49 protein-coding genes, 1 tRNA gene, 1 pseudogene and 1 riboswitch (2 of these 52 running past the window's edge) are annotated in these 57,671 nt (G+C 41.6%); of the genes and pseudogenes, 15 read left to right on the forward strand and 36 right to left on the reverse strand.

Annotation, left to right across the window (positions count from 1 at the left end; genetic code table 11):
* Positions 1–1,059 carry the start of an ATP-binding cassette domain-containing protein gene (locus NYP65_RS02530; RefSeq protein ID WP_473410564.1) on the reverse strand. It extends 1,587 nt beyond the left edge of the window, so the window shows 1,059 of its 2,646 coding nt (coding positions 1–1,059); it begins with the start codon at positions 1,057–1,059; the stop codon falls past the left edge of the window.
* Positions 1,060–1,468: 409 nt separating this feature from the next.
* The gene (locus NYP65_RS02535) at positions 1,469–2,836 is read right to left on the reverse strand and encodes a M20/M25/M40 family metallo-hydrolase (RefSeq protein WP_473410565.1); all 1,368 of its coding nucleotides are present in this window, start codon (positions 2,834–2,836) and stop codon (positions 1,469–1,471) included.
* Between the two features lie 137 nt (positions 2,837–2,973).
* Here NYP65_RS02535 and NYP65_RS02540 point away from each other — a divergent pair, with 137 nt between their 5' ends.
* Together NYP65_RS02540 and NYP65_RS02545 are read left to right on the forward strand one after the other, a co-directional pair.
* Positions 2,974–3,630, forward strand: coding sequence for a DUF3043 domain-containing protein (locus tag NYP65_RS02540; protein ID WP_473410566.1), 657 nt, complete (start codon positions 2,974–2,976; stop codon positions 3,628–3,630).
* 172 nt (positions 3,631–3,802) lie between these two features.
* Positions 3,803–4,588, forward strand: coding sequence for a DUF4191 domain-containing protein (locus NYP65_RS02545; protein WP_473410567.1), 786 nt, complete (start codon positions 3,803–3,805; stop codon positions 4,586–4,588).
* Between the two features lie 101 nt (positions 4,589–4,689).
* Here NYP65_RS02545 and NYP65_RS02550 read toward each other — a convergent pair whose 3' ends face one another.
* The 3 genes from NYP65_RS02550 to NYP65_RS02560 form a co-directional block, all read right to left on the reverse strand.
* Positions 4,690–5,235: a low molecular weight protein-tyrosine-phosphatase gene (locus NYP65_RS02550; RefSeq protein WP_473410568.1), complete on the reverse strand. Its 546-nt coding sequence runs from the start codon at positions 5,233–5,235 to the stop codon at positions 4,690–4,692.
* 18 nt (positions 5,236–5,253) lie between these two features.
* Complete coding sequence (locus NYP65_RS02555; RefSeq protein WP_473410775.1) at positions 5,254–5,877, reverse strand: dihydrofolate reductase; 624 nt, start codon at positions 5,875–5,877, stop codon at positions 5,254–5,256.
* A 79-nt stretch (positions 5,878–5,956) separates the two neighbouring features.
* Complete coding sequence (locus NYP65_RS02560; RefSeq protein ID WP_016805278.1) at positions 5,957–6,829, reverse strand: thymidylate synthase; 873 nt, start codon at positions 6,827–6,829, stop codon at positions 5,957–5,959.
* Positions 6,830–6,945: 116 nt separating this feature from the next.
* On the opposite strand from NYP65_RS02560, the gene NYP65_RS02565 reads away from it, so the two are divergent.
* Positions 6,946–7,365, forward strand: a complete 420-nt coding sequence (locus tag NYP65_RS02565; RefSeq protein WP_472781456.1) for an OsmC family protein — start codon at positions 6,946–6,948, stop codon at positions 7,363–7,365.
* Positions 7,366–7,516: 151 nt separating this feature from the next.
* On the forward strand, positions 7,517–8,755 hold the full coding sequence (locus tag NYP65_RS02570; RefSeq protein WP_004130279.1) for a glycosyltransferase: 1,239 nt from the start codon (positions 7,517–7,519) through the stop codon (positions 8,753–8,755).
* Between the two features lie 107 nt (positions 8,756–8,862).
* Here NYP65_RS02570 and NYP65_RS02575 read toward each other — a convergent pair whose 3' ends face one another.
* From NYP65_RS02575 to NYP65_RS02585, 3 genes are all read right to left on the reverse strand, one after another.
* Positions 8,863–9,906: a universal stress protein gene (locus NYP65_RS02575; protein ID WP_473410569.1), complete on the reverse strand. Its 1,044-nt coding sequence runs from the start codon at positions 9,904–9,906 to the stop codon at positions 8,863–8,865.
* Positions 9,907–10,104: 198 nt separating this feature from the next.
* Complete coding sequence (locus NYP65_RS02580) at positions 10,105–10,872, reverse strand: C40 family peptidase (RefSeq protein WP_020759073.1); 768 nt, start codon at positions 10,870–10,872, stop codon at positions 10,105–10,107.
* A gap of 101 nt (positions 10,873–10,973) precedes the next feature.
* Positions 10,974–11,999, reverse strand: coding sequence for a CHAP domain-containing protein (locus NYP65_RS02585; protein ID WP_473410570.1), 1,026 nt, complete (start codon positions 11,997–11,999; stop codon positions 10,974–10,976).
* A 145-nt stretch (positions 12,000–12,144) separates the two neighbouring features.
* Here NYP65_RS02585 and NYP65_RS02590 point away from each other — a divergent pair, with 145 nt between their 5' ends.
* Entirely contained in the window at positions 12,145–12,411 is a 267-nt protein-coding gene (locus NYP65_RS02590) for a hypothetical protein (protein WP_004130283.1), read from the forward strand.
* Between the two features lie 71 nt (positions 12,412–12,482).
* Here the strand turns inward: NYP65_RS02590 and NYP65_RS02595 are convergent, their stop codons facing one another.
* Positions 12,483–13,874 (reverse strand): sensor histidine kinase, encoded by a 1,392-nt coding sequence (locus tag NYP65_RS02595; RefSeq protein WP_018641199.1) that lies wholly within the window; start codon positions 13,872–13,874, stop codon positions 12,483–12,485.
* Between the two features lie 196 nt (positions 13,875–14,070).
* Between NYP65_RS02595 and phoU the strand changes: the two genes are divergently transcribed.
* Positions 14,071–14,751 (forward strand): phosphate signaling complex protein PhoU, encoded by a 681-nt coding sequence (gene phoU, locus NYP65_RS02600; RefSeq protein ID WP_032843002.1) that lies wholly within the window; start codon positions 14,071–14,073, stop codon positions 14,749–14,751.
* A 144-nt stretch (positions 14,752–14,895) separates the two neighbouring features.
* On the opposite strand, the gene NYP65_RS02605 is transcribed toward phoU, so the two are convergent.
* Positions 14,896–15,636, reverse strand: a complete 741-nt coding sequence (locus NYP65_RS02605; protein ID WP_004132563.1) for a phosphoglyceromutase — start codon at positions 15,634–15,636, stop codon at positions 14,896–14,898.
* Between the two features lie 204 nt (positions 15,637–15,840).
* The gene (gene lysS / locus NYP65_RS02610; protein ID WP_101896631.1) at positions 15,841–17,517 is read right to left on the reverse strand and encodes a lysine--tRNA ligase; all 1,677 of its coding nucleotides are present in this window, start codon (positions 17,515–17,517) and stop codon (positions 15,841–15,843) included.
* A 457-nt stretch (positions 17,518–17,974) separates the two neighbouring features.
* On the opposite strand from lysS, the gene NYP65_RS02615 reads away from it, so the two are divergent.
* The 3 genes from NYP65_RS02615 (at position 17,975) to NYP65_RS02625 (ending at position 20,913) form a co-directional block, all read left to right on the forward strand.
* A tRNA-Pro gene (locus NYP65_RS02615) sits at positions 17,975–18,048 on the forward strand.
* A gap of 130 nt (positions 18,049–18,178) precedes the next feature.
* Positions 18,179–20,269 carry a DUF4037 domain-containing protein gene (locus NYP65_RS02620; protein WP_473410571.1) on the forward strand — a complete coding sequence of 697 codons (2,091 nt, stop codon included), beginning with the start codon at positions 18,179–18,181 and terminating at the stop codon, positions 20,267–20,269.
* Positions 20,269–20,913 (forward strand): DUF4125 family protein, encoded by a 645-nt coding sequence (locus tag NYP65_RS02625; protein ID WP_004130293.1) that lies wholly within the window; start codon positions 20,269–20,271, stop codon positions 20,911–20,913. Before NYP65_RS02620 ends, NYP65_RS02625 begins: the two co-directional genes overlap by 1 nt.
* A 25-nt stretch (positions 20,914–20,938) precedes the next feature.
* Here NYP65_RS02625 and NYP65_RS02630 read toward each other — a convergent pair whose 3' ends face one another.
* The 6 genes from NYP65_RS02630 to hflX all read right to left on the reverse strand — a co-directional run bounded on the left by NYP65_RS02630 (position 20,939) and on the right by hflX (position 26,957).
* Positions 20,939–21,619, reverse strand: a complete 681-nt coding sequence (locus tag NYP65_RS02630; RefSeq protein WP_473410572.1) for an HAD family hydrolase — start codon at positions 21,617–21,619, stop codon at positions 20,939–20,941.
* A gap of 13 nt (positions 21,620–21,632) precedes the next feature.
* Positions 21,633–22,109 carry a metal-sulfur cluster assembly factor gene (locus NYP65_RS02635; RefSeq protein ID WP_004130295.1) on the reverse strand — a complete coding sequence of 159 codons (477 nt, stop codon included), beginning with the start codon at positions 22,107–22,109 and terminating at the stop codon, positions 21,633–21,635.
* A 77-nt stretch (positions 22,110–22,186) separates the two neighbouring features.
* Complete coding sequence (gene sufU, locus NYP65_RS02640; RefSeq protein WP_060785561.1) at positions 22,187–22,846, reverse strand: Fe-S cluster assembly sulfur transfer protein SufU; 660 nt, start codon at positions 22,844–22,846, stop codon at positions 22,187–22,189.
* A 28-nt stretch (positions 22,847–22,874) separates the two neighbouring features.
* On the reverse strand, positions 22,875–24,221 hold the full coding sequence (locus NYP65_RS02645) for a SufS family cysteine desulfurase (RefSeq protein ID WP_081090773.1): 1,347 nt from the start codon (positions 24,219–24,221) through the stop codon (positions 22,875–22,877).
* A gap of 173 nt (positions 24,222–24,394) precedes the next feature.
* The gene (locus NYP65_RS02650) at positions 24,395–25,357 is read right to left on the reverse strand and encodes an L-lactate dehydrogenase (RefSeq protein WP_004130300.1); all 963 of its coding nucleotides are present in this window, start codon (positions 25,355–25,357) and stop codon (positions 24,395–24,397) included.
* 130 nt (positions 25,358–25,487) lie between these two features.
* Positions 25,488–26,957 (reverse strand): GTPase HflX, encoded by a 1,470-nt coding sequence (gene hflX / locus NYP65_RS02655; RefSeq protein ID WP_473410776.1) that lies wholly within the window; start codon positions 26,955–26,957, stop codon positions 25,488–25,490.
* Positions 26,958–27,126: 169 nt separating this feature from the next.
* Between hflX and NYP65_RS02660 the strand changes: the two genes are divergently transcribed.
* Together NYP65_RS02660 and hrpA are read left to right on the forward strand one after the other, a co-directional pair.
* Positions 27,127–27,828, forward strand: coding sequence for a class I SAM-dependent methyltransferase (locus tag NYP65_RS02660; protein ID WP_128813976.1), 702 nt, complete (start codon positions 27,127–27,129; stop codon positions 27,826–27,828).
* A gap of 8 nt (positions 27,829–27,836) precedes the next feature.
* Positions 27,837–31,916, forward strand: a complete 4,080-nt coding sequence (gene hrpA / locus NYP65_RS02665; RefSeq protein ID WP_128813975.1) for an ATP-dependent RNA helicase HrpA — start codon at positions 27,837–27,839, stop codon at positions 31,914–31,916.
* Positions 31,917–31,943: 27 nt separating this feature from the next.
* Here the strand turns inward: hrpA and NYP65_RS02670 are convergent.
* Positions 31,944–32,099 (reverse strand): annotated as a pseudogene (locus NYP65_RS02670) (nucleoside hydrolase); the annotation flags it as partial.
* A gap of 103 nt (positions 32,100–32,202) precedes the next feature.
* On the opposite strand from NYP65_RS02670, the gene NYP65_RS02675 reads away from it, so the two are divergent.
* Complete coding sequence (locus NYP65_RS02675; protein ID WP_128813973.1) at positions 32,203–32,685, forward strand: hypothetical protein; 483 nt, start codon at positions 32,203–32,205, stop codon at positions 32,683–32,685.
* A gap of 45 nt (positions 32,686–32,730) precedes the next feature.
* A complete protein-coding gene (locus tag NYP65_RS02680) occupies positions 32,731–33,564 on the forward strand; it encodes a GIY-YIG nuclease family protein (RefSeq protein ID WP_128813972.1) in 834 nt (277 codons plus the stop codon).
* Positions 33,565–33,761: 197 nt separating this feature from the next.
* On the opposite strand, the gene NYP65_RS02685 is transcribed toward NYP65_RS02680, so the two are convergent.
* The 13 genes from NYP65_RS02685 to NYP65_RS02745 all read right to left on the reverse strand — a co-directional run bounded on the left by NYP65_RS02685 (position 33,762) and on the right by NYP65_RS02745 (position 50,970).
* On the reverse strand, positions 33,762–35,165 hold the full coding sequence (locus NYP65_RS02685; RefSeq protein WP_102703007.1) for an MFS transporter: 1,404 nt from the start codon (positions 35,163–35,165) through the stop codon (positions 33,762–33,764).
* A 141-nt stretch (positions 35,166–35,306) separates the two neighbouring features.
* Positions 35,307–36,263, reverse strand: a complete 957-nt coding sequence (locus tag NYP65_RS02690; RefSeq protein ID WP_004132582.1) for a nucleoside hydrolase — start codon at positions 36,261–36,263, stop codon at positions 35,307–35,309.
* A gap of 419 nt (positions 36,264–36,682) precedes the next feature.
* On the reverse strand, positions 36,683–38,020 hold the full coding sequence (glnA, locus tag NYP65_RS02695; RefSeq protein WP_004130324.1) for a type I glutamate--ammonia ligase: 1,338 nt from the start codon (positions 38,018–38,020) through the stop codon (positions 36,683–36,685).
* A gap of 188 nt (positions 38,021–38,208) precedes the next feature.
* Complete coding sequence (locus NYP65_RS02700; RefSeq protein WP_004130326.1) at positions 38,209–38,901, reverse strand: hypothetical protein; 693 nt, start codon at positions 38,899–38,901, stop codon at positions 38,209–38,211.
* Positions 38,902–39,055: 154 nt separating this feature from the next.
* The gene (dnaE, locus tag NYP65_RS02705; RefSeq protein ID WP_020758928.1) at positions 39,056–42,607 is read right to left on the reverse strand and encodes a DNA polymerase III subunit alpha; all 3,552 of its coding nucleotides are present in this window, start codon (positions 42,605–42,607) and stop codon (positions 39,056–39,058) included.
* Between the two features lie 52 nt (positions 42,608–42,659).
* Entirely contained in the window at positions 42,660–43,628 is a 969-nt protein-coding gene (locus tag NYP65_RS02710) for an RluA family pseudouridine synthase (protein WP_473410573.1), read from the reverse strand.
* Positions 43,621–44,115, reverse strand: a complete 495-nt coding sequence (locus tag NYP65_RS02715; RefSeq protein ID WP_473410574.1) for a signal peptidase II — start codon at positions 44,113–44,115, stop codon at positions 43,621–43,623. The genes NYP65_RS02710 and NYP65_RS02715 overlap by 8 nt, the downstream gene beginning before the upstream one ends.
* A 71-nt stretch (positions 44,116–44,186) precedes the next feature.
* Positions 44,187–45,500, reverse strand: coding sequence for a DivIVA domain-containing protein (locus NYP65_RS02720; RefSeq protein ID WP_004132601.1), 1,314 nt, complete (start codon positions 45,498–45,500; stop codon positions 44,187–44,189).
* A 264-nt stretch (positions 45,501–45,764) separates the two neighbouring features.
* The gene (locus NYP65_RS02725; RefSeq protein WP_004130342.1) at positions 45,765–46,058 is read right to left on the reverse strand and encodes a YggT family protein; all 294 of its coding nucleotides are present in this window, start codon (positions 46,056–46,058) and stop codon (positions 45,765–45,767) included.
* Positions 46,059–46,270: 212 nt separating this feature from the next.
* The gene (locus NYP65_RS02730; RefSeq protein ID WP_004130343.1) at positions 46,271–46,735 is read right to left on the reverse strand and encodes a cell division protein SepF; all 465 of its coding nucleotides are present in this window, start codon (positions 46,733–46,735) and stop codon (positions 46,271–46,273) included.
* Positions 46,736–46,759: 24 nt separating this feature from the next.
* On the reverse strand, positions 46,760–47,968 hold the full coding sequence (gene ftsZ, locus NYP65_RS02735) for a cell division protein FtsZ (RefSeq protein WP_016787376.1): 1,209 nt from the start codon (positions 47,966–47,968) through the stop codon (positions 46,760–46,762).
* Between the two features lie 229 nt (positions 47,969–48,197).
* Positions 48,198–49,352 (reverse strand): tRNA dihydrouridine synthase DusB, encoded by a 1,155-nt coding sequence (gene dusB / locus NYP65_RS02740; protein WP_004130345.1) that lies wholly within the window; start codon positions 49,350–49,352, stop codon positions 48,198–48,200.
* Between the two features lie 97 nt (positions 49,353–49,449).
* Entirely contained in the window at positions 49,450–50,970 is a 1,521-nt protein-coding gene (locus NYP65_RS02745) for a glycine--tRNA ligase (RefSeq protein ID WP_004130346.1), read from the reverse strand.
* Between the two features lie 184 nt (positions 50,971–51,154).
* Here NYP65_RS02745 and NYP65_RS02750 point away from each other — a divergent pair, with 184 nt between their 5' ends.
* Together NYP65_RS02750 and NYP65_RS02755 are read left to right on the forward strand one after the other, a co-directional pair.
* Positions 51,155–51,550, forward strand: a complete 396-nt coding sequence (locus NYP65_RS02750; RefSeq protein WP_346284099.1) for an MTH1187 family thiamine-binding protein — start codon at positions 51,155–51,157, stop codon at positions 51,548–51,550.
* A gap of 77 nt (positions 51,551–51,627) precedes the next feature.
* Positions 51,628–52,857, forward strand: coding sequence for a M20 family metallopeptidase (locus NYP65_RS02755; protein WP_346284098.1), 1,230 nt, complete (start codon positions 51,628–51,630; stop codon positions 52,855–52,857).
* A 26-nt stretch (positions 52,858–52,883) separates the two neighbouring features.
* Here NYP65_RS02755 and NYP65_RS02760 read toward each other — a convergent pair whose 3' ends face one another.
* The 5 genes from NYP65_RS02760 to recO form a co-directional block, all read right to left on the reverse strand.
* Positions 52,884–53,678, reverse strand: a complete 795-nt coding sequence (locus NYP65_RS02760) for an isoprenyl transferase (RefSeq protein ID WP_016635710.1) — start codon at positions 53,676–53,678, stop codon at positions 52,884–52,886.
* Between the two features lie 97 nt (positions 53,679–53,775).
* A complete protein-coding gene (locus tag NYP65_RS02765; protein ID WP_473410575.1) occupies positions 53,776–55,017 on the reverse strand; it encodes a phosphotransferase enzyme family protein in 1,242 nt (413 codons plus the stop codon).
* Between the two features lie 103 nt (positions 55,018–55,120).
* The gene (locus NYP65_RS02770) at positions 55,121–56,044 is read right to left on the reverse strand and encodes an ABC transporter substrate-binding protein (RefSeq protein ID WP_473410576.1); all 924 of its coding nucleotides are present in this window, start codon (positions 56,042–56,044) and stop codon (positions 55,121–55,123) included.
* Between the two features lie 169 nt (positions 56,045–56,213).
* Positions 56,214–56,834: an ECF transporter S component gene (locus tag NYP65_RS02775; protein ID WP_004130359.1), complete on the reverse strand. Its 621-nt coding sequence runs from the start codon at positions 56,832–56,834 to the stop codon at positions 56,214–56,216.
* Between the two features lie 36 nt (positions 56,835–56,870).
* Positions 56,871–56,972, reverse strand: a riboswitch (TPP riboswitch).
* Between the two features lie 86 nt (positions 56,973–57,058).
* Positions 57,059–57,671, reverse strand: partial view of a DNA repair protein RecO gene (recO, locus tag NYP65_RS02780; protein WP_115793815.1) — the 3' portion only. It continues 140 nt past the right edge of the window; only the last 613 of its 753 coding nucleotides appear in the window; its start codon lies beyond the right edge, outside the window — the gene reads right to left on this strand; its stop codon occupies positions 57,059–57,061.

Consider the following 57,671-nt stretch of genomic DNA (forward strand, 5'->3'; position numbering starts at 1 on the left):
TACTTTCCCATCTCCTACAGAAGGATCACAATCAGGCTCTCCTTCAACATGAATCCTACCTATATTGCGATTTTTTGAATCCTTATACTTATCCGGGAGCCATATTCCAAGATTTTCAAAGTCAAGATCCTTGCGATTAAACACCTCGTCTGGAGTTCCGTCAGCTACGATTACTGTTTTAGCGCTCTCGTCTCTTGCAATATCATCATCGTGAACAAAGTTTTTGCTATCTTCGCTATTACCGCTATTACCGCTATTTTCAAGCCCCAAAACAATTACTCGGTCAATTAAATCAATCCAAGGTTGAGCATGATGTTCAACAAGAACCATTGTTGCATGAGTATCGTCGAGCACTTTTCCAACTGCTGAAACAATTTGCTCAACGCCGTCTGGATCCAGATTTGCTGTAGGCTCGTCTAAAAGAAGAACACTAGGCTTCATTGCCAGCGCGCCAGCAAGAGCCAGTCGCTGCATTTGACCACCGCTTAAATGTGCAGTGGAGCGATGAAGTTGCAAGCCATCTAAGCCAACCTCTTTAAGACTTTCGTCAACAATATTCCAAATCTCTTTACGCGGAACATTCATGTTTTCTGGACCAAACGCAACGTTATCTCCTAAACGTTGAAAAATCGCTTGAGATTCTGGGTCTTGTAAAACTAAACCAACGCGTCCGCGAGCCTTATGAACTGGTACATCGTCTACAAATACTGCGCCTTCGCTCACTCCGCCATCTTCGTCTTCAACTAAAACATTATGCGAAGAAGAGTTACTATTTTTATCGTTTGAATCACTTTTAAGAATAATATCGCTGCCGATTAATCCAGCAGCACCTTCAAGAATAGTGGACTTACCTATGCCCGATGCTCCTAATAGCAATACTCTCTGCCCTGCTTCAATAGTCAGGTTCAAACCACGAACAGCAAACGCTTTGCGAGAGGCATGACGATAACCCCAATTCTCAAAACGCAACTTAGCAGCACTAAAAGCCGATGGAAGGAAAGTTTCAGCTTTGTACTGGTTAGCATTGTTCAAAACCTGCGTTTTAGATGCATCGGGCATAGCAAATCCTTTATGGCAATGATTTTTATTTAATTATTTATTAAATTATTTTTAGGATTATTAGACTTTACTATAGATTTTTAGAATCTTAACAAATCTTAGAATCTTAGCAAATCCTACAATCCCAAAACGCCTACTTGCTTAGAAAAATCTAAACAGCATACAGCATTTAATTGCTATATGCATAGAAGACGCTTGTTGACATGATTGTGCCTTTTTACTTTTAGGCACGGGAAAAACAGATCTCCGTGCGCCAGTATTACCTGGATTCACGTTCAAGCGGTTTCTCTCAGCTTTACGAATTAACGCAAAGCACCCGTGTCGAGTGAAAATTTTACGGCATTGTGTAGACTCGCGCACAAAATCAACGTGTTCGCGCGCTTTTATGCGCGAGTTATAACTTACAACACTACTTCCCTAAACGACTAAGAAGCAAAGCTTCCGTTACAATATTTGACTTCAAGCCAGAAAGAGAAATCGACTCATTTGGGCTGTGAGCATTAGACTTTGGATCTTCTGGACCCGTAACCAAAACTTGAGCCTTAGGGAAGATTCTTTGCAATTCTGGAATAAATGGAATCGAACCACCTTCGCCCTTGTTAATAGGATCCACACCAAAAGCGTCTTTCATAGATGCGAGCGCATCTTTAGTTGCGATTGCATTTGGATCCATAGCCCAACCCATGCCATTATCTAAAGGCTCTACAGTTACTTGCGCGCCAAACGGTGCATTTTTAACCAAAAAGTCACTCAATGCTTTTTGTGCTTCCTCTGGACGCTGGCAAGGCGCAGTTCTAAGCGAAAGTCGCAAGCGTGTCTCGTGAGCAATAACGTTAAAGCTTTCCTCTACTGGATGAGCGTCCATTCCAATAACAGTCAAACTTGGCTTAGTCCACATTCGTGCAGCCAAAGATCCAGTTCCCGCAAGCTTGTATGAATCAACTACAGAAGAATCGGCTCTAACTTGCGACTCGTCTAAATCGCGTTGCAAACCGCCAACAGGCTCTTGCGATTCAACTCCAGGAACATCTAAATCGCCGTCTTTGTTGTAAAGAGAAGCAACAAGCATTGAAGCAAGCGTGTATGCATCTAAAATAGGGCCACCAAATTGACCAGAGTGAACTTGATGATCAAGAACCTTAACCTTAACGTCTACAGTAGTGTTTCCGCGCAAGCTAGTCGTAAGACTTGGAACTTCGGCAGACCAATTTCCAGAATCTGCAACAATAATCACATCGGATTCAAACTCATCTTTGTGAGACTCAATAAATGGAATAAAGCTTGGAGAGCCCATCTCCTCTTCGCCTTCAATAAACACTTTAATGTTTACGCCTAAATCTTCACTTAAAGCGCGCAAAGCACCATAGTGAATGGCAATTCCGCCACCATCATCCGCGCTGCCGCGACCATACAAGCGCCCATCTATCTCGGTTCCTTTAAAAGGATTCGTGTTCCACTCGCTTGCATCTGGAACAGGCTGAACATCGTGATGAGCGTAGAGCAAAACAGTTGGAGCATTTGGGTTTACAATTCTAGATCCAACAACCTCGAATGCGCCTGGAGTGCCATCTGGATTTTGAGACTGCTCAACGCGAGCATCAACGCCCACTTCGCGCAATACTCCAGCAACGTATTCAGCAGAAGCACGCATATGATCCCCAGTAATGCCTTTAGCAGAAACAGCTCCAAGCTCTATCTTTTTATTAAGAACGGATATAACATCATTCCACGCGGCGCTAACACGATTCTTAACATCTTCCACATTAAGATTAGCCATACAAATCTCCTTAAAACAAATAGCCAAAACAAATAGTCAAGCGGTTAACTACTATCTAACCACTATCACACTATTAACAACATTAACAGCCAGCAAAATCTATGGAACGCGTCTAGTCTGTTGGGTAATCTGCAAACATGACATGGAATCCATTCGTAAAAAAAGACGCTGATAATAACGCACAAAATGGCGATCAACCATCAGCAAATAAAAATAGCGAAAATAAAGTAGAAAATAAGCCAAAAACTCGCACAAAAAACGCTCCAACTCCAAAGCAAAGCGAAGCTGCAGCGCAAAATCTTAGGCCGCTAGTTCCAACCGATAGAAAAGCTAGCGCAAAGGCTGCGCGAGCACGATTGCGCGAAAGAGAAAACGCACAATACGAAGCTATGAAAAGCGGCGATTTAGCGCATATGCCAAAGTCGGAGCAGCTTCCTTGGAGAGTTTATATTCGCGATTACGTAGACGCACGCTTTAATATTGGCGAGTTTTTCGTTCCATTTGCAATCGTAATTATGATTTGCATCTTCTTTACGCAAAACTTCTTGTCTACTAAATATATTGCTCTTTATTTTGCGCTTGCGATTATTCTTTACGCGTATCTTTTTGCTGCAATTATTGACGTTTTAATAATGTGGCGAAAGCTTAGAAAAGAACTTGTTAAAAGGTACGGCCAATCTGCTGTTGCTAAAAGCTCTAGATCGGCAATGTATGCTTGTAGCCGTGCAATACAAATGCGCAGGTGGAGGCTACCAAAACCAAGCACGCCAAAACGCGGTAATTGGCCAAAATAGAACGCTAGTATACCAACAAAGATATGATTTATAGAAATGTGTGTTTGTAGCATGCTACTTAAGGCTACTTAAGTAATAGTTGCACAAATGTGGTAGTAAACCCGTTGTAGAAAACCTTGCAATAAGCACAAAACAAAATTAACGCGAATATCGTATAGGGGATAAACGCAAAATGGCAAACGAAAAGTCAAAGAACACTAAGAAATCGGGCATGATTTCACAAATTGTGCGCATTTACAAGTACACGTATACAGAAGATAAGCAGCTTCCGCTTTGGCTTGGCTTGGCTTTTGTAGCCCCTGTAGTGCTATGCGTTATAGTTGGCGCTATTTTACGCTGGTCCATTTTTACATGGATTATGATGGTTGTAACAGCGCTTATGCTTGGTCTTTTGCTTTTTACTGTTGTTTTAACAAAGCGCGCAGATAAAGTTGGATACGCAAAACTAGAAGGTAAACCTGGAGCTGCAGCTGGAATTTTAAGCGCAATCAATAAAGGCGGTTTTACTTTCCCACAACAGCCAGTATGGGTTGACCCTCGCACCAAAGATGCAATTTGGCGTGGAACTGGTTTTAACGGAATATTTCTTGTTGGAGAAGGCAATTACGAACGCCTAACTCATGCTATGGAACGCCAAGAGCATGCTATTAAAAGTGTTACAGCTGGATCCAATATTCCTGTTTACCGCATTTGCGTTGGAAATGGCCAAAATCAAATTAAGCTTAAGGATTTAAGGAGTAAAGTTCTAAAGTCTAAAACTTTGATTCCTACAAATCACAAGTTTGCTCCTCTTGCTGCAATTCATCCAAATCGCAGATTCTTCCTTACTAAAACAGAGCTTGCGATTCTAAACGACCGTTTACGCACTTTGCAAGGAAAGCAAGGGTTTGGAATTCCAAAGGGAATTGACCCAACTCATACTCCACGCGTGAGCCGCAGAGCTTTAAGAGGAAAATAAATTCTTAAGTTTTTTCGTATAAAATAAACCAGACGTTCCAAGCGGTTCGTCTGGTTTTAATATATTTATACGCGATTTTACTTGCGATTTATATGCAAATACTATTCACGCGTTATACGCGACTGAACCCAATCAACAATGTACGGAGCGCACTCCTCCACTTGATCCATTGCAATCTCAAACTCTTTAGGACCACCATACCAAGGGTCTGCCAAATCTAAAACAGCTTCGCGACCAGCTTGTGGCTTTTCTAAAGACGGATCAAAAGACCTATACATGTGTACAAGACTACGCTTTTGCGGCGGAATAATCCTAAGCAAAGATTGCATATGCGAAGCCGTCATTGGAAGAAAAAGATTCGTCTCTTCTATTTCGTCTCGCTCAATCCTATGCGCAAAATGGCTTAATGGCAAAGAATATCCCCTACTTTTAAGCTCTTTTTGCGCACGCCTATCAATCGGATTCCCGTATTCTTCGTCGCTTACGCCGCACGATTTTACAGCAACAACATCGCTTAATCCCCTAAGCTTAAACTCATTGCGCAAAACGATTTCTGCCATTGGAGATCTGCAAATATTGCCCGTACAAACTGTCATAACAACATACGGATGCTTAGCATCTACGTGAATTTTGTTTAAAGATTCCATACATATCCTTAATCTAGCTTAGTTTTTAGATTTAACTGGCTCATAAACCATAAACTTGTATTTTGCGTTAAATTGATTCGCACCAACTTTTATAGGCGATTCCTGCCAATCGCCATCGCGCGCAACTTTCCACAATCCATCATCTACAAGTTTTTGAATGTTTGGAGCAAACGTGTCTGCTTTTACTCTAGCGTCAATTTGAGTTACATAAGATGCGTCAACAATTTGTGACTCAATCACTTCTCTAAAGATTGCGCCGCCACCAATAATCCAAATTGCTCTGCCATCTTTTGGCAAATCAAAAGAATCTACATGCTCAATAGGATTATCTTCAATCCACTTTTTTGCGTAGCATATTGCGTCTTCGATCTTTGTAAAACTTTTTGCTCCATTTGGATTAAAGTATGGATTCCTAGAAACAACAATATTTTCACGACCAGGAAGAGGCCTAAATTTTTCTGGCATAGAATCCCAAGTTCCTCTGCCCATTATTACTGGACAAGAGATTGTCATTGCCTTAAAATAGCGCAAATCTGGGGAAAGTCTCCAAGGCATGCCGCCATTTACACCCATCGCTCCTGCGCGACCTTCAAAATCGTATGCTTGCCCCCAAATTAAACGAACGGGAATATTATTAGTCATAATATTGTTAGTCATAAAACTCCTACGTAAGCCTACTAATCAATCACTAAACAAAGCAAACAAGCAAACAACCAAAAGCTCACACAGCTACAGGAGCTTTAATCGTAGGATGATGCTTATAATCAACAACCTTAAAATCGCTATAGTCGTAGCTAAAAATAGAATCAGCTTTGCGAATTTCTAGCTGCGGATACGGGTACGGCTCGCGCGAAAGCTGCTCAAGCACTTGCTCTACGTGATTATCGTAAATATGACAATCGCCGCCAGTCCACACGAACTCTCCTGGTTCTAATCCTGCTTGTTGAGCCATCATCATTGTTAAAAGCGAGTAAGAAGCAATGTTGAATGGCACGCCAAGGAACATATCGCAAGAACGCTGGTAAAGCTGGCAAGAAAGCTTGCCATCGGCAACATAGAACTGGAAAAGCGAGTGACAAGGCGGCAAAGCCATATTCTCTACTTCTGCAGGATTCCAAGCGCTAACAATCATTCTTCTAGAATCCGGATGATTTTTAATAAGATCCATAACGTTTGCAATCTGGTCGATTGTGCGATTTGGATTTTGCTCGGTTGGAGCTGGCCAACTACGCCACTGAACGCCGTAAACAGGCCCTAAATCGCCATTTTCGTCTGCCCACTCATCCCAAATATGCACACCGTTTTCTTGCAACCAACGCACATTGCTAGAGCCTTTAAGGAACCAAAGAAGCTCGTACGCAAGCCCCTTAAAGAACACAGTTTTTGTTGTTATAAGCGGGAAACTCTTGCTTAAGTCAAAGCGAATTTGCTGACCAAAAAGAGATATTGTTCCCGTGCCAGTGCGATCTGATTTTAATGTGCCTTCCATAAAGATTTTTCTAACCAAATCCTCGTAAGGAGTAGGAATATTTGACACTGGTTTTTGCGGCACGCGCGCGCGCAAATCTGCAAGTTCTTGTTGAGTTAAAGCCATACGTTTATTCTATCATTAGCTAAATTCAACACTACCAATGCATGTGCAAATATACTTATACTATACATCTCTATATAATTGTTTTAGCTAAGCACAACAAATGCAAAGGAGCAAAAATGGCTAGAAGAATATGGGTTGAGCGTTTAGAAGACGGCTCTTGGATTGCAAAAAGCGAAGACGGAGCAACACTAAAATTTGGCAAAGGCGAAGGGCAATTTTCTCCCGTAGAACTAATGCAAATAGCTCTAGCTGGTTGCACAGCTTTAAGCAGCCAATACGCTGTTGAACACACGATTGGAGAAGGAAAAGGCGCGCGCATAGTTGTAAATGGCACTTACGACCCAGAAGAAGGAACTTACTTAAGATTCCAAGAAGACTTAACAGTAGACGCTACAAGCGCAAAGCCTGCACTAACTAACGAAGATGCACAAGCACTAAAAGAGCGTATGAAAAAGCATATTAGCAAGGGTTGCACAGTTAAGCACACTCTTGAACGTGGCGCACAAGTGCGTGTAACAGTAAATATAAGACACTAAGACACTAAAACACTAAAACATTAAAAACACCAAATATAAAACGCTAAAAACGCAAAAAATCACAATTTGTGGCGCAATGCTAAACACAATGCTAAACTTTTAACGTTGTTAGAGCTATTTATGTAAGCTATTTATGTAATCGGAGGAAACTTTGAAAATCGCGATTTTTACAGAAACGTATCCACCATACATAAACGGCGTAGCAACACAATCCTACATGCTTAAAAAAATGTACGAAGAGCTTGGGCACGAAGTTCTTGTTGTTACAGTTGGCTCCGAAAAACAGCGTAAAACCAAGCTTGTAGACGGCGTTGTGTACGTTCCAGGCATTCTTTTGAAAAAGCTTTACAAGTATAGGGTTGCAATTCCAATTGGAAACATGCGCAAAAAGTTCCCGATTAACTTTAAACCAGATGTTATTCATATTCAAAACGAATTTGGCATTGGAGAAATAGGCCTAGAAGTGGCCAAAAAAGAGCATGTTCCTGTTGTTTACACGCTACACACCGAATACGATAAATTCCTGTTTTACATTGGTCTAAAGCATTTTACTGAGTTTTCTAGGAATATATCGGCAAAATATTTTACGCGATTTTCTAAAAACGCAACAATTATTACCAGCATGTCTGCTAAGGCTCAAGCTTATATTGACCGACAAAAAGTTGATAAAAAGGTTGTTGTTCTTAGCAATGCTGTTGAATACAAAAAGTTCTTGCCAACACCAGAACGAATTGCTTTTAGAGAAGAATTCCGTAAAAAATACGGCATTGCAGATTCTACAAAGCTGTTTGTTTTTGTTGGAAGAATCGGAGCCGAAAAGAACATTAGCGAGTTGATTGACAACTTTATGTATTGTGATTTTCCTCGCGATTTAGCTCGACTTGTTGTTATTGGCGGAGGCCCTGATCTAGAAGACTTGCGCAATAAGGTAGCAAGCAAAGGATTTGAAGATAGAATCTACCTTCTAGGACCTATTGAACACACGCAAATTCCTAAGTATTTGCACGCAATGGACTACTACACTACCGCTTCACTATCAGAGATGCACTCGCTTTCTATGCTGGAAGCAATGGCCTCTGGCTTATTTGCGCTTGTTAAGCACGACGCTCCTAATGAAAATCAAATTATTAGTGGCAAAAATGGATACCAATGGGATTCTAAAGAAGACTTTAAGCAAGTGTTTAGCCGCGTTCTTAATATGAGCAAAGAAGAGCAAGAGCAGCTAAAAGCAAATGTTCTTGAATATTCAAAAAACAATGACTTTAAAAAGCAAGCTCAAGAGTTAATTAAGATTTATGAGCGCGCAATCAGCATTAACAATCAAGAACTTGCTAAAAAGCGCGCTGCTCGAGAGGCAAGACGAGCGCGTTTCTTGCTTAAGAAAAACTAAAAGCATATTAGCATATGTATGTTTGAAAAATCGCGTATAAAACACAATTAGTGCCTTATACGCGATTTATGTTTTAGCGCCTAGCGTTACTACTTAGCGTTACTACTTTAGTGAAGCGGATCGATTGTTTGCTCAATTTGCTTAGCTTCTTCAACACCAGCCTTTGGAACATCAACTTTATGAACACCACTTATAGAATCAATAGCACTAGTATCGTTACTTACCTTAGCCTGCTGAGCCACTTGTGCAGCGCTCAGCTCCACATACTTGCGAGGAACAACATACACTGGTCTAGACGAATGCTGAAGCAAACCTTGACTAATCGAGCCAAGAAGCAAACCAGTAAATCCACCCCTGCCCCTAGATCCAACAACAACCAAATCGTTGTTTAAGCTAGCTTGAGTCAAAGCGTTTACAGCAGAGCCAGGAACTACAGAACGATGAATCTTTAAGTTTGGCAAGCGTTGCAAAATTGGCTTTACACGCTCGTCAAGATCTTCCATATAAGATCCCATAACTGCAGTATCTCCCTCGGCTCCTTGAACGCTAGGAACAGCAGAAATCACATCTAATTGAGCATTCCAACTATCTGCCAAATCTGCAGCAATCTCAAGTGCCTTTAATCCCCACTTAGACTCGTCGGAGCCAACAGCAATATTAGAAATCTTATTGTTCAAGTGGATTCTATGACCATCATCATCTGTATATGGAACAACAACAATTGGGCAATAAGCGTATGCTGGAAGTGAAGAACTTGTTGTGCCAAGTAAACGCTCTGCCAATCCGCCTTTACCACGGTTTCCAATAACAATAAGTTGATAGTTTCTAGAAAGCTCCACAAACACAGAAGACGGGTCGCCAGTAACAATCAGAGTTGTTGCATCCACACCCTGCTCTAAAGCTACAGCTTTGGCTTTAGAAAGAATCTCCTGAGCGTCTTGATGAGCAACATTATCGTCTCCGATGGCAGTGTAAGTTGCATCAAAAGACACAGCAGCATAACTTGGCAAAGAGTATGCACAAACAATTTGAAGTTGCAATCCAGCATGCTTAGCGTAGTTTGACGCCCACCAAACAGCCTTATAGCTTGCATGAGAACCATCAACGCCTACAAGAACAGCTTTTTCTTGTGTAATAACATTCTGTGTCATCTAGATCCTCCTAGTATTGCGCGAATTTTGCAATCTTTGCTTAAATACTACAATAGCCGTTTAATTGTTTTGAGTCTATCGCGACACAGAAGATTTGCTATTTATGACTTGCCAATTGCCGATTTCTGCTAAAACAACTTGCGACTAACGCTAGAAAACTAACGCTAGAAAACTTGCGACTTACGCCAAAAACTTATGCTAGAAAACTCGGCGAATGGAATAAGCAGATGTAAAAACGTAAGGAATAGGGCTATATTTTGTTCCGCCATATTGCGAATTAATAACCATTCCATTGCCTACGTAAATCGCAGCGTGAGTACCATTTGCAATAATATCTCCTGGAGCTGCTTGAGCAAGACTTGGAACAGCTGTGCCAACTGTTGCTTGCGCGCCAGAAGTTCTAGGCAAAGAAACACCCATATTTGCAAAAACGTATTGCACAAAGCCAGAGCAATCCCAACCAGCAGGAGTTGTTCCACCAGAACGATACGGCACTTTGTTTAAGAATTGAGCAGCAAAATTAAGCATTGCCGACGTAGAAGAACCATCTGGAGGAGCAACAAAATAGCTTTGCGATGCTCCTCTAGCACCAGAACGGCTTGCAGCGGAATCGTAATCGCCATCATTATTGCGAGCAGCATTACGCGCATTTTCTGCAGCCGCTTGAGCTGCAGCCTGAGCCGCCAATTCTGCAGCACTTTTAGTTTGTGGAACATTCAAAGACTCAATACCGCCCCAATGCGAATTAGAGTCAACGCTTGTAGAAGTAGATTCTGTTAATAAATCGCGCTTAACAGATGTTACTTTAGGGAAGGAACGCGTAGAAGTAACTGCAGACTCTTCTGCATAAGCGCAAGCAAAAGGAACCATAGCTGCAAGAAGAGTCGTGCATACAGCTCCCGCAACTACAGAAGAAAAAATCTTATTTTGTTTAATCTTTTGTTCAAACTTTTGCTTAACCATCATTAGCGATGTTAACACGTTAACAATACAAAGCGCCTAAAAAACGCATAATAAACCAACAAAAGTTGATGAATCTAATATTATGCGAGTAATGCTTAAAAGATTTAGTAGTGAATAAACTCAAAAGCGGAAGCATCTTTAGCGCTAACAACTCTTGAATAGGTTCTACCATGATATTCGGCGCTAGATTCAGATGTTTCTATAGAACCATCTTGATTAATCTTTTCTACGATTGCAACGTGGCCATAAGCGCGGTTAACTCCAGCCTGACCGCGGCCAAACACCATTATGTCTCCAACGTGACGAGGTGTGTTATCTACCCAGTAGCCAAGCTTGCGAGCAGTCCAGCCCCACATCCATCCGTCTCCCATATTGGAGCCAACTGGAAGGCCAAGCTGATGCCTGCGAACATAAACCCACCAAGTGCATTGGCTAAATTCGTAAGCATTTCCAGAATCGCCAGAATCGTGATTTGGATTAAAACCAGATGGCACAATCTTTGCATCTGAATCCAAGAAAACAGCAACATTCGGATTATTTGCTGTAGACTTAGACATTTCCGAAACCTTAAAATCGGAATTAGAACCCAAATCCCACTTAGACTTATGAGAAGACTTAGTAGAAAATGCGCTTAAATCAGATTCAAGGCCAGCAACTGCGCTGCTAAAGTTCAAATATTTATTAGCGCGATTAATGCTTTCTCGCATACTCGAACGAGATGCTGCTTGAGCAGAAGAATCGTCTACAAAACTCAACTTAGAAGAATAAGATTTAGAAGCCAAAGAATCAATGCTATTAGGCTTGTTCAACGCCATAGAAGTTAAAGCAGCTCCGACTAACGCAAACAAAGAAGCAGAAACAATCATGCGATTCTTACGTTCTTTAGCAACACGTGCTAAACGAAGCTGGCGACGAGATAACGAAACAGCAAATTCTTGATTTACGTTCTCTAAATCTACGTTTTCTAGACTTACAACAGCACCATTATTTGCTAAAACGGCTGCACTATTATTGCTAGAAAATGCATGATGATTGTTAGAAGATGCATGCGAACCGCGCACAGAGGTAAAAAGCATAAAAGGCGAATTAAACCGCCCCTTTGCTTTAGCACCATGCTCAGCATGCTTCATAAAATCGCTCCTAAAATCTTCTAAATGTATTCACAAATTCACACTTACAAATCTAAAGGATACAATGTGGTACGGATACGCAACACAATACGCAACACAATACGCAATGTAATTCTTAAAATTGATATTGAACACGCAAAGATGTATGGTTAATCATATGAAGCTAGCACCGATTATTAATCCAGATGCGCGCAAAGAAGCGCCTAAGCCATTGCGAGTAGACTTGTGCAAAGCATTTATGGCTGGAACGATTATTTGGCTCATAGCATCATTAATCACAGTTGTTCTTGCTATTTTACACTTTTTATTGTGGTTCTTTGCTGTAATTTGCCTTAGCGGATTTGCAATTGGAATTTTGCTTTTAATCTGGGAACACTTTGATCGCTGGGATTATAGAAGATTAGGAAAATAAGTTACTAATCAAGCTTTGCAACAAGACTTTGCATAAGACTTTGCGCCCTACTTTGCGGCTTACTTTGCTCACTACTTTGCAAGCGGAATAGCAAAATTAACAGTAGTTCCCTGCCCAGGCCTACTCCACAATGTTATGCTGCCGTGATGCGTAAGAGCCACGTGCTTAGCAATAGCAAGACCTAATCCAACACCGTCTTTACTAAAGTCATTTTGATTACTCGATCTATAAAAACGTTCAAAAATACGCGGCTGATCTTTTAGCGGGATTCCAATTCCAGAATCAACAACGCGAATAACAGCAAATCTATTATCTTCTGACTTTAAAGCGCAAAGCGCAACAACACTATTTTTATGAGAATAGATAATAGCGTTTTCAACAAGTTTTCTAATCGCACTGCTTATTTGATTAGAATCCGCTAAAATGTTAAGTGAAGAATCTGCTTTAATAATTACGCGAACATTTTGACTAGACGAAAGAGCAGAAACAAGATTTTTAACATCTTCCAACACTTTCAAAACGTTTACAACACTAGCTTTTGAAGCATCAATAGGACTTTGCGCTCGCATAAGAAGAAGCAAATCTTCTAACATATGTTCCAAGTGTTTAGACGATTTTTGAGCAGACGCAGCAATATCTTTAATGCGACTTGCATTAACATCTTTGCATTGCAAAACATTAGTAAGGCTGGAAATCATGCGTGTTGAGCTAATAAGTTGATTGGAGACATTGCTTATAAAATCGTTACGCGTTTGCTCAAAAAGATGCTCCGCACTGGAATCATTTATAATAACAACAACTTTGCCTTCTCCAACACTTCCAACTGTAATATTAAGCCAATTAGGTCTAGAAATTGTAGAAGGATTAGGCGCTGAATCGCTAGATTGTGTTGATGAAGAATCGAAAGCAGCCGAAGATTGCAAATACGAAGTTTTATCTACATTATCTACATAAAAATCATTATCTTCACTAATTGTTACATACTGTTTGGGGGTAAATGTCACTAAATCAAAGCTTTCATAGCCTCCAGAGAAACGCACGTTATTTACAGCTTGCAAAACGCGCGGCTGAACAATCGAATCGTCTAAAACAACTCCAAGAGTGTAACTTTGTGAACTTGCGCGCAAAACGTCGTTATTTTTATCAACAACAATCGTAGCTCCTGGAAGCATAGCTAAAACAGCGCAAGCGTCGGAGCTAATGTCTTCGGAACTATCGTCTATATCAAAGTCGGAATCGGAATCAAAGTCGGAATCGCCTAAAACTTTTTGCATTTTCTTATGAAAAATGATGCGAAAAATGCGCTTAGAACCACGTCTAAAAGTCATAAAAATACGACTAAAAGTAGAATCAAAAAACGGAACAAAAACATTACGAAATGCCGATAGAACAAAGTCAAAAGCAAACATAACCACAACAATTGCAACGCAAAGTGCAATCAAAGCAAAAACAACAAACACCATTAAAGGCGAATATGGCGAATCTTGAAGCATACTCTTAAAGAATACTCTAACGCGCTCACATTTAAGCGACTAATACAGTGACTAATACGTTTAACGCACGTGCGCACAGTAGTCTATACTTGATTAGGGCAATCTAAACAAACGCGAATATGCTCCAATGCAATTTAGCGCGATTGAACGCAAGAAAGGACACACCATGCGAGTGATTTTCAACGAAGAGATGAAGGCAGTTGCATTAAACATTGAACGCATGGCAGAGCTTGTTGCAAAAGCCATGAACGATGCTGGAAGCGCTCTAGTAAACGCAGACTTAGAAGCTGCGCAAACGGTTATAGATAACGACGCAAAGCTAGACGCACTAGAAGCAAACGTTATAGATCAATGCTTAATATTGCTTGCACGTCAAAATCCAGTTGCAACAGATCTGCGAGAAGTAGTTGCAACTATGAGGCTTGCTGCAACTTTTGAGCGCATGGGCGATTTAACAAGTCACGTTGCACAAATCGCAAGACGCACATGGCCTGATTGCGCAATACCAAGTCAAGCAAAAGAAACTGTTGAAAAAATGGTTGACTTTTTGCGCGCTCTTTCTACGCAACTAACAGACATGCTCTCAAATAGAGACGTTAATGTAGCAGATGCAATTATTCACGGCGACGATGTAATGGATAAGTTGCACGAACACATTTTTGCGCTTGTAGAAAGCGAAGATTGGAACGGCACTAGAAAACAGTTGATTGACTTGGTGCTTCTAAGCAGATTCATGGAACGCATAGGCGATCATTCAGTTGCTGCAGCAAGGCAAGTTGTATTTATTGTTTCGGGATTTGACCCAACTAAGAAACCAGAACCAGACAAGGACACAGTTGTAGCATAAAACACAAGTTGCGTAGAACACGATTTTTAAATAGAAACCTAAAAAGTAGCTTGTAAAACAAAAGTAGGCTTGCAATTAATTTTGCAAACCTACTTTTTATTTAAGTTAATTTAAGATAATTAAGCTAACTTAAGCTAATCAAACTCACTTTTGACCCTGAGCAGCCACGGCAGCAGCGCCAGCAGCAGCAGCTTCTGGATCCAAATACTCACCACGAGGCTTGATTGGCTTAAAGTTCTCATCCAACTCGTAAAGAAGAGGAATAGCTGTTGGAATATTCACCTTGGAAATCTCTTCTTCGCTCAAGTTGTCGAGCATCTTAACGATTGCTCGCAAGCTGTTGCCGTGAGCTGCAATCATTACAGTCTTACCAGACTTAAGCTCTGGAATAATATCCGACTCCCAATAAGGAGTTACGCGAGTCACAACGTTTGCCAAAGCTTCAGTTTCTGGAACTGGGTCGCCTGCATAACGAGGATCATTCGCCTGAGAATACTCATCGTTTGGATCAATCTGTGGAGGTGGAGTTGCGTAAGAACGACGCCAAATCATAAACTTCTCATCGCCATATTCCTGACGAATCTCAGACTTGTTCTTGCCTTGCAAAGCACCGTAATGACGCTCGTTCAAACGCCAGCTACGACGAACTGGAATCCACAAGCGGTCTGCTGCATCAAGCGCGTAATTCGCGGTGTTGATAGCACGACGAAGCAAAGAAGTGAACACGATGTCTGGAAGAACGTTCTTCTCTTTAAGAAGCTCGCCACCATGCTTAGCTTCCTCAACACCCTGCTCAGTGAGCGGTACATCAACCCAACCAGTGAACTGATTGGTCTTATTCCATGCGCTCTGACCATGTCGGAGCAATACTAATTTATATGTCATAGTTACCTAGTCTATTCGTTTCGTGCGACTACTTACAAAAAGTAAACAAACACGAAAAATTTAATCAAAAAAGTCGCCGAACACTAAAAACAGCATTCAACGACTTTTAAGATTAATTCAGCTGATTATAACTGATACAACTAGCGATAATCACAACTAGCGATAATCACAACTAGCGATAATCACAACTAGCGATAATCACAACTAGCGAAGTGGCTTTACGAGTGGGAACGTAATCGTCTCGCGAATGGTTGCGCCCGTAAGTGCGATTAGCAAGCGGTCAATTCCCATTCCCATGCCGCCAGCAGGAGGCATACCAACGCCGAGAGCCTCAATAAAGTCCTCGTCAATATCCATTGCCTCAACGTCTCCAGCCAAAGCATCTTTAGCTTGAGCAACAAAGCGCTCGCGCTGCACAACAGGATCGTTAAGCTCGGAGTAGCCAGTTGCAAGCTCAAAGCCGCGCACGTACAAATCCCACTTTTCAACCATTCCAGGCTTTGTGCGGTGACCCTTAACAAGTGGGCTTGTCTCCACTGGGAAGTCGCGCACAAACGTTGGCTCATAAAGCTTGTCCTCGTAGAAGTGCTCCCACAAGTGCTCAACCAACTTGCCGTGATTCTCCACTTCGTCGCGCTCAACGCCAAGCTTGTCTGCGATTGCGCCCAAATGCTCAACAGAAGTCTCTGGCGTAATCTCCTCACCCAAAGCCTCGCTAAGCGAGCCATACATGGTGATTTGCTTCCATTCGCCGCCAAAATCATACTCTTCGCCATTAAGCAAAGTCACCTTAGTGGAACCAAAAGCGTCTAGTGCAGCCTTTTGAATCAGCTCTTTAGTAAGAGCACCAATCGTATCGTAAGTGCCGTAAGCCTGGTATGCCTCGAGCATTGTAAACTCTGGTGCGTGAGTTGCATCCACGCCTTCGTTTCTAAAATCACGGTTGATTTCGAACACGCGGTCAATGCCACCAACCAAGCAACGCTTCAAGAAAAGCTCTGGAGCAATACGCAAGTAGAGATCAATATCGAAAGCGTTCATATGAGTTGTAAACGGACGAGCAGCAGCACCTCCGTGAACCGTTTGCAACATTGGTGTCTCAACCTCAAGGAAGTCGTGGCTGTCGAAAGTGCGACGAAGAGAAGCCACAGCATGCGAACGCCTGCGAACCATATCGCGAATCTTCTCGTCTGCAATCATGCCAATATATGGCTTGCGAGTACGAGTATCGTCACTTAATTCCTTATGCAAAGCTGGAAGCGGCTGCAAAGCCTTAGCAGCAATCGCCCACTCTGTTGCAAATACGGAAAGCTCACCCGTCTTTGAAGAAATTACGCGACCGCGAACGTACAAATGGTCTCCCAAATCAACCATCTGCTTGAAGCTTTTAATGGATTCTTCGCCGATTTCCTTCTTGGAAACCATAGCCTGAATAGTAGTGCCGTCACCAGCAGAAAGCTTAACGAAGCACAAGCCGCCAGCATTACGCAAGAAAAGAACGCGCCCAGCAATGCCAACCTCTGTATCGGTTTCTTCGCCAGCTTGAAGCTTGCCGTCAAAATCAGCGCGAACTTTTTCGATTGTATCCGTAACATTAAGATGCACCGGGTATGGTTGCACGCCTTCCTTAAGCATCATCGCGCGCTTTGCAACGCGCATTTGCACCTGCTCTGGGTGCGCAAGCGGACCAAACTCTTTATTGCTTGGGTCAATTGCTTCATCCAGGCTTGCGCCCTCGTTTACACGCTTAGCAATAACCTCATCCTGCGCGAGCAGCATTTCGGCATGCTCAACGGTGTCAATTTCGTTGACGTTGTCTGTTGATTCATTTTCTGCTGCATCGTTTTGCGCAGCGAGCATTGTAGTATTCGTGTCACTCATAGTCGCTAATTGTAGCTACTAGGTAATACAGATAAGTGCACAACAAATACGTTTTATTGCGTTATTTAGTTGATTGTGCGAATCATTTTTACATCAAATACACATTTTTATAGAAATATTTATATTTTTCTGTTTTCGGAAGAAAAATAGATTTACAGTAAAAATTTTTATTATTTTATTAAGATATACAAAATTATTTACGAAAAGAGACATGATTTTGCAAATATTGCAGATTGCATGCAAGCTATAAAAAAGTGAAAGTAAATTTTTAATAAAATCTCAAAAAATTTATTTACTAGCGACACACACTAACGACACACACAGCAACGCACAAGCGACACACAATGATATTTTGTAGCAAGTTCACGCTATTATAACCAAGTTATTGTAGTGCTGCTTGCACAATTCAATATGTAGTTGCATCATGTATTTGTAAGATGAATTCACACAATAACATCGGGCTGTAGCGCAGTTTGGTAGCGCGCTTCGTTCGGGACGAAGAGGCCGCGGGTTCAAATCCCACCAGCCCGACTTTTGATTTTTGCACAATCGCGCGTATTGCAACACTCTTATAAACTTATAATTCTGTATAAACGCATAATTTTGTATGATTGAGTAGTGAGCAAAACGGAATTAAATCGCAAGAAGCAAGGTGGCTTAAATGTTAAGCGTTTCGCAATTGTATAAAGAACTAGACAATATGTTTGCTAATCACGCAAACGCACAAGAAATCGAAAAATACTTGCTAAATGCTCTGCACGAAGCAAATTGCGAGCCAGACGAACCGCAAGATGCAAGCCAAGAATCAAACCAAGAAAAAGCAAGCGCTCAAGCATTGCAACTATCTGTGTTAAATGAGTTGATGGGATTTTATAGGTCTAGAGGAGAATACGCAAAAAACAAGCCAATCATTGATAGTGCGCTAAAACTTTCAGATAAAATGCAACTAGCAGGCAGTGAAGCTGGCACAACAACACTTATAAACGCTGCTACTAGCCTTCGCGCAGCTGGCGATTATGAGCGCGCAACAGAAATATATTCTAAAGCTCTTAAAGAATCATCGAAAACACTAAAACCAAACGATAGAAAGCTCGCTGCCCTTCACAACAATCTTTCAATGCTTTATAGCGAAACAGGCAAAATTAAAGAAGCAATAGATCAGCTTGAAAAAGCATTAGACATATTGCAAAAATCGAGTATCAATCCTTCAACAGACATAGATATAGCAGCAACTCACACAAATCTTGCGCTTGCGATTTTGCAAGAATGCTCGCAGCCTAGTGAAAGCACGAATAGCAAATCTAATAGTCTTAACGCTGCTTTTGAACACGCTTCAACCAGCATTCGCATGTACATTGCAGGAAACAACCAAAATCAACCGCATTACGCTTCTGCGTTGGCAGGATATGCGCAAGTTCAATACGCACGAAAAGAGTATTCCGACGCTGTAAAAGCGTACAGCGAAGCTCTAGATTTAATAGCACAATGTTACGGAAAAGATAGCGAGTCCTATGCGATTACGTTGGAAAATCTACAGCAAGCACAGAAGGCAGCAGAAAAATTTACGGAGACTGGCGTGGCGGATGCGATTCAGTGCGCTGCGGAAAAATCGCCAGAAACCGATGAGCCGCATCCAGAATCAAATAAAACCATAAAAATAGATAAAACTATACAATCAAATAACACTATAAAATCAAGCAGAACTATAAAAACAGAAGATAATACAAAAATTAAAAACGGCATGCAACTTGCAAAAGAATATTGGCAAACCTACGGAAAGCCGCTGCTTGAACTTGAAGAATTTAGGGACTATAAAAACCGCATAGCTGCAGGATTAGTCGGTCACGGATCGGAATGCTACGGATTTGACGACGAGATTTCTAGAGACCACGATTTTGGCCCAGGATTCTGCATATGGCTTACAGATGAAGACTATGCAAAAATTGGCGAGGATTTGCAAGCAGCTTACAACGATTTGCCGCAAGAATACGCTGGATTTGACTCTAGAAAAGAAACGCCGCGCGCTAAATCATGCGAAAGCAGCAAGCGAGTCGGAGTATTTAGCATAAGCGAATTTTTTGAAAACATAACAGGATTTTCCGCCGCGCCAAGCCAAGACGAGCCGTATTTGTGGATTTCGCTAAGCGAGCCAACACTTGCTGCAGCTACGAACGGCCAAATTTTTGCAGACCCACTTGGAGAATTTAGCAAAACGCGTCAAAGTTTTAAGCTTATGCCAGACGATGTGAGAATCTCGCTAATCTCTAGAAGGCTTGGCATGATGGCTCAAGCAGGTCAATACAATGTTCCACGAATGCTAGCGCGAAAAGACGGAGCTGCAGCGTGGCTTTCTATAAACGAGTTTGTGCGCGCAACCGCTTCAATCGTGTTCTTGCTAAATAACCCAATAAGCGCAGGATATTTGCCATATTATAAGTGGCAATTTGCAGCACTTCGCAAGCTAAGCGCGCGAATGGCGTCTAGGCTTTCTGGCGTAGCAAATCAACTTGAATCGCTTATGCGACTAAGTAGTGCGGCATGCTTTGGCGGAATCGGATTTGGCGAAGGCACAAAAGGAAGCAGCGAATCTGAGTCTAAAATAAACGAGATTATTCAAAACGTGTGCAACGAAGTAGTGCAAGAGCTTAAATATCAAGGTTTGAGCGATTGCAATGAAACATTTTTAGAATGGCAGCGCCCGTATGTTGAAGCGCATATTAATTCGCGCGCTGCGTGCTTAAGGAGCTTATGATGTGCAATTCATTATCAAATCCAAAAACGCAAAATCCAAAAACGCAAAAGCTTGCAGAAGAAATTACAAAACTAGAATGGCAGCAATTCCAGCTTACGCAAAACGAAGGCGGACGCGCGAATTGTCAAGGAAACTGGCCAACATTCCACATTATGCGAATGAGCCAATTTTTAACTTGGCCTCTGGATTTGCAAGAGTCTTATAAAAAAGATCTTGAGCGCGCAAATAGCAATGGCAGAAATTTGATAACAGAAAAATATGCAAGAATGATGGAGTCTACTGCCCCAGAAATTTTTGAACGCACGATTAAGCCTTATATTAAGCCGATTTTAGAGCCTAGAAAAAGCGAGCAAGAGAAGATTATTTTAACGCAAGTTAAGTGGGCCGATGATTTTCGCAATCACTACCCTCATTTAGGTCTTGCAATGCGCGTTCTAAAAACAAGCGAAGATACAGAAGAAAATACATCTTTTGAAACGTATTTGAGAGGAGAATTAAGCACGTATTCTGCCGAAACTTTTGCTAAATATAAAACTTTTATAGAAGATTTAACGGCAAAAAATCTAAATCTTACTCAGATGATTGTTGAAAATACTGTGCACATGTATGGCTACGATTCACTCGAATCAGCCGACAAATGTTGAGGCAACTATAGCGTGAATAGTTTTATTACAGAGTAAATAGTTTTGCAAACGCACAATCGATTCTTTGCGCAGTTTTTAGGCTACGCAAATCAGATTCAACAAAAACAGTAGAAGATGCACGCAAACCATTTTTGCTCAAAAAATCTCTATAAATCATAATATTCGGCTTTAGCAAATGAGATTCGCAAGATGCACTAACGCCATTTATCTCGCTAAGTATTGGGCAAGTTTCGCGCGCACAATCCATCCACTCTTGCGAAGCGTTTCCAAGCGCCCAGACGCGCACACCTTTTGCGATTAAATCGCGAGCAAAAGACGCAAAACGCGCTCGCTCCCCTAAAAATCCGCGTGAAAAATTCTTAAAATACAGGCGATAAAGCCAAGTTACAGCAGGACCGTGATGCTCGCTAAACGATTCCAGTGCGCGCTGGCTGCTCCATGCCGCCTCTAGCAAAGCTTCGTGAAACTCAAAACTCCATTCTGGCTCGTAACTAAACAGAACTTCGCCAATATAATCTGGGTAATCTGACTCCAATGTGCGGCGCGCATCCCAATCAACAAGAAGATGCAGGTCAAAAACAACATCCGTTATGCCGTTTTCAATAATTTTTTGCGCGCACAAATCGCAATAAGCGTCGCTATTCCTGCAATCGTCACTATTCTTAAAATCATCGCGATCATGCGAAAAATCTTCTGTACAAACCATTAAAAATCCTAAATTATTCGGTTGGCGAAATTCCGCCAACATAGGATGACATTCCAGAAGTGCCAGGAGCTACAGAAGAACCAACGCCAGAAACCCCAGCCCCAAGCCCAGCCCCAAAGCTAGCAGGCAAATTGTTCAAATTATAGCCAAGCGCCTCAAGCTGCGCGCGCCCATCTTCCGTAATATTTTCAACGCTCCAACGCGGCTTCCAAGTCCAATCAATCCTAAATTCGTCTACAAGTCCAACCAGCGCACTCGCGCACTCGTCTTCAATCAAATCCGTAAGCGGGCAAGCAGGCGTTGTAAGCGTCATAGTAAGAATCGCGCGACCAAGCTCGTCAATCTCAATCCCGTAAACTAATCCCAAGTCAACAACATCAATACCAAGCTCTGGGTCCACAACATTGTGCAAAGCCTCTTGAATATCTTCCTCAGTTACGCGCCCAATATTGTTTGCGCTAAGAGTTGATTCTGCTTGATTTTCTGCCATCTCGTTCCTTATTTTTAAGTGTTACAACGCGATTTTTTTAAGTGTTACAACGCGATTTTATAAAGCTACATACGATTTTATAAAGCCTCAATAGCCTTTGCAATACCGTCTTTTAAGCCTTCCCACGCAAGCAACGCACACTTGATTCGCATTGGATATTTAGAAACGCCTTGAAAAACCATAGCATCTTCCAACTCATCTTCGTCTTGCTCGCTTTTTAATCCAACTCCCCTAGATTCCATAAGTTTGTGGAAAAGAGCGGCCAATCGCAATGCATCCGCAACGGTTTTCCCCTCAACCAAATCAACCATAATCGAAAGACTCGCCTGCGAAATTGAGCAACCGTGGCCATCCCACTTAATACTTTTAATAAGCGCATTGCTTGAATTATCAACGTTTTTAGCGAGTTCCACATGCATTGTAACCTCATCTCCACAAGTTGGGTTAAATTGATGAGATTCGCCAAAAGCATAATCTTTATTAGCTTCTACAGCACAATTTTCGTGATGATTTGTAATTTTTATATTAGAATCGTTTTTTAGCTCATCGGTTGCTTGCGATTTACCAGAAGCCTCCTCAACTTTCTCTTCACGCTCTTCTGCTTTAGAAAGACTCTCTGTGCTTAAAAAATGTGTTTTTCCGTGCGGATTTCTAGCAGCATCTAGAATAACTTCTTGATACATGCTTTCTAAGCTGTTACTTGCACCGTTAGCGTCATCAAAACTCATATCAAACATACGCTCTCCTTGCATTAAAATATTACGACTATGCGCCAAAATATGCGCGAACTTGGGAAACAGCTTCGATTAATTCGCGAACTTCTTCGATTGTGTTATAAACTCCAACAGACGCGCGATTCGAAGCGTACACGCCAAAATGGCGATGAATCGGCTGAGCGCAATGATGCCCAACGCGAATCGCAATCCCTTGCGCATCCAAAAACTGGCCAACGTCATGCGGATGCACGCCTTCAACTTCAAAAGAAACCGTTGCAATGCGCTTGCTTAAATCAAGTGGGCCAAGCACGCGAACTCCTGGAACATCTTGCAATTTAAGCAATTCTGCAGCAATCTGACTCTCATGCTGTGCAACTCGATTCATGCCCAACTCTCGAAGCCAATCCGCAGCTACTCCTGCAGCGACCATTTGCGCAACTGGCTGAGTTCCTGCCTCAAAACGGTAAGGCGCTTCCATATATTGCGCTGGCTTATTAAGCCACGCAAGCTCCACCATGGACCCCCCAAAATTAGCAGGCGGAAGAGCTTGAAGAAACTCACGTCGACCATACAAGAACCCAACTCCCGTCGGTCCGTACATTTTATGAGCACTAAAGGCTGCAAAATCAACATCTAGCGCGTGAAAATCAACTGGAATATGCGGAACGGACTGACAAGCGTCAAGAACAAAAATCGCCCCAACCTGGTGCGCGCGCTTGCAAATCGGCGAAACATCCGTGATTGCGCCCGTAACATTGCTAATATGCGTAACTGCAACGATTTTCGTGCGCTCATCAATAACAGTGCTCAAATAATCCGCATCCGCTCGCACTCGGCCATCTTCAGTTACATCAATCCAGCGAAGCTCCGCACCCGATCGAATCGCAAGCTCTTGGAATGGCAATAAAACGGAATGATGCTCTGCGCGAGAAACAACAATATTATCTCCCTCATTAATCACAAAATGCTGGCGCAAAATTAAGTTATCTTCCGCAAAACCAGAGCGATTTAGCTTAGCGTTAATAGTGGCATTTCCAATAGAAGTTGCAAGAAGATTCAACGCGCCTGTAGCGCCAGGCGTAACAACAATCTCTTCGCTGCCTTCTTTGCTACAAGCACCAACGAGTTTTGCAACCTTTGCGCGCGCTCCTTCAAACGCAACTGTGCTAAGCGCTGCCAACTCGTGCGCTCCTCTATGCACTCCAGCATTAATCGTTTTATAAAACTCGCTTTCGGCATTAATTACAACTTGCGGCTTTTGAGAAGTTGCTGCAGAATCCAAGTAAATCAAGGGTTTTGAATGCACTTTGCGACTTAAAATTGGAAATTGGAGCCTTAAATCTTCAAAATCGCGCATTAGCGCAAAGTCTGTATCAAGATTTTTATGATTAAACATTCAAAATCACCTTTTAATCAAATTTATAACTTAAAAGCCGCTCCCCCAAAACAATGATTGAAGGAGCGACTTTCAAGACTTAAATCTTAGTAATTAGCGCTTTACGAACAGCCAAGCATAAAAGCATAAAAGCATAAAAGCATAAACGCTTAAATCATAAAGCAGAAAGCTAATTAGAATCCAAATTGTGCCGCAGCTTGACGAAGAGTCTCTGCAGAACGCTTCAAAGCAGCAAGCTCGCGATCCGAAACTGGAGTATTCAAGCGAGAATTTACGCCGTTGCGGTTCAACAAAGTTGGAACAGACATGCAAACGTCCGAGATTCCGTGGAAGTCTTCAAGCAAAGAGGAAACTGGCAAAATGCGGTTGGTGTCGCGAAGAACAGCCTCAACAATATCTACACCAGACATTGCAATAGCGTAGTTTGTAGCGCCTTTACCGTTAATAATCTTGTAAGCTGCGTTCTTAACTTCCTGATGAATCTCTTCGCGCTTAGCTTCATCCAATGGCTCATGACCTGGAAGAGCATTCCACTCGCACATTGGAACGCCACCAATAGTTGCAGAAGCCCAAAGAGGAACTTCGGAATCGCCATGTTCGCCAGCAATATAAGCGTGAACGTTCTTAACGTTCACACCAGTGTGCTGAGCAATAAGGAAGCGCAAACGTGCAGAATCAAGGTTTGTACCAGATCCGAACATTTGATTAGCAGGAAGACCAGAAAGCTTCATAGAAACATGCGTAACAACGTCAACAGGATTTGTAATAAGCATGTAAATTGCGTTTGGAGCAACCTTAACAACATTAGGAATAATCGACTTCATAATATTGATGGTTGCACCTGCAAGTTCCAAACGAGTCTGACCAGGCTTTTGACGAGCGCCAGCAGTAATAACAACCATATCGGCATCGCGGCAAATTTCAACATCGTCGGAGCCAGCAATCGAAACAGCTGGGTAGAAGCTAGAACCGTGCTGCATATCGAGCACTTCTGCTTCAACACGTTCCTTAGCGATATCCTCAAGCACAATTTCACGAGCAACACCGCGCTGAGCAGCAGCAAACGCAAGCGTAGAACCTACTGCGCCAGCACCAATAATCGCAAGCTTTGTTGGCTTAACCTGAGAATTCACCATTAGAAAACCCCTTTTCCACAAACCGAATCAGCCCTCTAGCTAATAAATAACTCAAAATATAAGGGCTGCTCTAATAATAGAGATATATGCATGAACAGTTTTTACTTTAATCACACCTAAGGAGTTTTGCTTAAAACGCAATTTGCATAAGTTTTGCCGCCAAAGAATCTCCAACAAAAGCATCTAATTCTATGCCAGAATCCTTATATTCCACTGATTTTACAATGCCATTTTCCCTAACTTTAGATAGCAAAGATCCAGAATAATCACTATAAGGAAGCCTAACTTTAACATGAACATGTGGTGAAGGTAACAAATTTTCTATGCGCGTTCTTAAACGGTCAATATTTGTTCCACTTGCAGCAGACACAATTAAAGAATCAGGATACAAAGATTTTAAGCGCAAACGCATTGGCTCTTGCATAACATCCGACTTGTTAAACGCAATAATTTGCGCAATGTCTTCCACTCCATCAATTTGAGCCAAAACCTCGTTAACTGCCTCAATTTGAGAAACAGGGTCTGGGTGAGATCCGTCAACAACGTGCAAAATAACGTCTGCTTGGCCAACCTCTTCCAAAGTGGACTTAAACGCTTCTACTAGCTGAGTTGGCAGCCTTCGCACAAAACCAACCGTGTCTACAAGCGTGTACGCGCGACCATCTTTAGTTAAAGACTTTCGAACAGCAGTATCCAAAGTGGCAAAAAGCGCATTTTCTACAAGTTCTTTAGATCCTGTAAGCCTATTTATAATCGAAGATTTTCCAGCATTTGTATACCCTACTACTGCAACGGTTGGAATATCTTGACGACGCCTAGATCCGCGCTTTGTCTCGCGAGTTGGTGCCATTAGCGCAATGTCGTGACGCAATTTTGAAATTCGATTCCTAATTGCGCGCCTATCCATCTCGATTTTTGTTTCGCCAGGGCCTCTAGAGCCTATTCCAGCGTCTCCAGCAGCACGACCGCCAGCCTGCCTAGAAAGAGCAGCACCCCAACCTCTAAGTCGCGGAAGCATGTATTGAAGCTGAGCAAGCTCGACTTGTGCCTTTCCTTCCCTGCTTGTTGCATGTTGAGCGAAAATGTCTAGAATAACAGCCGTTCTGTCTACAACTTTGACTTTAGTGGCGTCTTCCAAAGCTCTTCTCTGGCTTGGTGGAAGATCATCGTCTACCACAATCGTATCCGCATCATTTTGCGCCACAACCGCTGCAAGTTCACGCGCCTTTCCAGAACCAACATACGTTGCTGCATCTGGCCTATATCTTTGTTGCAACATGCCGTCACACACTACTGCTCCAGCGGTTTTAGCAAGAGCGGCCAACTCTCTAAGAGACTCTTCTGCTTGGCTTAAAGTTCCGCGAGCACTAGACCACACACCTACTAAAACAACACGTTCCAGCCTTAGTTTTCTGTACTCTACTTCGGTTACGTCTTGTAATTCTCCAAGGCCAGCAACTCGTTTTAACGCGTTTCTTGATTCGCGCTCTTGCCAAGCTTCATCGTTACTTTCTAGGCTTGATCCAGCGTTTGCATTGTCTAGCAGAACTTCACTATGACCTGAAAGAAAGTCTTTATGCTCATTTTTATGCTCAGGCATATTATTATCACCACTTGCCAAATCACTATTTGCTAAAGTATCTACCAAAACTATGCCCTTTGTTATTTTTCTTTAACTACTAACGCTAAATCCCTTGTTAATACACGATTTACAACGTTTGTTTTATTATTGTGAATCTAGAAGACATAATTTTTAACGCAACACTAAAATGGCTATTAACACTTTTAATAAAACTAAAAAGACGAGCAGCATTAATGCTACTAAAACAAACAAGAATGCTAAAGAATCTAAGACTAGCGGCGAACAGTATTTTTCCGCTAATCCAAATTCTTTAGACTTAAGACGAACTTTGCAAGTTGATTTGCGCGGTCACGAGGTTAGCGTGCAAGTTTCTAACGGAGTTTTTAGCTCTTCTAAACTTGATTTAGGAACTGCAGTTCTTCTTAAACACGCTCCACAACCCCCAGAAAATGGGCGATTTTTCGATATCGGTTGCGGCTGGGGCGCTATTAGTTTGGCTTTAGGTTTTGAATCTCCTAATGCGCAAATTTACGCTGTAGACGTTAACGAGCGCGCTCTAGAACTTACTAATATTAACGCTAAGAATGCTGGATTAAATAACATTCACACTTATCTTGTAGAAGATGCGCTAAAAGAAGATGAGCTAAAAGACATTGATCTTATTTGGTCTAATCCTCCAATCCGCGTTGGAAAAGACGTTTTACACAATATTTTGCTCACGTGGCTTCCTCGCTTAAAAGTTGGTGGAGCTGCTTATTTGGTTGTTCAAAAAAATCTTGGTTCAGACTCCTTAATCCCTTGGCTTTCTAAAAATCTTGGGGAAGATTTTAGCGTTGAAAAATACGCAAGCTCTAAAGGATACAGGATTATAGAAGTCTTAAGAAAATAGGATTGAATATGAACTTTGACTATCCTAGTGAACTGCCGATTTGTGCTGCACACAACCAGATTATTGAAGCTATTAAAGAGTCGCAAGTTGTAATCGTATCTGGTCAAACTGGTTCTGGCAAAACCACTCAAATCCCAAAAATGGCTTTGGAACTTGGCAGAGGCGGTCGCGGAAAGCAAATTGTTCACACACAACCTCGACGACTTGCTGCACGCACAGTTGCCGAGAGAATCGCAAGCGAAATGGGTGTTAAGCTTGGCGAAGAAATCGGCTACCAGGTGCGTTTTAACGACGAAAGCTCATCCAAAACAAAGCTTCGCATAGTTACAGACGGTATTCTGCTTGCTCAAATTCAGCGCGACCCACTTCTTACGCGCTACGACACGATTATTATTGATGAAGCTCACGAGCGCAGCCTAAACATTGATTTTTTGCTTGGATATTTAACAACTCTTTTGCCAAAACGCAAAGACTTAAAGCTTATTATTACTTCTGCAACAATCGATTCTGCAAAGTTCAAAGACCATTTTGAGCAAGCTTTACACATTAAAGTTCCTGTTATAGAGGTTTCGGGGCGAACATACCCTGTGCGCGTACTTTACGAGCCGCTTGGAAGCGCGCCTTCGCTTATGAAGCATGTTCCAGGTTTTGCCGATATTGCTATGGATGATGAAAGTGTTGCGCAAAGCCAAAGTATTTCTAGTTTTTCGCAAAGCGGCGATATTTGTGATGAAGACATTGCTTCTGCTGTAACTCGCGCATGTGCTCAACTTGTGATTCATTCAACACACACTCAAGGCGCGCGAGATATTATGGTTTTTGCTTCTGGCGAGCGCGATATTCGCGAGTTTGAAGCATCGTTGCGTTCTTATTTCGGTGCGCGCACAAGCGACATGAATCGCAGTGACGCCATTGAGATTGTTCCACTTTTTGCACGTCTTTCTTCTAAAGACCAGCATCGCGTTTTTGAGCATCACACTCATCAGCGCATTGTAATCGCCACTAATGTTGCAGAAACTTCTCTTACAGTGCCTTCGATTCGCTACGTTGTAGACCCTGGTTTTGCTAGAATTTCGCGATATTCTAAGTCTGCTAAAGTTCAGCGTCTTCCTATAGAACCTATTTCTCAAGCAAGCGCGGATCAGCGCTCTGGTCGTTGTGGGCGAATTGCAGATGGCATTGCTATTCGCTTGTATTCTAGGGAAGATTACGAGACTCGCCCGCGCTTTACCGACCCCGAGATTTTGCGCACTTCACTTGGAGCTGTTGTTTTACACATGCTCTCTGTTGGTGTTGCTAAAACTGGCGAAGATATAACGAATTTTGGATTTATTGATCCTCCAGATATTAAGGCTGTAAGCGACGGTTTTAACGAGCTTAGCGAGCTTGGTGCAATAAGTAGAAAATCTGGTGTTATAAGCTTGACTCGCATTGGCCGCGAGCTTAGTCATATTCCAATTGACATTCGCCTTGGCCGCATGATTATTGAAGCTGCGCGAAACACTACACCTAATACTTTAGCTGCGATTCTTGTGATTGTTGCATTTTTGAGCTTGCAAGATCCGCGCGAGCGCCCAGAGGACAAGCGCGAAGAAGCAGATAGATTACACAATCGTTACGCCGATGAGTTAAGTGACTTTTTAACAGCATTGAATATTTGGGATCGCATATTCCAGGCGGATGGCGAAATCAGCAACAACGCACTAAGGCGACTTTGCAAAGAGGAATTTTTCCACTTTTTACGCCTAAAACAGTGGAAAGATTTAGTTAATCAGCTTAAAGATTTATGCAAGGAGCTTCATTATAATGTTGGCGAATCACTGCCGATTAAACGCGCGCCTTTACAAATCCGCCAATTGCCAAATAATCAGCAGGCGGCTCACAGTCTTTGCTGCACTTGGGATTATCAAGGAATCCACTCTTCTATGCTTTCTGGCTTGCTTTCTATGATTGGCATGCAAGTTATTCGCGAGCCTAAGGCTTCGGATTTTGCAGGACTTCGCGGAACAGCCAAAATTCGCGCAATTAAGCGCGCTCAAAAAATGGCAAAAAATGATTATCAAGGCGCTAGAAGCACAAGGTTTGCAATCTTCCCATCTTCATCTGTTTCTAAAGCAACTCCTTCTTGGATTATGTGTACGGAATTGGTTGAAACTTCTAGACTTTGGGCAAGGTATTGCGCGCAAATCGACCCTGCTTGGGCGGAGTCTTTAGCTAAGAACCTTACTCGCGTAACATATTTAGATGCTCATTGGAGCGCAAGCAAAGGTGCTGCAATTGCTCAATCGAAAGTGCTTTTGTACGGCTTGCCTATTGTGCAAAATCGCACTGTTCAATGGTCTAAAATCAACCCTTACGAATCTCGAATGTTAATGATTCGTCAAGGCTTAGTCGAAGGAAATGTTCAGCAGCGTTTTCCATTCAACGATTTTATCTCCTCAAATATTAACGTTTTGAACGATGCCGACAATCAAACAAATCGCACTAGGCAGGCAAGCGAAACTGTAAACGACGAGGATTTGTTTACTTTTTACGATAATAAACTTCCTCAAGAAGCTACAACTATTGCAGATTTAGCTAAATGGTGGAAAAATTACAGACTTCAAGATCCGCATTTTCTTGATTTTAACCCAGATTGTGTTGAGCGATTGCAATACGCAAATGACACTGATTTAGCAGACTACCCCGATACTTGGCATACGATTGGAACAGACGGCCAGAAAATTAATTTGCGCTTAAGCTACATTTACGATCCGCATAATCCTTTAGATGGCGTAACTGTACACGTTCCGCTTCATGCGCTTTTGCGACTTAAGCCTCAAGAGTTTACTTGGAACGTGCCAGGCTTATTAGATGAGCTTATTATTGGCATGATTAAGTCTCTTCCTAAGACTTTGCGCGTGCAATTCGTGCCAGCTCCAGATACTGCTCGTAAAATCCGCGAGTGGATTGACGAAAACTACGATTATCTTCCAGGAATAAACAAAAATCCGCAAGAAGATTTTATTTGGCAAGACTTTAGCGAAGTCTTTACTAAAGCTGCGATTAATGTTGTTGGAGCACAAATCCACCCAGAAGTTTTAAGCGAAGATCAGCTACAACGACTATCTCCTTATTTACGCGTAACTTTTAGCGTTGAGCAAAAGAAAACTAATAAAAACAAACCTAATCAAAACAACTTTCATAATCGAAACAACAAGCGTATTAAGCCTACTGTTTTAGGAACAGACAAGTCTCTAATCAGCCTTCAGCATCGCTTTGCAAAATCAGCTCAAGAATGTGCGTTAAATGTTGTTAACAGCAAGGCGATTAAAGCTGCAAAGGCCGGAAATGTTGTTGAGCGAGCAGATTTATTACACAAGTCTGGAGCAACTAATCTTTCTAGATCTCAAATGGTTTGGCAAGGCGCGCTTAACATGCTTATTTTAGACGATAAGCGCATTACATCTAGATGGCTCGGCAGCGAGGCTTTGCTACTTGCTTCTGCACCTTATAAGTCTTCTAAAGATTTGGCTCAAGATTTGCAAATGGCAGCTATTAAGCGACTTATACCAAATACGCAAAAAATTACTAACGATGTTGAGCTTAAAGAAGCTGTTGGCAATATTGCCGAAGTTTACGAAGACACGGTTTATAGCGTTGCACACAGTGTTATTGCTATTTTGGAGCGATTTGCTAAAGTCGAGTCTGCTGTTAGCGGCAAAGCCGACTTGCCAATGCTTAGTGTTCTTCAATCGATTAAAGAACACGCATCTTCTCTTGTTTTTCCTGGATTCATTGCAAAAGCAGATTCTAGCTCACTTACTTCAATAGAGCGCTACTTACATGCGGATTTGATTCGACTTAACAAAGCTAAGTCAGACAAAAATCGAGATGTTCAATGGGCTTGGCAGGCAGATGAAGCTCATAAGCTTGTGTTAGAAGCTCAAAAGAGAGCAGAAAGCTTGCCTGCAGGACCCAATAGAGATGATGCTCAAGAAAAGGCGCAAAAACTAAAGTGGATGTGCGAAGAATTCTACGTTTCTCTTTGGGCGCAAGAGCTTGGAACAGCATACCCAATTAGTATTCAGCGCATGAAAAAGATTTGATAGCACAAAAGTTAAAAATTCACATACTCATCCAGCGATTTTAGCCAAGCCAGAAATGCGCGTCATAAACTCGTTCAAGAATCGTGGAGCGCCAACACAAACAGCAACTTGCATTGTTTTAACATAGTCATTCAAGCGCACAACATCACCAATTGTGCGTCCACGAGTTGAGCCATCAACATCAATTAATGTAAAATTTTCATAAGTAGTTTTAACTATTGCATTTACATTTTATAATTGTCATATTCCACAAAAAATAACAACATAAATAAAGGAATATAATAAGATGCAAAACAATAAAGATTACAAATTGACTGCTTCTATATTTAACAAAAACAACAAAGACTCACTTAATACTGATTTAATTTTTGCACCAGTTGATACAGAAGATGCTAACACAACATTAAATAAATCTATGGAATTTATAAAAAACATAACAAGCCCAAACAATCAAATGGGTTTAAGCAATGAAGATATTTTGTTGGTTGCAAAAGGCTCTGTTCTAAAATTAGTTCAATCAGAACAAAAAGACCTCAATAATGCCGTTGATGAAATTAGTGAGCAAATTGATAACATAGACAGTAATTTAATAAAAGGTGACGCCTTAATATACATAGAGAATGGCATAAATCTTTCCACAAAAGATACAAATAATATAATTAACGCAATCTATAAAAAATTAGATAAAGATTCTTCAATCTATTCATGTGTGCATAATAGTGGCAGTACACTTAGAATTAGCGCAATGATTGCACTAAAACATGCATAAAAACCAACGAAGATTTATGCAGATAGTTTAGAAGTGAGGAATAAAATGATTAAATTAAATGATTTGCTAAATCTCACAGAAGAACAGGCAGCAAATACAAAAATACGTTTTAATATGAATAATAGACATGATGATCCTATTAAGCTTTATCAAGATAATCGCGAGATAATTAACAAACAATGGCTTTACTGGAAGTATAGTAAGTCCCTATTCCAAGTTGGACAAATCGCAATATGTTTAGTACGCATGCCCAAAAACAAAGATCAATGGCTATTAACAACAATCGACACCGTCAGCAAAGATTTAAATGTAGACGAAAAAGGAATAGGCTATGAAGGAACTCCAATAAAGGAATATGAAAAATATTTTGGAAGAGTAATTGTAAAATTCCACAATGAACATGAACAATTAGTTAGATGGCTTAACAATCTTAAAAGCGACTTAGAAGTTTCTCAAATTCTACCAGACACATTCAGAGATGATAGTTTTCCTGGATACGACAATGTTAAACTTTCATATTCAGATCTAAAACGCATTGTTAAAAACAGTTATAATGATTGGATTGCAGCCCTAAGCAATCAAAAGGCAGTATATCTAATAACAGATACGAATACTGGTAAATTGTATGTTGGCTCTGCAACTTCAAAAAATGAAATGCTACTAAAACGCTGGAAGGACTATTTAGAAACTGGTCATGGTGGAAATAAAGAACTTATAAAACTAGTTGAAGCTGAGGGAATCGAATATATTGAAAAACATTTCCAATATTCAATTCTTGAAAACTATAATGCGAAAGTTGAAGATGATTTTGTTCGAGGCAGAGAATCATGGTGGAAAGAAGTATTAAAAAGTAACGTTTTTGGCTATAACGACAATTAATTTAAATAATCATTAAAAATAAGCTTCACCAATACAATATCAAAAGATTAGTATTCAGCGCATGAAAAAACTATGTTAGTGTAAAAACTATGTTAGTTTAAAAATGCGCGGCATAAGACTACAAAAAAGTGGTCACTATCCACGCAGCCAAAGATGACTGCAAGATAGTGACCACTAACATATTGAGTAAATAATAATTACTCTTTAACCATAAGGCTACGAGCAATGTAAACTACTAAGCCAATAAAGGCTACAATAGCGCCCATCATAAGCAAGTTAGAATAACCTGCACCTAAGCCTTGGATTCCAGCAAAAGAGAATCCTTTTAGCAAGTTTCCGCCAAAGAAACCGCTGAAAATGGAAATACCGATTGATGCTGTAACATTCATAACTAAATCGTTCATACCGCATCCACGACCCGATTCTTCAACAGGCAATGCGCTAAGAACCGTTGAAACGATTGGCGAATACATAAGTCCGCAACCAGCGTAGTAAACGCATGCGCACAAAGTTAGAACAAGGAATCCGCAATTGATGAATACAGCAGCTCCAACCCATCCAAGAATCATAAGAACAGCAGCTATAATAATGCCAGCTTTACGTCCAATGAAACCGATAATTGTTCCAGAGCATGTTCCAAACACTGCTGCTACAACGAATGCCCATACAAGGTAGGAAGAAACTGCCTCAGTGCTCATATGATACAAAGCTCCACCAATAACATTGTAAATTGGAGGCATGCAATAGTTAGTAAAGTAGAAGATGAATATTAAGACAATGCCCGAAAGCCAACGCTTATTCTTAAAGAATGCAGGAGTTACAAACGGGTTCTTTGCCTTCATAATATAACCAGCAAACACAACAAACAGCACGATGGATCCAAGCAACAATCCCCATGCCTTGTACGAGAAGAACAAAGTCAGCAATGCAACAGCAATACCAAACACTGTAAAGCCAAGCTTATCTATCTTTCCACCAATACCGTTCTTTGTAGGCAAGAACTTAACAAGAACTGGCAAGAACAGAATGGTAATTGCAGGAATCAAGAACAAATACTGCCAAGCAATAGAGCTAAGAGCACCAGCGGCAAAAACGCCAATAGAAGCAGAAAGCTGATATGCTGCAGTAAAGAGTCCAAAGAAAATTACCTTAAGATCGTTGCGCAAATACTTAGTTGCAATAACAAGGAATGAAGAACCTGCTACTTGCTCGCCAGCTGTTTGTAAAATACGCGCAATAATAACAGTCCACAAGTTTGGAGTGAAGAAGAAGTTTGCAATAAAACCAAACAACGATCCAACAAACAATGTTACAAGTCCGATTGTTATGAGTCTACGAAGCGACACAAAGTCACCCAAAGAGCCGTAAATAAAGCACACAATGCCTAAAACAATAATTGGCAAACTCGTAATAAGAGAAGCCTGATTAGGAGCACCAACAGCTTTACCAATCTGATCGAATACCAGATTAAATCCTTGCAAACACAATGTTCCAAGAATAAAGGTTATAAGAAGTAAAATTAGCGAGTAAATCGCCACTTTGTCGCGGGTTTTTGGATCCTCGTATGGGTCTACCGCGCTAGATTTTGCAATCTCAGTCATAATAATCCAATCAATTAATATTTTTAGTTTTTACATTGGCAAATAAGACACGTCGCATATTGCAGAAAATGTTGCGATTTGCGGCGTGTCGAACAACAAAAAACGGAGCTAAAACGGAATTAAAACGCGTAAAATCCGCACTCAGCCAGCGATTTTTGCCAAGCCAGAAATGCGCGTCATAAACTCGTTCAAGAATCGTGGAACATCAACACCAACAGCAACTTGCATTGTCTTAACAGGGTCATTCAAGCGCGTAACATCACCAATTGTGCGTCCACGAGTTGGGCCTTCAACATCAACTTGCATATTGATTGGAAGCGTTGTAACAAGTGTTGGATCCACAGCTACAGCCACTGCCAAAGGATCATGCAAACCGCATCCGCCAAGGTGTGGAGCCGTTGTCTCATATGCCTTAATGTAAAAGTCGGTCATATCTGCAAGGAACTTGCCAGCCTTTGTACCAAGGTCACGCCACTGCTTTGTCTCCTTGTAGGTAAGTAAAGTCTGTAAAGTAACATCCAAACCAATCATTGTTACTGGAGCACCAGAGCGGAATAGTACATCTGCAGCATCTGGGTCTTGAGATATATTCGCTTCGGTCCAAGCGTTTACGTTTCCATGAATAGTAAGCGCGCCGCCCATAAGAACAATCTTTCCGATTTCGTCCTTGATTTCTGGAGCTTTCTTCAACGCAGCAGCAATATTTGTCATTGGTCCTGTTGGAACATACACCAAGTCCTTGCCATATTTCTTTACAGAATCGATAATAAAATCAACAGCTGATTCATCTTCTGCTTTGCGTGCAGAATCTGGAATCTCAACATCGCCAATTCCGTTATCTCCGTGAATAAATGCAGAAATTGGAAGAACTTCAAACGAATCTTTTGTGCTTGCGTGCGAAAGTCCCTTATAAACTTTTACTTCTGGATGCCCAAGTAAGTCTGTGATTGCAAGCGCGTTACGAACACCTTGCTCCATTAAAACGTTGCCATACGTACCAGTTATGCCAATAAGCTCCATTTCTGGGCTTCCAAGAGCATAAGATATAGCGAGAGTATCGTCAACACCAGTATCAAGATCAAGAATCAGCTTCTTCACTTGAGTTACCTCCCTTTGTGTATTTGGCATGATATTACAGTCGTTGTAAATCATGGATTGCGCGAATATTTTCAAAATTATTCAAATGCAACCAAGCAAAAATTTTATTATCATAATTTTGAAAATCAACATTACAATTGGATAATTTTAGATATATCATTGTTTCTTTATTGTGCAATAGTTTGCGATTTTTGTTATAAAATGTTTCAATTGCCAACAAAAGTTAAATTAAATAAACAAACGTTTAAATTATGCTTAGAAACTAGCATTCAAACATAAACATTCAGATATAACAATATAAAAAAATTTGCGAAAAATGTTAAAAAATAATCAAAGAAAAACCTAAAAATAAATCGCGCGACACGCCACCACAGCACATCACGCGATTTTAATAGTCAACACAAACTAAACGCAAAAACCTACAGTCTAGGCAAGTATTTCTCTAGCTCGTAAGGCGTTACTTGGCGACGATACTCTTCCCACTCTTTGTGCTTATTGCGCAAGAAGTATTCAAACGCATGCTCACCGAGTACGCTAGCTACAAAATCAGACTTCTCCATAATCTTCAAAGCTTCATCCAAAGACTCAGGAAGAGGCTGAATTCCCATAGCTTGACGCTCAGCATCTGTAAGCTCCCAAACGTCGTCGCTAGTAGGATCACACAAAGTCATTTGCTTTTCAATGCCATCTAAACCAGCAGCCAACAAAACAGAGTATGCAAGATATGGATTCGCCACAGGGTCGAGCGCGCGAAACTCCATACGGCAAGAATTGCCTTTGCCTGGCTTATATTGAGGCACACGCAAAAGCGCAGAACGGTTGCTATGACCCCAGCAAACATAGCTAGGAGCTTCCGCTCCACCCCACAAGCGCTTGTAAGAATTAACGTATTGATCTGTAACAGCGCAAATTTCTGCAGCATGATGCAAAATACCAGCCGCAAATTGGCGCGCAATAAGAGACATATTAAACTCTTGACCAGCCTCGTAGAAAGCGTTGGAATCTCCTTCAAACAGGCTTAAATGCGTGTGCATACCAGAACCAGGCTGATCTGTAAGCGGCTTAGGCATAAAGCTGGCATACATTCCGCGCTCAAGAGAAATCTCCTTAACAACAGTGCGGAAAGTCATAATGTTATCTGCAGTAGTAAGAGCGTCTGCATATCTTAAGTCAATCTCGTTTTGACCAGGACCGCCTTCGTGGTGAGAATACTCAACAGAAATACCCATCTGTTCAAGCATACTCACAGCACTACGACGAAAGTCCATTGCCGAACTTCTTGGAACGTGGTCAAAATACCCACCTTCATCAATAGGAACAGGCGCCTTAGACCAATCATCTTGCGCTTCAAATAAGTAAAACTCAATTTCTGGATGAACGTAAAAAGTAAAGCCTTTTTCTTTAGCTTTTGCGAGCGCAGTTTTAAGAACGTGACGCGGATCTCCAAGAGACGGCTCCCCATCTGGCGTTAAAACGTCGCAAAACATGCGCGCCGTGCCTTCTGGACCGCCATGCCATGGCAAAAGTTGGAAAGTCGAAGGATCTGGCTTAACAATCATATCGTCTTCTAAAACGCGAGTCATGCCTTCAATCGCAGAACCGTCAAAGCCAATACCCTCTTCAAACGCAGCTTCAAGCTCTGCTGGAGCAATAGCAACCGATTTAAGTGTTCCAAGAACATCCGTGAACCATAGTCGAATAAAACGAACGTCACGCTCTTCAACTGTACGCAAAGCGAATTCTTGCTGTCTATCCATATCTACAGTCCAATCAATTTAAGTGTGTAACTATGTGTTTTTCTCTCATACTCTTTAACTAATATTTAAGAGACTAATTATTATATTATCTCTTACTTTTCGCTTTTATTTAGCTTTATGAGCATGAATTTACTTATTTTTAATGTAACAATCTAATAGCAATCTAGTAGCAATCTATTTAACATAGACTACATCTTTTTGCCATATTTATAAAAAATCTCTTTGGCTTGATCATCGCTTAAATCATCTGTACTTGTAACTTCAATCCCAGATTCTTTAAGATCTTTAACACTTGAGTAACAAATCATAAGATCTTCAACACATCTAGCAGCCATTGCAAGAATCATAGGAGGAACAACGTCTAAAACGCCTCGATTGTATTCATAAACTTTTGCATCAATCTTATTAGCGCGATTTACCATTAGAACAGCAGGCATTCCACGAAAATAGTCGGTAAATTTTTTAACTGATTTTTCTGGATTGTCTTCGTCTAAATCACGTAAAACTGCGACTCCACCATTTTCGTCGTTAAAACAATCCGCATTAACTCCAGCCATTTTGCAAAAAGATGCAAGAAGCTCTCCTGGCTCTATAGCTGTTAAGAACAGCGCGCACTTTGCCTTTTTTCCAAGCAAACCTTGCAAATCTTCTTCAAAATCCGCTTGCTCAATCTTTTTTACAGCATCATCGATTGAATCACGATTTTGCTCTTCGCTAAACTCTTTTTCAAAACCAAGCAATGCGTCTTCCAGCTCTTTATCGGTAAAAGAAGTACGAACATCGTTAGAATCATTAGAACCAACGCCATTATTGCCATTAACGCCATTATTATTATCGCTAACGTTATTGTTTTTACTCAAATCGTCGTTATCTTTACACATATCTTTTACCTTCTAAATTAAAAAGCCTTGCTTTACTTGTTTTTACTTATCTTCACTTATCTTTACTTATAACTACCACTTCTTAAAACGCTTAAAATCACTCTAAATCACTCTAAGAATATTTTACGCGATTAGCTTATTTTAGGCGCTTATTTTAAGCACTTGGCAAGCAAGCTGGGCCAAACAATATTTTTAGCTCTGCAAAAAGTGACGTATCTCGCTTGACTCTAAATCTATCTCCAAAAGATAAGACTTTTGCGCACCCCTTAGAGTCAATCAAAGCAAGATTTACTTCACAACAACCGGGATGCCTTGTAACAATGTTTTCAAGCTCTTTTATACGAGACTTTTCTAGCGCTTGCAAAGGCAAAACAATAGTTACAGGTTGAGCGTCTTCTGCCTCTAAGCTTGGAACTTCAAAATCCGTAGCTCTTAAAGAAACAGTTTCGTCTCGAACTTCTACCTGGCCCCTAATTCGCACAACTTGATCAATCGCAAGTTCTGCAGCAGAAGACTCGTAAACTTTGCCAAAGAACATGCATTGTATTGAGCTTTCCATGTCTTCAATAGTTACAATCGCCCAAGCATTACCTTTTTTAGACACTCGCCTATCTACGCTAGTAACAAGTCCTGCAAGAGTTACTTGTTGATTTTCGCTCATAGTTCTAGCACGGTTTAGAAGCTGCGCAATCGACATTTCTCTAAGACCAGCCAAAACAGCAGAAAGTCCACTCAAAGGGTGATCCGAAACATAAAGTCCAAGCATTTCTCGCTCAAAGTTTAGCTTCGTTTTTTTATCCCACTCTTCAACATCTGGAATATTGATTTGTGCATCTCCAAGCTCATTACTTGAATCATCCAAATCGGCAAAAAGGTCAAATTGGCCACCTGCCTGCTTTCGCTTAATAGAAATAACTGAGTCAATTAGTGGATTATAAACTTCAAAAAGTGCTCGCCTACAAGTGCTAATTGAGTCAAAAGCACCAGATTTAATAAGCGATTCAACAAGTCTGCGATTCAGAGATTCAAACGATACGCGATTTACAAAATCCTTAAAATCAACGAATTTTCCGCGCTCGCTTTCCCTCTCGCTAATAATATCGTTAACTGCTTTATCTCCAACGTTTCGTACAGCTCCAAGGCCAAAGCGCACAACATCTCCAACTGCAGAATATTCAAGAACCGACTCATTAATATCTGGTTGCAAAACGCGAATACCCATGCGCCTTGCTTCGCCTAAGTAGAGTGCTGTCTTATCTTTATTAGTGCGCTCGTTTTGAAGCAATGCAGCCATAAATTCCACAGGATAATGCGTTTTTAAGTAAGCAGTCCAATAAGAAATCAAACCGTATGCAGCCGAGTGAGCCTTATTAAACGCGTAACCCGAGAATGGAACCAGAACATCCCAAACAGCTTGGGCAGCTTCTTCTGAATAACCATGTTCCTTCATGCCTTTAAAGAACGGTATTTTCTCTTTAGCTAGCACTTCTGGCTTCTTTTTACCCATGGCTCTACGCAAAACATCTGCCTTGCCAAGGCTGTATCCAGCTAAAATACGAGCAGCCGACTGCACCTGCTCTTGGTACACAATCAAACCATAAGTTTCTCCAAGAACATCTTTTAGTGGCTCCGCAACCTCTGGATGAATAGGCGTAATATCTTGCAAACCGTTCTTACGCTTAGCATAATTGGTGTGCGAATCCATATCCATAGGACCTGGTCTGTAAAGCGCAATCAAAGCAGAAATATCGTTAAAGTTATCTGGTTTTAGAGTGCGAAGAAGCGCACGCATACCGTCGGAATCAAGCTGGAAAACGCCTAAAGTATCTCCTCTTGCAAGAAGCTGATATGTTTCTTTATCGTCAAGCGGAATTTTAGTATAGTCAATAGGCTCTTTTCCATTATTTTCAACGTTTTTAAGAGTATCTCTAATAACTGTTAAATTAGAAAGACCCAAAAAATCCATCTTAACTAAGCCAAGCGTTTCGCAAGTGTGATACTCAAAGGTAGTTGTAATCGTGCCATCAGTGCGCTCCAACAGAGGAGATGTGTCTGTAATAGGCTCCGAACCCATAATCGTTGCACAAGCATGTACACCCGTTTGGCGAATCAGACCCTCAATACCCTTTGCTTCTTCTGTAATTCGCTTTGTATCTGGGTCGCTATCATACATCTCGCGAAACTCGCGAGCTTCCGCATAACGCTTTGACTTTTCGTCAAAAATATCGTGGAAACTCATATCTTTGCCGTTTTTTGGAGGCGGCAAAATCTTTGTAATTTTTTCTCCAACAGAAAACTCATAGCCCATTATTCGAGCAGAATCTTTAAGTGCTTGTTTTGTTTTAATTGTGCCATAAATCACGCATTGCGCTACTTTATCTTTTCCATATTTTTCGCCAACATATTCCAAAACTTTGGCTCTACCTTCTGGGTCAAAGTCAACGTCAATATCTGGCAAAGATACGCGCTCTGGGTTTAAGAATCGTTCAAAAATCAAGCCATGCTTCATTGGATCTAGTTCTGTAATGCCCATTGCATACGCAACCATTGCGCCTGCTGCACTTCCTCGGCCAGGGCCAACCATAACCCCATGCTCTTTTGCCCAATTAATATAGTCTGCAACAACTAAAAAGTAGCCACAAAATTGCATTTGGCATATAACGCCGCACTCGTAGTCTGCTTGTTTTAAGACTTCAATAGGAACGTTATTGTTATATCTGCGCTCTAATCCTTCTTCGACTTTTTTAAGAAATAGCGAAGTCTCATCCCAACCTTTAGGGCAGTCAAATTGCGGCATAAAAGCGCCATCTTCGCCGTCATCAAACATAACATTGCATCGGCGAGCAATCTCAAGAGTATTATCGCAAGCTTCTGGAAACTCCTTAAAAAGCTCACGCATTTGCTCAGCAGACTTCAAATAATAGCCAGAACCGTCAAACTTAAAACGATCTGGATCATCTAAGCGAGATCCAGAATTAATACAAAGCATTGCATCTTGCGCTTCGCGATCTTCTTCGTGCACATAGTGCAAATCGTTTGTAGCAAGAAGTGGAGCATTCAACTTTTTAGCAATCTCGAGCAAATCTTTTGTAACTCGTGTTTCAATAGAAAGCCCGTGATTCATAAGCTCAATAAAGAAATTATCTCGACCAAAAATATCTTGGAACTCGCCTGCAGCGCGTAAAGCCTCATCAAATTGACCTAGACGAAGACGCGTTTGAATAATTCCAGATGGGCATCCAGAAGACGCTATAACGCCTTTAGAATACGTTGAAAGCACATCTTTATCCATTCGAGGATATCGCATAACGCGACCTTCCAAATTGGCTATAGACGATGCTTTAAGTAAATTTGTTAAGCCTTCATCATCTTCGGCCCACATTGTCATGTGAGTAATCAAACCACCGCCAGAAACATCGTCGCTTCTTTGCGCTTCCGTTCCCCAATGAACTCGGCTTTTGTCTTGTCTGGCTGTTTCTGGAGTCACATAAGCTTCGATTCCAATAATCGGCTTAATCCCAGCTTTTACAGCCGTGCTCCACATCTCGTATGCTCCATGCATATTGCCGTGGTCTGTAATCGCAATAGCTGGCATACCCAATTCTTTTGCACTCGCAACTAGGTCTGGTATCTTTGAAGCACCATCCAAAAGCGAATAATGCGTGTGATTATGCAAATGTACGAAGTTTGTTTCTGGCCTAGTCATGCTTGCTATTTTATAGATGCAATATGACCTGCTTTGCTAAATATGCTCGCTTTTATAGTTGCCGCACGGCTTGTAAAGCGTGTTGCAAATCTAGCGGATACTCCGATTCAAGCTTAACTAATTTTCCTGTTCTAGGATGCTTAAATTCTAGCTTAGTTGAGTGAAGCCATTGGCGTTGTAACTCTAGTTTTTCCGCGAGTTTTGGGTTTGCTCCATACATTTTATCCGCCACTAACGGATGGCCAATCGAAGAAAAATGCACGCGTATTTGGTGAGTTCTACCCGTCTCTAAATTTACGCTAACTAAAGTTGCAATTCCAAAGCGCTCCAAAACATCCCAATGTGTTACAGCTGGCTTGCCATTTTTTGTTACAGTAAACCTAAAGTCAGATACTTTCGACCTTCCAATCGGAGCTTCAATAGTCGCTTTGTTTTGCTCCAAATTTCCTTGCACTAATGCCGTATAAGTTTTTGAAACACTATGACTAGCAAATTGCTGCTTCATCTTTTCGTAAGCAAAATCCGTTTTGCAAACGAGCATAAGGCCGCTTGTTCCAACGTCTAACCTGCTTACGATTCCTTTGCGTGATTCGTCGCAAAGCGTTGTGTTTATTCTAATCCCAGCAGCTTCTAGGCTTTCTGGAACAGTAGGCCCGTTCCACCCTTTTGCTGCGTGAGACGCCATTGCAACAGGCTTGTTTATTACTACAACATCGTCATCGTTGTATACGATTTCTAAATCGCACATAGCGGGCTGGCTTTGAAGATTACTGGAAGAATCGCAAGCACTAGCACAATCGCAATCGCAATCACTAACACAATCGTCTTCTTTATTTACAACAATCACATAAGACTCTTGCAAAATAGACGATTTTTGCGACTTTCTATTTAAGATTTTTGCTTTGCCACTATCGATTAGCGATATTGCGTTTGCACGCGATACTCCCATAAGCTTCGACAAGCACACGTCGAATCTGCATCCGGCAAATTGACTCGTAACAGTAAAACGAATATCACTCATCAGCGCGCTCTATAAGAGGAATCCCAATCAAAATAAGGCATATAACTGCGATTCCTGCAAACATAAGCTCAATATCTGCCACATTTCCAACGGACCATCCGTAGTTTATAAAATCTACGACTTTTCCGTTCAAAAATCCTTGAGCATATTGCGCTCTATCAATAAGATTTCCAAAAGCTCCAGCAAAAGCTAAAGCAAGCGCAATAGTCCAATATAAGGATTTTGTGTGCTTAATAACAGCAATCATAGCAGCGCACGCAGCGCACGCTAACACGCTAATAACCCAAGTAAAAGAAGATCCTAAGCCAAAAGATGCTCCAGGATTCCTAACAAGAGTAAAAGAGAGCAAGTGTGGAAAAATATCAATGTTTTTTCCGCCACTAAGCGCTGCTAAAGCCCAAACTTTTGTTACTCGGTCTAAAACCACGCCAATAAAAGCAATCAGTGCAAAAACGGCTGCGCGATTACGCAGCCGTTCTACACGCACATAACTATGCGTCAATGTATTTTCCAATCTAAAGGGATTTAGTAAATACTACTAGCAAATTTTAGTAAATACTACTTATCCTGCTTATCTTGATTTTCCATAGATGTATACGTGTTTTCGTCGGAAACTTGAGCAACAAGCTGACCCAAGAAGTCGGTCAAGCGAGTACGATACTCAGTTTCAAACTGCTTAAGGCTTTGAATGTTTCCTTCAATAACCTTAGTTTGCTTCTCGAGATTCTCACGTACTTGGCGAGCATATGCGTCTGCAGAAGTACGAGTAGTGGAATCGTAATCCGCAGCTCTATGCTGAACTTCTGCTTCGTATTGATCAGCTTGATCGTGAGTTTGCTTGGAGTAGTCATCCGCAGCTTGACGAACCTTGCCAGAGTAAGCGTCTGCCTCGTTGTGAGCGCGAGCCGCATAAGCATCGGCATCTCCACGAGTACGCACCGAATAATCGTCAGCATCCCCGCGAGTCTGCTTATTGTATTCATCCGCCTCGGTGCGCGTGCGACCAGAGTATTCGTCTGCTTTAGCAACTATATCGTTGTAGCGAGCTTGGCTTTCTTCTACAATCTGCTGAGCCTTTGCCTTGCCCTTGTCTACGTATTGATCATGCAATTGCATTGCAAGAGTCAACATTGCAGTAGCACGCTCTGGCTCCGAACCTTGAGCTTCCGCACCCGCGCCTGCAATCTTTTGCAAGCTACCAGTCTCCGTGCTTGGTTCCATCTTAGAAACCTGCTCGCGAAGCTGTTCTTCTCGCTTATGCGATTCTTCAAGCTGCTTGTTAAGATCTTGAACCTTAGCATTTTCTTGCTGAGTTACAACAAGCTGCTGGCGAACCTCTTCTAGCTCACGACCCAAGTTTTCGCTGCTTGCACGGAAGTCATCGCGCTCGCGCGTAACGTTTTCAAGCTCTTCTTGAATCTTCTTATCAGCATCTGCCTTAGCATTATCTGCATTTGCAGCTTGAGCGGTAAGCTGATCTACTTGAGCACCCAATCCATCCAGTTGCTCCTTAAGCTGCTGATTTTGCTCGCTCAATGCACGGTTGTTTTCTTCAGCTTCCTTAAGCTTTGCTGCAAGATCGTTATCACTCTTGCTTGCATTGCTGGATGCTTCTCGCAAATCATTATTTTCTTTAGTTAAAGATTCAACCTGATTTGTTAAGTCTGCAATCTTATTGTTTAAGCTAGCAACATCAGCGCCAAGAGACTGCGTAGAAGCCCCAAGTCCTTGCACGGCCTGCTGACCAAGCGCTTCGATTGTTTCTGTAACCTGATCTAAAAAGTCATCAACTTCGTCAACGTCATAGCCTCCCTTGAATCTAACGATCTGGAAGGTATGCTCGCGAATGTCTTTAGGCGTTAACAGAGCCATAATGCATTACACCTCACTTTTGGGCGCGCAGCCCTTTTGATATATCTCTTCGATGCTATCACGTCCATAGAAAAAATTGTGTAAAAAGCAATTATTTTTTACGAAATCTGCCAATATTTTATTATTCAGACTTATGTTGAGTAAATGTTAAGTAAATAATGCTGATTAAATAACGTGATTAATAGATAATAATACGAATATCATTTAAGAATAGTAGCGATTGCGCGCATATAGTAAACATTCTTAATGTCTTAATAAAAAATCTTAATAAATCATAGATAAAAGCATTTGTAAAACAATTATCAAAAAGTAAACAACCATAAAACTTACGTCTAAACTTATGTTACCAAGCCTTACAGGTGGTATGAATCTACGCGCAAATCTTAAAAGCGGTTCCGTTAAATAATATATAATTTGAGCAAATTTTCTAACAATCGCATTTGGCCTAAACGAATGAAATACGATTGGAATCCAGTCTAAAATTGCGCGAATAAATAGCACTGTTAAATATGCGCTTAGAAAAAGATTAATGATTAATATTAAGCTGTTAAAAATCATAAACTCACTTCCGTAAATAAACTTTCTTAAAACAATCACAAGTAAACAATCATCACAATAAAAGTTAAGAAGATTTTTGTTATTAGATAATTTTTATTCGATAATTGATATTAGATAATTTAAGGCAGAAATCTCAAAGAGACTCTGCCTTAAATCTAAATAACGCATAAAGCAAATGCTATAGAGCGGTCTTTGCTACTAAGCTTGTATCTTTACGAGAACAATTCTCTAGCAGAACCGCCATTAGGAGCGTCTTCAACCTTTATGTTTACTTGCGAAGGACTTAGAAGAAACACTCTTGGCGTTACTCGCTCAATAGACCCACGAACACCAAACACAACTCCAGCAGAAAAGTCAACAATGCGATACGCAACAGATTCACTAACACCAGTAAGATTCAAAACAACTGGAGTTCCATCTCTTAACGCACGCCCAACTAATTGAGCATCGTCATAAGACTTTGGATGAATCGTTGTAATGCGACTCATGCGGACTGCTCCAGCACGAGAAGAAGTGCCATTACCCAACTGCGATTCTGAATTATGCAGACTTATAGGAGCAACGTTGTGATCGTTGTCAAACGAAGTTTCTTGCGCTTGAGAATCAACGAAGTCATCGTCGTCTTGAACATCACTCATGCCTACGTAAGACATCATGTTCTTCATAAAGCCAGCCATTAAGCTGCCCTCCTATCGCTATGCTTAACGTAGAAAATCAGGAATATCCAATTCGTCTGGTTCATCTTGAGGCTTATCTTTAGAAGCCGATGCTTGGTAATTCTGGCTTGGTGCAACAGAATCAAACATGGAAGAAACAGGATGCGAAGATTCTTCAGCAACAACAGGCTTTGCGGAAGGCGCGACTGGAGTTGTTGACTGAGCTGGGGCAACAGAATCAACTCCTGCTTGCATATCTACAAAAGCACCAGCCTTATCGTCTTCCACCTTAGGGTGGGAATCAAAACCAGCGGCAATAACCGTAACACGGACTTCGTCTCCGTAAGAATCGTCCAAAGAAAGACCCCAAATAATCTGGGCTTCTGGATGAATCGCCTTGCGAACAAGTTCTGTTGCAGCACTTGCTTCTTGCAACTTCAAATCGCTTGGACCCGCAATGTTAATCAAAGCACCGTGAGCACCTTCAATGCTTTCTTCAAGCAATGGGGAGCTAATAGCAATTTCGGCAGCTTGAGTAGCTCTGTCTTCTCCCTTTGCAGCGCCAATTCCAAATAGCGCGGTTCCTGCACCACGCAAAACGGCGGTAACGTCCGAAAAATCAACATGAATATAAGAATTCATGGTAATCAAATCGGTAATACCTTGCACGCCTGCAAGCAATGCGGTATCTGCCGTCTTAAAAGCTTCAATAATTCCGATAGTTCGATCTGAAATTTCCAACAAACGATCGTTTGGAATAACAATCAAAGCATCGACTTCTTTACGAAGATTTTCAATACCAAGTTTTGCCGATGCAGCACGCTGAGGTCCTTCAAACCCGAAAGGACGCGTAACTACTGCGATTGTTAAGGCACCCTGCTGGTGTGCAGCTCGCGCAACTATTGGGCTTGCACCTGTACCAGTTCCGCCGCCCTCGCCGCAAGTTACGAACACCATATCGGCGCCCTTTAATGCTTCTTCAATGTCGGATTGATGATCTTGTGCAGCTTTTGCACCCTTTTCTGGATCAGCACCAGCACCGAGACCACGACTTGAAGCATCAGATAATGAAATCTTTACATCAGCGTCGGAACGCAACAAATCCTTAGCATCAGTGTTGATTGCTACGAATTCTACGTTCTGTAAACCCTCGGTGATCATTCGGTTGACGGCGTTACCACCGGCTCCACCGACGCCGACTACCTTGATTATGGTTTTGTCGTTGAAATTGTCAGTCTGGGCAATCTCGCTCACCGTTGTCTCCTGTCACTCACACGCACGTTTTACGCAATACTTTAGCGCAAAACGCTCGATAATGGCGACGTTTTACAAATAAAAACTTAAAAAATGTCACCGATTCGATAATACACCGTGCTATACGCAAATATTTAAGGCGTTTTACCAACAAAAGTTTTGAACATTAAGCAATAGCTTAGACGCCATTTTTAACAGCCGCTAAACCCTAGAAAACTCTAGAAAAACGCTAGTAGCTAGCATCCATCGGGTCATTGCCAAAAAGCTCTTTGCGCTCCTCGCTAGTGGTAATTCTTGAATCCAACCAGCCATATGGCAAATGAACTTTTTTAGCAAAACGAACTCGGCCGCGCGGCGTGTCTAAAACCTGCTCAGGAAGCTTAAGCGATAAATCCAATGCATCAATATTGCGTTGAACATCCTCAATAGACTCGCATTCCATAAAGCTTTTGCGAGTTCCTCCTCCAACTGGGAAGCCTTTCAAATACCACGCAATATGCTTTCGCAAGTCATGAACTGCCATTCGTTCGTCGCCATCATAAAAGTCAACAAGAAGCTCCAAATGCCTTAAAATCACTTTGCAAACTTCGCCAAGACTTGGATTAACGCGATTATCGCTGCCATTGCAAGCAGAACGAATATCAGCAAAAATCCAAGGACGCCCCTGGCATCCGCGGCCAATCGCAACGCCTGCACATCCTGTTTCTTTAAACATTGCAAGAGCGTCATCCGCGCCCCAAATATCTCCATTACCAAAAACAGGAATATCTAAAGCCTCTACAAGCTCGCTAATACGGCTCCAATCGGAATGGCCACCATAATATTCTGCAGTCGTACGCGCATGCAAAGTAACAGCCGCACAACCCTCTTCTTGCGCAATATGACCAGCTTGCATAAAAGTCTCGTGGTCTTCGTCAATTCCAACGCGGAATTTAGCTGTAACTGGGATTCCTGCTGGATTACACACGCTTACAACGCGATGCAAAATCTCTTGAAGCAAATCCGTTTTCCAAGGAAGAGCAGATCCGCCACCGCGCCTTGTAACTTTAGGAACTGGGCAGCCAAAGTTTAAGTCAACGTGATCTGCCATATTTTCGTCAACAACAATTCGAGCAGCTTGCTCCACAATTAAAGGATCCACTCCGTAAAGTTGCAAGGAGCGCACTTTTTCGCTAGGCGCAAAACGGCATAAACGCAAGGCTTTTGGATTTCTTGCGACTAGTGCGCGTGCAGTAATCATTTCTGCAACATACAAGCCATCTGGCCCGTACTCTCGGCAAATCACGCGAAAAGGCCAGTTAGTAATACCAGCCATTGGAGATAAAACAACAGGAGTTGCAATATGAATTTTCCCTAAATCCACTGGTTTAATAGAAAAATCCATATTGCTTTAACTCCATTCACTTTAATATTTTTGCTAGATATATTTTTGCTGGCGATTTTACGCGACTTTTCACTAGCGACTTTTTACTAAATACTTATTAGTACAATCCGCCAGCTTGAGCAATCTTTACAGGCTGCGACTCGTCAACGCCGCTTTCCTTAGAAACATCCACACCGCCGTCTGCAGCACGAGCTCCAACAATCTCTACAGGACCTTGCGGATACTTAACGCGCTTTTCGTTAATGCGGCTTGCTACGTAATCTGCAACCTTGTCTAAGGAAACACGCTCTTGTTGCATAGTGTCGCGCTCGCGGATTGTTACAGCATGATCTTCCAAAGTATCGAAGTCAACTGTTACACACAAAGGAGTACCAATCTCGTCTTCGCGGCGATAGCGGCGACCAATAGCACCAGCCTCATCGTAGTCAATAACCCAATCATGCTGTCGAAGATCCGCAGCCAAATCTTGAGCAACCGATTGCAATTCTGGCTTCTTGCTTAATGGCAAAACAGCAGCCTTAACAGGAGCCAAGCGAGGATCAAGTCTAAGAACCGTACGCTTATCCACTCCACCCTTAGTGTTTGGAGCTTCGTCAACATCGTAAGCATCAACCAAAAATGCCATAAGCGAGCGCGTAAGACCAGCAGCAGGCTCAATAACGTAAGGCACGTACTTTTCGCCAGTAGCCTGATTAAAGTAGCTCAAATCCTCGCCAGAATGCTTAGCGTGAGCAGACAAATCGTAGTCGGTACGGTTTGCAATTCCTTCAAGCTCTCCCCAGTCAGATCCTTGGAAGCCGAATTTGTATTCAATATCTACAGTGCGCTTGGAATAATGGCTTAGCTTCTCTTTAGGATGCTCATACATGCGCAAATTCTCTGGCTTTACGCCCAAATCAACATACCAATTTACGCGCGTATCAATCCAATACTGATGCCAAGCTTCGTCTGTTCCAGGCTCTACGAAGAACTCCATTTCCATCTGCTCAAACTCGCGAGTGCGGAAGATGAAGTTTCCAGGCGTAATCTCGTTACGGAAAGACTTACCAATATTCGCAATGCCAAATGGCGGCTTTTGACGAGTAGAAGTCATAACGTTCTTAAAATCAACAAAAATACCTTGCGCTGTTTCTGGTCGCAAATAATGCAAGCTGTTTTCGTCTTCTACTGGCCCCAAATGAGTGCGAAGCATCATGTTAAAATCGCGAGGCTCCGTCCAATTTCCGCGAGTTCCGCAATCTGGGCAAGCAATGTCTTTTAAGCCATTTTCTGGCATTTTATCGCCATGCTTTTCGGCATAAGATTCTTCGAGCTTATCCGCACGATGGCGCTTATGGCAATTCAAGCACTCAATAAGAGGATCGTTGAACACAGAAACGTGACCAGACGCAACCCAAACTTGAGAAGGCAAAATAACAGACGTATCTACGCCAACAACATCGCCACGAGTAGTGACCATATAACGCCACCATTCGCGCTTAATGTTATCTTTTAACGCAACGCCCAAAGGGCCATAATCCCACGCGGAGCGAGTTCCGCCGTAAATCTCTCCAGCTGGAAACACAAATCCACGACGCTTAGCCAGCGACACAACTTCATCAAGTTTTGAAACAGCCACAATACACCTTTTTCGTAAATCTAGAAAATTCGGGTGAAACGGTGTTTATTATAGAAAAACCCTGTGACGCTAACGCAACATATAAAGCTACATAAACATATAAAGCTACATATATAAGCTAAACGAATACAATAATGTATAAGCATAATTTTTCATACGCATTTGTATTTTGAAAGGACTTAAAATGAGCGAAAACAATGTTGAAAAGACTAATGATAACAAGACTCGCGATACTTGCGATACTTACAATAACAAAAATTCCCACAAAACTAATACAGTTGCAGCATTATGCATTGCTCCTAGCGGAGTTGGCGAAGAACTTAGCGAATACGTAGCAGATTGCGTTAAAGTGATTCGTGATTCTGGATTAAAAAACGAAACAAACGCAATGTTTACAAACATCGAAGGCGAATTCGACGACGTTATGCGCGTTGTAAAAGACGCAACTATGGTTCTTGTAGAAAAAGGCTACCGCACAGGCGTTATATTAAAACTAGACATTCGCCCTGGTTTTAGCGGCCAAATAGACGCAAAAGCTGCTCTTGTAGACAAGATTCTTGAAGAACGCGAAAACAAGTAATTTGTTAATAAATAATTTATAAATAAAACATAAAATAGAGCTAAATTGTAATAAGCACAATAAGAAAGCAGAAATTAATGCTGCAAATTAAATCAGTTAAGCAAATATTGTCCAACATAAAAGAAACTCAAGCAGATAGAGAAAAGAAGTATAAATACCTGCATCAGCATCCTGAATTATCTATGCAAGAAACGCATACAGCACAAGAAATCATAGATATTCTTACTAAAGATGGAATTGAAACAAAGCGAGTTGGCAAAACAGGCGTTGTGGCAGAGATTAAAAACGGCAAAGGTCCCATTGTTGCTATGCGAGCAGATATCGATGCTCTTCCTGTTACAGAAAATTCAGGAAAAGACTACGCTTCAACAGTTACAACACAAGATGAAAATGGTAAAACAGTTGGAGTTTCACACGCTTGCGGTCACGATTTTCATATTGCAAGTTTACTTGGAGCTTTACAAGCTTTTAACAATCATAAAGAAGCATGGCATGGAACCTACATTGGAGTGTTTCAACCAGGAGAAGAAACAGCTCAAGGCGCAAAAAGCTTGGTAGAAAATGGCATTACACGCATTATCCCAAAGCCAGATGTTTATCTTGGTCAGCATGTACTTGCAGCAATTCCTGCAGGAACAGTTGGTATTAAATCAGGAGCATTTTTAACTACCGCATCTTCAATTCGCGTACACATTTTTGGTAAAGGATCTCATGGATCTATGCCAGAATTAAGCGTTGACCCTGTGGTTTTAGCTTCGTCTATTGTGTTGAAATTGCAAACGATTGTATCTCGTGAAGTAGCTGCTAAAGATTACGCAATAGTTACAGTCGGCGCAATAAACGCTGGAAGTAAGTCAAACATTATTCCAGACGATGCGGAACTTTTGATTAATACTAGAACATACAGCGAAGATACTCAAAAATTTGTTCACTCTGCCATTGAGCGAATTGTGCGCGGAGAGTGCAATCTAGCACGATGCCCAAAGGAACCAGAATTTACATACTATGACCGCTATCCATTAACCAATAATGACGAAGCATCAGTTTATCGCGTGCGCGAAGCTTTCGACGAATATTTTGGTGAAAATTCTGTACAAATCAGCAAACAGTCTGCTTCTGAAGATTTTTCTATTGTTGCAAATGCTTTCAATACACCTTACGCATACTGGGGATTAGGTGGATTTGAAGACATGAAAAATGCTCCAGGAAACCACAATCCAGCTTTTGCTCCAGATTTGCAACCAACTCTAAATCGTGGACTTGAATCAGCCGTTGTTGCAGCTTGCGCATGGCTAGCTTGCGACTAATAAATTAATTCTACTAACAAATAAGTTTAAGCGGTTTTTACGCCACCAAACCTGCGGTCGCGATGCGCATAACGGTCAATTGACCTCCACAGCGCTTCGCGACCATAATCTGGGAAGAGTTCTGGCACAAAATCAAGCTCCGCATAAGACGCTTGCCAAGGCAAAAAGTTGCTTGTGCGCTGCTCTCCCGAAGTGCGAATCACAAGATCGCAATCTGGAATATCTGGATTATACAAGTGCTCCGCAATCATCTTCTCGCTAATGCGATCGCCCTTAATTTTGCCGCTTTTAACTTCCCTAGCAATTGCCGCGCAAGCGTCTGCGATTTCCGCGCGACCACCATAGTTTAAGCAAAAAACAACGTCAATTGTAGTATTATTTTTTGTGATTTCTTGAGCTTTTTCCAACTCGTCAATAACAGACTTCCACAATTTAGGCCGTCTTCCAGCCCAGCGCACGCGCACTCCCCACTCGTTCATTTGCGCAACTCTGCGGTGAATAATATCTCTAGAAAATCCCATCAAAAAATGCACTTCTTGAGGAGATCTCTTCCAATTTTCCGTAGAAAACGTGTACAAGCTCAAGTAGCGAACACCTGCTTCTATAGCACCTGCAATAGTGTCAAAAACCACTGGTTCCGCCGCTTTATGCCCTTCGGTGCGAATCATTCCGCGCTCTTTAGCCCAACGCCCATTGCCGTCCATAATCACGCCTACATGTCGAGGAACTTTGCCTTTAGGAAAATCTGGCACACGGCTAGGATCACTAAATGGAGCCGCTGGAATATTTAACGAAGTGTAATCAACGTTTTCAAAACTCATAGTTAAAATCTAACAACCCCATTGAACGAATAGCTAAAGCGTTTTGCAAAGCTAAATAAAAGCATGCAAAATCAAGTAAAAAATCCACTAAAATCCTCTATATTTCTCGCAAAATCTCTATTAAAGCGTTTAAGTATTGCTCTCCAAAGCAAGATTTGTACCATCTAGCATGATCTAAGAATCCAGTATCATAGCCCCAAATCTTAAAATCGTAAGATCCATTAGACTTTAAGTAATAGTCTACAAATTCTACGCATTGCTCGATTTGACTTACAGATAAAACAAGCGGAAGCAGCTCTTTTTCAACATCTGTTAATGGCCGAACGCTAGCATATCCTTGCAAAATTGCTTCTGCTAAGTCTGTTCTAAATGAATCTTTTTTGCCATTCGCAATATCTACCCATTGAATTGTGTTGCGTTCTAAAGTCATTGCCAAATCGTAGATTGCTGTGTTTTTATACGCCATTCCAAAGTCAAATACTGCGCTTGGAGAGCTATCTTTCCACATAAAATTAGATATATGCGGATCTCCATGAGTCCACTGCTTTTTTAGATTCACATACCCCAAATCGTAAATTTTTTTGCATGTTGGAGCAAATTCACTTAAATCTTTTACAAAATCACGATTCTGCTCTTTTAAGAATTTTGCTAAATCAGGTCTATTTTTTAACCAAACTTCTGCAGCTTTTTGCACATCTTCGCTTGCACAAAGACTAAATCTTGATTGAAAAGCGTTGATTTCCTTAGGATTTGGCTCGTCAAAACTTTGCGAAGCTAAGGCGATTTTTGCCATCATTACTCCAAGATTTTTGGCTTCTTCACACGTTTTAGGCGGATCCCAAGTGTACGCGTCTTTGTATCTATCTTCTCCGCTAGCTTTTAAAGTCACTTCGTAAGCGCAATCACCTATTACAAGAAGAGTGCCGTCTACGTAAATATTGCCAGAAGTATCGCCACAAATATCGCCAGCAGTATTCTTTTCTAAACCTAAAAACTCGCTATTTTTGTTAAAATACAAGTACTTTGGCGTGCTTATTTTATTTTTTAAAAGATGCTCAGCAAAACGATGATACGGCCTAATTGTGCTTGCTTGCCTAACTTTTGTGCTGCATCTTTTAATATAAACGTCTAAACTTTGCGATTTTTTTGGCGAATCATCTTTGTAATGCGCGCGAATCAATGAACCTGCAGCCATCGGGCGCAAACTATGGCTTAAAACGCAATCAGCTTCTAGCGGATTCTCTAAAAGAGAACACACAATATTTCCCTCATCTAAATCAACATTTGCCCATCTTTGAGCAACAATATCTAGCTGAGGGTCGTTGCTTTCGTTTTCCATATTCGCTCCAAATTATTTACTACAGGCTCATTGTTTTTCGCAGATTATTTGACACCAACTAGCTTATGCACGGTTGCTTGCGATTCAAGCACATGCTGGCCGACTATTCTGGCAAATACTCGTTTGTTACGCATCCGCTTTCTAGGCTCTTTAGCGCGCAATCAAGAGGCACGCTTAAGTGGCCATTTTCACCCATCCAACGAGTGTAGTTTTCCACCAAAGCCATGTCTGCTGTACCCCAACGACCATTCTTGTCGTACCAAGACGGAATCACTTCGTCTAGCGAGGCGCGCAAAGCCTCTGGGCTAATATGGCAAAGCGCATTTTGCAAAGCATCAACGCCAGCCTGCAGGTCTTTTCCTGCAAGTTCATAGCCCTTAACTGTTGCGCTTGCAAAGTTGCGTATTAATTGCGGATTTCGCTCAATCATCTCTTGGCGAGCGCAAACATAGTAAGAATGATGCGGAGCTACGCCAATAGAATCGAATGGAAGAACAACAACTTGGTCAAATGGAAGCGAACCCTGGTATGGCTCCCACCAAGCAACGTTAATAAACGCATCACACATTCCGCGTTCTACAGCTCGAATGTCTGGCTCCCATGGGCCTGGGTCAATTGTAATCAGCTTGCTAAAGTCACCTCCGTCGGCAGCAACAGCCTGCTGAAGCTCTGTGTATAAGCGCTTAACGCCCATAGGGATTACTACGCGCTTTCCTTCTAGATCTTTAAATCGCGTAATACCCGTGTTTTTATTTGTTATGATTCCGCCAATTTGCGATTGATTCATTACAGCAAATGACGTTAGCTTGTTTGCACCATTTTGATGAGCCAAAAGCTGATTTAAGCGAATAAGAGCTATATCTACTTCTCCACGCTCCAAGCATGCTGGAACATCTCCGCGCTCCGTATCTGTGCTTGTAAACTCTACATCTAATCCGTATTGTGCGTACAATCCGCGCTTTCTTGCAAGATACATACCTGCGTGATTCGTCCATGGATGCACATATTCAAGACGTACTCTTAGCATATTAACTCCTTTGTTTTATAGTGATTTGTGATTTTATTTTGACTTTTATTTGCGACTTTTGCGCGCTGCTAACTTGCGACTTTATTTGCCACTTTTATTTGCGACTTTACAAAAGTGGGCGAGGTAATTCCCCGCCCACAAATCAAATCTTACTAGCAAAAGTTAAGACTTAAGCGCGTACTTCTTTGCCAGAAGCAAAACGGCTCAATGCGCCAGTAGCAGCAATACCCTTGTACAAGTACCACATAACTACACCACCAATTACAGCACCAGAAATCATGCTGCAAAGTGTGTGAATCATCATGAATGCGCCGAAGATTGGAACACCTGCGTAGTAGAACGGATAGGTTGAAACGATTCCACCCAAACCAGCTAACGCGCCAGAAAGTGCAGTCAAACCAACGTTCCACTTGCGATACATAACAAACAAGAATGCAAACTCAGCGAACAAGCCCTGAACAAAACCAGGAAGAACGGTACCAATACCGCCCCAGTGGCTACCAACAGTCAACTCAACCATTGCAGCAATAAACTCGCCGAATAGTGCAGCGCCTGGCTTGCGAACCATAATAGCAGCTAAAGGACCAGCGAAGTAGAACAAACCATAGTACAATGCGCTAACGCCTGGAACTGGAATAAGCTTAAGAGCAGCAGAAATAGGCTCACTAATCAAGCCGATGCCCCAGAAGATAATACCAGAAGCTACAGCAATAACAACCGTGAGCGTAACATCAGCCACGTTCCAGCGCAAGGATGGACGCACGGTCTCTTCTTCAACAGATGTACCCATTAGGGTCTCCTTTCATCTTTAACCAATCAAACAAAGGCGACCCTGCAGAAAACTCCGTACGTCGGCATTACCCGATTCACGTTAAACGGTTAGACAGTAATCTTCTCAGCTCTTAAAAGAGCACCCGTGCCTGATATCATTCATATTGCATCAGACAGCTAGGACATATTTTATAAAATTCAAACATAAAATTAACAAAATCGCTCATTAAGATAATAGAAACTCTAATCAAAATACAGCGAATTAGAATTTTTTTCGCTTAAACGCATAGATCTAATAGGCTTTTCTAGCCAATATTCACACCATTGTTCAACGCATTTAGATGTTAAATCGTCTATACTTGTTCCGTCTAAATTTTGCCAATCGCCATTAATTAATGAAATCATTTGAAAACGCGCTAAATCATTGCACTTAATAGACTCTAAAGCATGATCTTTAGAGCACATAACTCCACCACTAGCTGCCGAGAAATAGGCTAAATCATTGCGTGTTGAACAAATAACGCACTCATTTAACCTAGGAGACCATCCAGCTAATTGCAATGCTCTTAAAACGTACGAAAGCGCGATTGATTCAGCACTATGCAAACTTTTAGAAAGAGCAGATAAAGCAGCTATAAGAAGATTGTATTGTGAGCAAGAATCCGAATATTGCGCGTGAGACGAGACTAAATCGTCCGCAATCTCTGCAATCATGCTAGCACAACTATACAGATTGTAATCCGCACAAATGCTACCAGCATAAGGCGAAACTAAAACCGCTTGAGAAATAACATCAAAAGTTTTGCCAGTTGCAAAAAGTGCATTAACACGCATAAATGGCTCTAAGCGCCCACCA

The sequence above is a fragment of the Gardnerella sp. c12Ub_1 genome, assembly GCF_055804375.1.

Coding starts and splice junctions, on each gene's coding strand:
- NYP65_RS02630 (WP_473410572.1), bottom strand. CDS start 21,619: ATGGTTTGTACAGAAGATTTTTCGCATGATCGCGATGATTTTAAGAAT.
- NYP65_RS02750 (WP_346284099.1), top strand. CDS start 51,155: ATGAGCGAAAACAATGTTGAAAAGACTAATGATAACAAGACTCGCGAT.
- NYP65_RS02680 (WP_128813972.1), top strand. CDS start 32,731: ATGATTAAATTAAATGATTTGCTAAATCTCACAGAAGAACAGGCAGCA.
- NYP65_RS02675 (WP_128813973.1), top strand. CDS start 32,203: ATGCAAAACAATAAAGATTACAAATTGACTGCTTCTATATTTAACAAA.
- NYP65_RS02540 (WP_473410566.1), top strand. CDS start 2,974: ATGACATGGAATCCATTCGTAAAAAAAGACGCTGATAATAACGCACAA.
- NYP65_RS02595 (WP_018641199.1), bottom strand. CDS start 13,874: ATGGTGTTTGTTGTTTTTGCTTTGATTGCACTTTGCGTTGCAATTGTT.
- NYP65_RS02660 (WP_128813976.1), top strand. CDS start 27,127: ATGGCTATTAACACTTTTAATAAAACTAAAAAGACGAGCAGCATTAAT.
- NYP65_RS02545 (WP_473410567.1), top strand. CDS start 3,803: ATGGCAAACGAAAAGTCAAAGAACACTAAGAAATCGGGCATGATTTCA.
- NYP65_RS02635 (WP_004130295.1), bottom strand. CDS start 22,109: ATGGCAGAAAATCAAGCAGAATCAACTCTTAGCGCAAACAATATTGGG.
- NYP65_RS02555 (WP_473410775.1), bottom strand. CDS start 5,877: ATGACTAATAATATTCCCGTTCGTTTAATTTGGGGGCAAGCATACGAT.
- NYP65_RS02775 (WP_004130359.1), bottom strand. CDS start 56,834: ATGGGTACATCTGTTGAAGAAGAGACCGTGCGTCCATCCTTGCGCTGG.
- NYP65_RS02760 (WP_016635710.1), bottom strand. CDS start 53,678: ATGAGTTTTGAAAACGTTGATTACACTTCGTTAAATATTCCAGCGGCT.
- NYP65_RS02575 (WP_473410569.1), bottom strand. CDS start 9,906: ATGACACAGAATGTTATTACACAAGAAAAAGCTGTTCTTGTAGGCGTT.
- glnA (WP_004130324.1), bottom strand. CDS start 38,020: ATGGATAGACAGCAAGAATTCGCTTTGCGTACAGTTGAAGAGCGTGAC.
- hrpA (WP_128813975.1), top strand. CDS start 27,837: ATGAACTTTGACTATCCTAGTGAACTGCCGATTTGTGCTGCACACAAC.
- phoU (WP_032843002.1), top strand. CDS start 14,071: ATGCGAGTGATTTTCAACGAAGAGATGAAGGCAGTTGCATTAAACATT.
- NYP65_RS02585 (WP_473410570.1), bottom strand. CDS start 11,999: ATGAAGCATGCTGAGCATGGTGCTAAAGCAAAGGGGCGGTTTAATTCG.
- NYP65_RS02580 (WP_020759073.1), bottom strand. CDS start 10,872: ATGATGGTTAAGCAAAAGTTTGAACAAAAGATTAAACAAAATAAGATT.
- NYP65_RS02550 (WP_473410568.1), bottom strand. CDS start 5,235: ATGGAATCTTTAAACAAAATTCACGTAGATGCTAAGCATCCGTATGTT.
- dusB (WP_004130345.1), bottom strand. CDS start 49,352: ATGGATTTTTCTATTAAACCAGTGGATTTAGGGAAAATTCATATTGCA.
- NYP65_RS02770 (WP_473410576.1), bottom strand. CDS start 56,044: ATGCTAAGAGTACGTCTTGAATATGTGCATCCATGGACGAATCACGCA.
- hflX (WP_473410776.1), bottom strand. CDS start 26,957: ATGCCTGAGCATAAAAATGAGCATAAAGACTTTCTTTCAGGTCATAGT.
- NYP65_RS02685 (WP_102703007.1), bottom strand. CDS start 35,165: ATGACTGAGATTGCAAAATCTAGCGCGGTAGACCCATACGAGGATCCA.
- NYP65_RS02730 (WP_004130343.1), bottom strand. CDS start 46,735: ATGGCTGGCTTTATGAAGAACATGATGTCTTACGTAGGCATGAGTGAT.
- NYP65_RS02565 (WP_472781456.1), top strand. CDS start 6,946: ATGGCTAGAAGAATATGGGTTGAGCGTTTAGAAGACGGCTCTTGGATT.
- NYP65_RS02720 (WP_004132601.1), bottom strand. CDS start 45,500: ATGGCTCTGTTAACGCCTAAAGACATTCGCGAGCATACCTTCCAGATC.
- NYP65_RS02625 (WP_004130293.1), top strand. CDS start 20,269: ATGTGCAATTCATTATCAAATCCAAAAACGCAAAATCCAAAAACGCAA.
- dnaE (WP_020758928.1), bottom strand. CDS start 42,607: ATGACTAGGCCAGAAACAAACTTCGTACATTTGCATAATCACACGCAT.
- lysS (WP_101896631.1), bottom strand. CDS start 17,517: ATGAGTGACACGAATACTACAATGCTCGCTGCGCAAAACGATGCAGCA.
- NYP65_RS02590 (WP_004130283.1), top strand. CDS start 12,145: ATGGTTAATCATATGAAGCTAGCACCGATTATTAATCCAGATGCGCGC.
- NYP65_RS02605 (WP_004132563.1), bottom strand. CDS start 15,636: ATGACATATAAATTAGTATTGCTCCGACATGGTCAGAGCGCATGGAAT.
- NYP65_RS02700 (WP_004130326.1), bottom strand. CDS start 38,901: ATGTGTAAAGATAACGACGATTTGAGTAAAAACAATAACGTTAGCGAT.
- sufU (WP_060785561.1), bottom strand. CDS start 22,846: ATGTTTGATATGAGTTTTGATGACGCTAACGGTGCAAGTAACAGCTTA.
- NYP65_RS02645 (WP_081090773.1), bottom strand. CDS start 24,221: ATGTTTAATCATAAAAATCTTGATACAGACTTTGCGCTAATGCGCGAT.
- NYP65_RS02755 (WP_346284098.1), top strand. CDS start 51,628: ATGCTGCAAATTAAATCAGTTAAGCAAATATTGTCCAACATAAAAGAA.
- NYP65_RS02725 (WP_004130342.1), bottom strand. CDS start 46,058: ATGATTTTTAACAGCTTAATATTAATCATTAATCTTTTTCTAAGCGCA.
- NYP65_RS02620 (WP_473410571.1), top strand. CDS start 18,179: ATGTTAAGCGTTTCGCAATTGTATAAAGAACTAGACAATATGTTTGCT.
- NYP65_RS02765 (WP_473410575.1), bottom strand. CDS start 55,017: ATGGAAAACGAAAGCAACGACCCTCAGCTAGATATTGTTGCTCAAAGA.
- NYP65_RS02560 (WP_016805278.1), bottom strand. CDS start 6,829: ATGGCTTTAACTCAACAAGAACTTGCAGATTTGCGCGCGCGCGTGCCG.
- NYP65_RS02535 (WP_473410565.1), bottom strand. CDS start 2,836: ATGGCTAATCTTAATGTGGAAGATGTTAAGAATCGTGTTAGCGCCGCG.
- NYP65_RS02710 (WP_473410573.1), bottom strand. CDS start 43,628: ATGAGTGATATTCGTTTTACTGTTACGAGTCAATTTGCCGGATGCAGA.
- NYP65_RS02650 (WP_004130300.1), bottom strand. CDS start 25,357: ATGGTGAATTCTCAGGTTAAGCCAACAAAGCTTGCGATTATTGGTGCT.